The organism is Mesorhizobium sp. M0598, assembly GCF_040320865.1.
GTDB lineage: Bacteria > Pseudomonadota > Alphaproteobacteria > Rhizobiales > Rhizobiaceae > Mesorhizobium.
Genome location: NZ_JAMYQL010000001.1, coordinates 506698 through 561331 on the forward strand (window position 1 = coordinate 506698; position 54634 = coordinate 561331).

A 54634-nucleotide genomic window follows, 5' to 3' on the forward strand; every position below is an offset into this window, starting at 1 on the left:
GCACAATGCGGGCTAGCCCCGCCGTCTTCTTGGCGGCCATGGCGTCGCGGATGACGGCGAAGGCCTCTTCCGAGACCTCGTCCGCAGGCGTCACATAATAGGGCGCATCGAGATAGATCTGCTGGATCGAGGATTTTTCGATGAAACCATCGAGGCTCATCGTATGCGAGGATTCGATCTGCACGGCTTCGATCTCCTCCTCCTCGATTTGGACGAAGTCGCCGTCGCCGATCTCGTAGCCCTTGATCTCGTCGCCTTCATCGAGCGGCTTGCCGCTTGCCGAATCGACATAGACGCGCTTGACGGTATTGCCGGTCTTGCGGTTGAGCACGCGGAACGAGACTTTCTCGGCCTGGGTGACGACATTGGTCAGTTCGACGGCGCAAGTGACCAGCGAAAGCTTGAGATACCCTCTCCAGGCCGGGCGCGGCGCCATGACAAACTCCCTGCGCGACAATGTTCAACCGAGAACGGGCAAAGTCCGTTCCGGTTCCGGCGGCGCAAACGGCAAGTCCGGGCTTTCAACCCAGCCTTGCCTTGTTCTCACTGCCCTACTCGGCGGCTTGCAGGTTGACCTTGCTTTCCGCTATTTCGGTAAGCTTGCGGTCGGTTGCCTGCTCCTCCTTGAGGTTGTTGGCCAACACATTGGCGCAGTCGCTGCGGCCCAGTTGCTTGGCCCAAGCAATCAGGGTGCCGTAACGGGTCATCTCATAATGCTCGACCGCCTGGGCGGAGGCGATCAGCGCAGCGTCGAGGACCTCCTTGTCGGCGATGTCGCCGCTGACGTCGTCGGCTTCTTCGAGAATGCCGTCGATGGCCGGGCAGTCGACCTGCTTGGCCTTCACGCCGTGCAGTTCGAACACCTGCTCGACACGCTGGATATGACCCTTGGTCTGAGCGAGATGTTTCTCAAAGCCGGCTTTCAGCTGCGCATCACTCGCCTTGTCGATCATCTTCGGCAGCGATTTCTCGATCTGTTTTTCAGCGTAATAGATGTCGCGCAGCGTGTGCACGAAGAGGTCGTCGAGGGTTTTGATATCCTTCGAAAAGAAACCCATGGCCTTTGCCTTTCCATTGCTCTTGCAGTTTCGGATTTTTTTGGCTGCGGCCCACCCGAGCACCACAGCCTGCGGCGCCGGTTCGTCCCGGCACTGGGAAATCAACGTGCGGCTGACGGGCCGGTTCCTGGTTTTCCGGCCGCGTGCACGGAAATTTCGCGGTCCGGCAAAACCTGAAACAAAACCGCGCCTCTGCGACATTCAGGCGAAACATATGTGATGCAAAAGTCACACTGGACGAAATGCCGACGGACTGCATGGAAACACCGCGAATCAGCCGCATTCCAGCCATGAACAAAGGCATTTTCGACCAGAGATTAACATCACGTTCACCGACTATTCACGCCTGGACGCTATGATCCCCGCAATTCGGAAGGGACATCCGAAACGGGACAGGGACCGAGTAAAATGAGCTTCTGGAATCAAATCGCCGGCTATGCCGCCGCCATCCGCGAATTCGTCGCGCCGACCTATCGGCCTGAGCGCTATTATATGCGCGGCCCAGGCCCCGCCTGCGCGCGCCGTGGCAACACGCTTGGGATCAGCGTGCGCTGATGATGAGCATGGAGAGCCGTCACGACAGCCGTATCTGCCGGCCCGACGCCGACAATCGGTCAACGACCTATCGCGCCGAGCGCCCTGCGCTGACCGACAGACGGCGTGCGACAACGCCAAGCCTCTAGCATTCCGGGCTTTGATCCAGCCGCCGGCAGGCCTAGTGTCGCCTGACACCAGCTGCCGGGCGTCACGTGACCGTCAAGCCGAACCATTCTCCTGAGCCGCCAGAATTCGAATCAAGTCGCCCGTTGATCGTGTTCGACGGTATTTGCGTGTTGTGCTCGGGCTTTGTGCGCATGGTGGTGAAGCTCGACCGCAAGGGCCGCTTCCATTTCGTAACGGCGCAGTCGCCCTTCGGCGAGATGCTGTTCAAGAAATACGGGCTGCGGACGGATCGCTACGAGACCAATCTCGTCATCGTCGATGGCGCGGCTTTCACCCGCCTGGACAGTTTCGTTGCCGTCATGGCCGAACTCGGCTGGCCGTGGCGGGCGGCGCGGATCCTGCTGCTGTTGCCGCGCCCGCTTCGCGACTGGCTCTACGACCGCATCGCAATGAACCGCTACGCCCTGTTCGGCAAGAAGGACAATTGCGAAATCCCTTCCGCCGAGGTGAGGGCAAGATTGATCGGCTAGGTTCGTTGCCGTGGCCGGGAGCGGGCGGGGCATTTTGGGGGAACTGCGGATGAAGGTTCTTGTCGTCGGCGGCTATGGCACCTTTGGCGGTCGCACCGTCGAGCTTTTGGAGGGCGAGCCGCATCTGATCCTCTTTGTCGCCGGGCGCTCGCTCGCCAAGGCTGACGCGTATTGCAAGAAGCGCGCCCCGACAGCAGCCCAGCTGGTGCCGGCACTGTTCGACCGTGACGGCGATCTCGCCGCGCAACTCGCTGCATTTGAGCCTGATATTGTAGTCGACGCGAGCGGTCCGTTCCAGGCCTATGGCGAGGGACGCTATCGCCTGATCGAGGCCTGCATCGCCCGGCGCATCAACTATCTCGATCTAGCCGACGGCTCGGATTTCGTCGCCGGTGTCTCTGCGTTCGACGAGGCGGCGCGAAACGCCGGCGTCTTCGTGCTGTCCGGCGTCTCGAGCTTTCCGGTGCTGACGGCGGCGGTGGTGCGTCGCCTGTCTTCGGACCTGACGCGGGTCGACGGCATTCGCGGCGGCATCGCGCCTTCGCCCTTTGCCGGCGTCGGCGGGAACGTCATCCGGGCTATCGCCGGTTATGCCGGTCGGCCGGTGCGGCTTGTTCGCAATGGCCGTCCCGAACAAGGCCGTCCGTTTACCGAGCAGCTGCGCTACACTATCGCGCCGCCGGGCCGGCTGCCGCTTCGAAACACGCTGTTTTCTCTGGTCGACGTTCCGGACCTGCGCGCCTTGGCCGCGCTTTGGCCGGAGGCGAGGACCATCTGGATGGGAGCCGGGCCGGTACCCGAGGTGCTGCACCGCGCCCTGATCGGCCTCGCCTGGCTGGTGCGCGCCGGATTGATCGGTTCGCTTTCGCCACTGGCGCCGCTGATGCATCAGGCAACGAACCGGCTGCGCTGGGGCGAGCATCGCGGCGGCATGTTCGTCGAGGTGGAGGGATCGGACCGGGCGGGCGCCATCGTCAAGCGCTCGTGGCATCTCTTGGCCGAGGGCAATGACGGGCCGCTGATCCCGTCGATGGCGGTCGAAGCACTGGCCCGCAAAGCGCTGGCCGGACATCAGCCCGCGCCGGGCGCACGGGCGGGGGTGCGCGATTTGGAGCTCCGGGATTATGAAGCCCTGTTCGCCGGGCGGACAATCTACACCGGCTTCAGGAACGGGGCGGCGGACGAGGACAAGCCGCTTTATGCCGAGCTGCTCGGTGCCGCCTGGCAAGGCCTTCCCGAGGCAATTCGGTCAATGCATGACCGTACGATCACGGCCGCAGGCCGCGCGCGCGTCGAACGCGGGCGCAATGTTCTTGGCCGGCTAATGGCCTGGACGGTCGGCTTCCCCGGGGCAAGCGAGGACATCCCGGTTCATGTCCGCTTCGACACCGACAAGGAAGGCGAGACCTGGACCCGGACATTCGGCAAGCACAGTTTTTCGAGCCTACAGTCCGCAGGCCGGGGTCGATCGCAGCGCTTGCTGTGCGAACGCTTCGGCCCGCTGACCTTCGCGATGGCGCTGGTTGCCGAAGACGGCCGGCTGGCGCTGGTCTTGCGCCGCTGGAGTTTTTTTGGCCTGCCGCTTCCGATGTGGCTCGGTCCACGCTCGACTTCCTACGAAACGGTGAAGGATGGCCGCTTCCGCTTCCATGTCGAGATCTCGCATCCGCTTGCCGGCATGATCGCCCGCTACCGCGGCTGGCTGGAGCCCTCCGGCCCGCACGGCTCCAGCGAGATCGTGCCGCCTGCCAGCTTGGCCAGTTCGCGACAGTCCTGCGCCGTGCACAGCGTCCAGCCCTGACCCGTGGCGCCCGAGGCGGCGAGCGCGAGGCGCCGCTGTAGCCCGACCTTGGGCGCATAGACCCACCAGCCGTTTCTCAGCACCGAGCCTTGCGGCGGCTCCATCCCGGCGCCCGATCCCTTGATGCGGGCCTCGACCAGCTGCAGGCCGGACGGCAGCACCTTCCAGTCTTCCTGCCACTGGGTCTTCTCCACCGAATGCACCCAGGAGAGCGTGAAGGCAGCGACCGCGAGCGTCACCGTCTTGCCGGCCGCGACGATGCAGAGGCTCATGCTGAATTAGCCAGCGAAGCCTGCCGCGCGCGCCAGCAGTGCCAGCCGATCCAGGCAAGGGACAGCGCCCAGCCCGCCTCGTCGGTGAGCGGCAGCGCCGCAACCAGCAGCACGCCGGCGGCGAAGGCGACGAGGCGTTCCCACCACGCCATGCGCCGGGCGAGAAATCCGACGGCCGCGGCGCCCCACAGGACGATACCCATGCAGGCTTTGATGACGATATAGGCGACCTCGACGGGATAGCCGAACTGGGCGGCGATCGGGCCGGGGTCCTGCAGCATCAGCGCCGGGGTATAGACCGCCATGAACGGCACAACGAAGCCGGCAATGGCAAGCTTGGTGGCCTGGATGCCGATCTTGAGGCCGCTTTCCTTGGCCATGGGCGCGGCGGCGAAGGCGGCCAGCGCCACAGGCGGGGTGAGATCGGCCATGATGCCGAAATAGAAGACGAACATATGGCTGACCACCAACGGCACGCCGAGCGACAGCAGCGCTGGCCCGGCCAGCGACGAAGTGATGATGTAGTTGGGAATGGTCGGTATGCCCATGCCGAGCACCAGGCAGGTGAGCATGGTCAAAAGCAGCGACAGGAACAGATTGTTCTCGCCGATCGAGATGATCCAGCCGATGAAGGTCGAGGCGATGCCGGTAAGCGTCAACGTGCCGATGACGATGCCGACAATGGCGCAGGCAATGCCGACCGGCAGCGCGTTCTTTGCTCCTTCGGCAAGGGAATCCACGCATATGCGCAGCGTCTCGCGCCCGCCCTTGAAGGTGAGGCAGGCGGCGACCAGCACGGCAATGACCAGGCTGAGGATGTTGACGCCGAATTTCATGAAGGAAGCCGCGGCAAGCCCGAGCGCCAGCCAGAAGACGACACGGAAGGCGAGCGGCCCGATCGATGCCGCCAGCGGCGTGCCGAGGATAAGCACAATGGTCAGCGCCAGGCCCATGGTGCCGGCGAAGACCGGTGTGTAGCCGGCAAACAGCAGGTAGATCAGGGCTGCGAGCGGCAGTACCAGCGGCCAGTGTTGTTTCACTGCATCCCAGGGATTGGGCAGGTCGGCCTTGGCCATGCCGTGCAGGCCGGCCTTGCCGGCCTCCAGGTGCACCTGCCAGAAACAGGCGCCGAAATAGAGCAGCGCCGGGATAATCGCCGCCTTGACCACCGCGGCATAGGGGATGTTCAGCGTCTCGGCCATTATGAAGGCAACCGCTCCCATCACCGGCGGCATGATCTGGCCGCCCATCGACGAGGTCGCCTCGACGGCGCCAGCGAAGGCCGAGCGGAAGCCGAAGCGCTTCATCAGCGGGATGGTGAACTGGCCGCTGGCCACCACATTGGCAACACCGGAGCCGGAAATGGTGCCCATCAGCGCCGAGGACAACACGCAGACCTGCGCCGGGCCGCCGCGCCATGAGCCGACCAGGCCAAGCGCAAAATCGTTGAACAGCGCGATCATGCCGGCTCGTTCGAGAAAGGCGGCGAAGACGACGAAGATGAAGATGTAGGCGGCCGAGACATAGATCGGCGTGCCGTAGATGCCTTCGGTACCGTAGGCGAAAGTGTCGACGAGCTGGGCGAAATCATAACCGCGATGGATGAACGGCGGCGGCAGATGATTGCCGGCAAATGCGTAGGCGAGAAAGATGAAGGCAATGACGGCGAGCGGCAGCCCCATTAACCGCCGCGCCGCCTCGAAGACCAGCACGACCAGCACCGCGCCGACGATCAGGTCAGGCGTGGTGAGAAAGCCTGAGCGGCGGATGAGGTCGGCATAGAACACCCAATTGTACAGACCGGTGGCGAAACCAAGCAGGCCGAGCGTCCAGAACACTGCTTTCGCCGGGACGCTTTTGGCGCGCAGATTGGCGATTAGGGCAAAGCCGAGCAGCAGCAGGAAGCCGACATGCATGGCGCGTATGACCTGGCTCGGCAGGCTGCCATAGGCGGCGATGTAGATTTGGAAGATGGAGAAGGCGATGGCGATAAAAAAAGCCGCCTTGCCGGCGATGCCTTCGCCGAAGCCAGGCGGCAATCCTTCGACAGGAGCTTCCGCTGTGGGGGAAAGAACGGTCGGGGTTACGGTCATTAGCGGTTCCTGGCGGGGCGGTCCCCTCCTCGAGGGGAGGGTGCCGAGCGAAGCGAGGCGGGTGGGGTCGGTGCGGCAGTGCGCGGCCTCAACCGACCCTACCCGTCCATTCGCCTTCGGCAGCCGTTCACCTTCTCCTCAAAGGGGAGGGATGGCTCCTTACTTCACCAATCCCTTTTCCTTGTAATACCTCTCGGCGCCCGGATGCAGCGGCACCGGCATGCCGTCGAGTGCCTTGGCCGGGCCGATCGCCTTGGCGGCTGCGTGGGCAGCGGTGAGCTGGTCGAGATGCTCGAACAGCAGTTTCGTCATCTGATAGGCGGTCTCGTCGGAGACATCGGCGCTGGTGATCAGGAAATTGCCGACGGCGGCGGTCGCAACATCCTCGGTCTGGCCCTCGTAGGTGCCCTTGGGGATGACCACGGAAAGATAGGGCGAGCCGATCTTGGCGACGTCCTCCGCCGGCACGGCAACGATGTTGACCGGCACCGAGGTGGCGAGGTCACGGATCGACGCGACCCCAAGGCCAGCCGATTGCAGCGTGGCGTCAAGTTGGCGGTTCTTGATCAGCTCCACCGATTCGGCGAAGGGCAGATATTCGATCCGCCCGAGGTCTTCGTATTTCAGCCCGGCTGCAGCGAATATCGTGCGGGCGTTGAGCTCGGTGCCCGAGGCCGGCGCGCCGACCGACAGGCTCTTGCCCTTGAGGTCGGCAAGCGTCTTGATGCCGGATTCCTTGCTGGCGACGATCTGGATGTAGTTGGGATAGATGGCGGCAATGCCGCGCAGCTTGTCGAGCTTGCCTGGGAAGCCGGCTTCGGTATTGCCTTCAGCGGCCAGCTTTACGGAATCGCCCAGCGCGAAAGCAATCTCGCCCTTGCCCTGTTGCAAGAGATTGAGATTTTCGACCGACGCCTTCGTCGCCTGTACCTGGGTGCGCGCGCCTTCGATGCCCTTGCCATAGATTTCCGACAGCGCGACGCCGAGCGGATAGTAGACGCCCGACGTGCCGCCGGTCAGCACGTTGATGAATTCCTGCGCCTTGACCGATACCGCGCCAAGGCCAAGCGACAGCGCCAGCACACCGGCCGCAATAAATTTCGTCCTGAAATTGAGCATGCGATTTCCTCCCTGAAAATTCGCCGCCGTGCCGTCCTCTGCGGCGCGAAGCGAGGCAAGTTTAGACGGCGGGCGGGAAATGCCAACCCGCAATAGCAGTGATTAGACGAACGGCTAAGCAATGCCGCAACACATCGGCGCTTGCGCGATGTCGCATCGCGGCCGAAGATTTTTCCAGCGCTTGTCGAAATCGGGCAGGGCTGCGCGACATACGTCCGGCTCGCAACGATGCGGCCTTCAAACCACGGGAGAAGACCATGCGATATATGCTTTTGATCTACGGAAACGAGGCCGGGATGGCTGCCGCGCCGGCAGACGCGGTGACACAGATGTCGAGCGCCTATGTCGCCTACACCGAAGCGCTGAAGAAATCGGGCGCCTGGCTTGGCGGTGACCGGTTGAAGCCGACGCAATCCGCTACTTCGGTACGGATGGCCAATGGCAAGACCAACGTGCTCGACGGCCCCTATGCCGACACCAAGGAGCAGCTTGCCGGCTTCTATATGATCGAAGCGGAGGACGTCGACGCGGCCATTGCCTGGGCGGCGCGCTGCCCGGGCGCCAGCACCGGCACGGTCGAGGTGCGACCGATCTGGGAAATGACGGAGTACTTATCTGAGAAATGACCATGTGATAGACGGTCGCCCGGAGATGGCGCGGGCGGCGGCGGAAGCGGCCGCCCGGCAAAGCTACGGCAAACTGGTCGCCTATCTCGCCGCGCGCACGCGCGACGTGGCCGGTGCCGAGGACGCCTTGGCCGATGCCTTTGCAGCGGCGCTCGAGCGTTGGCCACAGGCGGGCGTGCCCGACAAGCCGGAAGCCTGGCTGCTGGCGGTGGCGCGCAGGCGCCTCGTCGACGCAATCCGGCGGCGCCTGACCAGCGAGGCGGGCCGCGACCACCTCAGGCTGATCGCCGAGGAGATGGAGGCACGCATGGCCGACGAAGACCTGCCGGACGAGCGGCTCAGGCTGATGTTTGCCTGCGCCCATCCGGCTATCGAGGCCGGCGTACGAGCGCCGCTGATCCTGCAGACCGTCCTTGGCTTCGACGCAGCGACCATCGCCTCGGCTTTTCTTGTCTCGCCAGCCACGATGAGCCAGCGCCTGGTGCGCGCCAAGACCCGCATCCGCGAGACCGGCATTCCGTTCCGCGTCCCGGAGAGGGCCGAACTCGGCGAGCGGCTGGGCACCGTTCTGGAAGCGATCTACGCGGCGTTTGCCGAAGGCTGGTCCGACCCGGCCGGCACCGAAACGCTGCGCCGTAATCTCGCGACCGAAGGCATCTGGCTCGGCCGTCTGCTGGCCACGTTAATGCCAGACGAACCGGAAGCGCTCGGCCTGCTGGCGCTGATGCTGTTCGCCGAGGCGCGGCGTGCAGCGCGGCGCAACGCGGCGGGCGATTATGTACCGCTGGCCGAGCAGGATCTTGTACTGTGGGACAATACAATGATCGATGAAGCGGAGACGCTGCTCAGGCACGCCGCGGCCAAGAGCGTTGTCGGCCGCTACCAACTCGAGGCCGCCGTGCAGTCCGCCCATACGACACGACGGCTGACCGGTTGTACCGACTGGGTCGCGATCAAGGAGCTCTATGACGCGCTGTCGGTGATTGCCGGCTCGCCGGTGGTTTCGATCAACCGCGCGGTGGCCATTGCCGAGGCCGAAGGCGCTTCGGCAGGATTGAGTGCACTTGATGAGCTTGGCGACGACAAGCGGCTGTATGACTATCAACCTTACTGGGCCGCCCGCGCGGGCCTGCTGGCCAGGCTCGGCAAAGTTCCGCAAGCGAGCGAGGCCTATGACCGGGCTATCGGCCTCGAACGCGACCCGGCCGTGCGCCGGTTTCTGCAGGACCGACGGGCAGGTCTCGACCGCGTGGAAAGACACTGAGGCAAGGCGGACTGGTTACGCGGGCCACATGTCATGGGAGGCGTTCAGCCTCTTCATCACCCGATGTTCCCGCAAATTGGCCCACAGGCGTTCGATATTCGGCCAAGCGGTTGGAACCTTCGCGACCTCCGGATGCCAGGCCACCAACATGACGAGATAGATGTCGGCCAGCGAGAGCCGGTCGCCGGCCAGCCAGTCATGGCCTGCGAGGGCGGCATCGAGAATGGCGAAGCTGCGATCCATTTCCGAGACCGCCGCCTGTTTGACAGCGTCTACGCCGCGGGGATCGGTCGTGTAGCGATGAGCGTAGAAGAACCGCAGGTCAGCCGAATAGATGACGGAGGACATGAAAAACATCCAGCGCAGGAAGTCGGCACGGTCAGCCGAACTTGCTGCGGGCGCCAGTCCTGCTTCCGGGTGGCGCTCGGCCAGCAGGATGCAGATCGCCGCCGATTCGGTCATCGAGCGTCCGTCCGGCAAGATCAGGACCGGCACCTGGTTCAAGGGGCTGATATCTAAAAAGGCCTGGTCGGGTCGGCCCTTCGGAACGTCGATCTGGTCGAAAGGCACGCCCGCCAAAGCGAGCGCCGCCTCGATGACAAAGCCGCCGGTATTGGCACGCGTATAGAGCTTGTACATGAAGTCCTCCACCTGCCGGGCAGCGACGATTTGATACGGAAGGGACCCGCCGCTCAAGCGAACGACGCCCGCCACAGGTGGTTTTTCAGCGGTCCACGCCGACGCGTGATACAGAGTATTTGATGTCGGAGGGCATCGCGAAGGATCGCTACTGACCGGTCATAAACGCTCGTGTCTAAGCGCCCAATCCCTCGAACAGGATCGTCGAGAGATAGCGCTCGGCGAAAGAGGGGATGACGACGACGAGGTTCTTGCCCTTGTTCTCGGCCCGCGAGCCGACGACGATCGCCGCTTGCAGGGCGGCACCCGACGAGATGCCGACCGGCACACCTTCGAGCCGAGCGACGAGCCGTGCATTGGCAACCGAATCCTCGTTCGAGACCTTGACGATTTCGTCATAGATCGTCGTGTCGAGGATTTTTGGCGCGAAGCCGGCGCCAATGCCCTGGATCTTGTGCGGGCCTGGCTGGCCGCCCGACAGCACCGGCGAGGCTTCCGGTTCGACGGCGACGACATGCACCGAGGGCTTACGCTTCTTCAGCACCTGGCCGACGCCGGTGATGGTGCCGCCGGTCCCGATGCCGGCAACGAAGATATCGACTTCCCCATGGGTGTCGTTCCAGATTTCCTCGGCCGTGGTGCGGCGATGGATTTCCGGATTGGCCGGGTTTTCGAATTGCTGCGGAATGACAGCGTCGGGCAGCGTTGCCGCCAGCTCGTCCGCCTTGGCGATGGCGCCCTTCATGCCTTTCGGCCCTTCGGTCAGCACCAGTTCGGCACCGAGCAGAGCCAGCATCTTGCGGCGTTCGACGGACATGGTTTCCGGCATGGTCAGGATCAGCTTGTAGCCCTTGGCAGCGGCGGCAAAGGCGAGCGCGATGCCGGTATTGCCCGAGGTCGGCTCGATCAGGGTGGTCTTGCCGGGCGTAATCCTGCCCGAAGCCTCCAATGCCTCGATCATCGACACGCCGATGCGGTCCTTGACCGAGGCGATCGGGTTGAAGAATTCGAGCTTGGCCAGCAGATTGGCGACGACGCCCTTCTCCCTGGCGAATTTATCAAGCCGCACCAGCGGCGTGTCGCCGATCGTCTCGGTGATCGAATTGTAGATGCGGCCGCGGCCGGGCACGTGTGTGGGGGTGGCGGACTTGTTCATTGATTTCCTCCCAGAGGTCAAGCGGCAAGAAGTCGCGCGGGCATAGGATAGAGCCATCCGCCGCGCAAGATAGGCTGTCGATCGAAAAATATCCGAGTGAAGTTCGTGCTGAATACCTCCGCCCTTGCAAGGCGTGGCAATCCTTGGGCGGATTGGCGAAAGAGATCTATTGGCGGGCGGCAATTGCCGCCGCCGCACCGACCATGAAGCCCGCGGCGGTGCGGTTGAGTACCCTCAGCGCCCGCGGCGACTTCAGGAACCAGCGCGCCTTGGCCGCCAGCGCCAGATAGGGCACCAGCACCACGAGCAGGACGACGATGGTGAGCGCGACGAGGATGCCGTAATCGGCCAGCGTGATCGTCTTCAGATCGACGATGGTCGGGGTGATGGCAAGATAGAAGATCATCGTCTTCGGATTGCCGAGCGTGACGGCAAGGCCGGCTACAAAGCTGGATGCCAAGCCGCCCTTGCCTTTCTTCGCCTCCACCGTCTCCGGCGTGATGCCGCTCGTCCAGAAACGCCAGCCAAGAAAGGCGAGGTAGGCGACGCCCAGCCATTTGATGGCCAGGAAGACCATGCCGAAAGTTTGTGCGACGAAAGCCAGGCCGAGCACTACGGCAGTGAGATAGGTCAGGTCGCCGAGCATCAGCCCGAACGACATGGCCAGCGACGAGCGGAAGCCGGAACCCAGCGCACGCGCAACGAGCGCGGTGACGCCGGGGCCGGGGATGGCCGCGGCGATGCCGAGGGCAGCACTATAGGCGAGAAACCCGGTGAGTGTCATGATTCGCGCTTGTCGCACAATGTTGAAGTTGGGTGAATTCCCTCGGCCCGGATTCGATTGCGCCAGCGCAGCAGGCGACGCCGCCGTTCAGGAGCGGCCGTCTTCGTAGGTAATGCGCCAGATGGTGCCGTTGCCGTCCTCGGTGACGATCAGCGAGCCGTCCTTGGCCATCGCGACACCGACCGGGCGGCCCCAGACGGCATCGTTCGAGATGACGAAGCCGGTCATGAAGTCCTCATATTCGCCTGTCGGCTTGCCATCCCTGAATTTGAGCCTCACCACCTTGTAGCCGGTCCTGGCGCCACGGTTCCACGAACCATGCATGGCGACGAAGGCGTCACCCTGGTAATCCGCCGGGAAGTTCTTGCCGTCGTAGAAGGCTATATTCATCGGCGCCGAATGCGCCTGCATCAATACATCGGGGACAGTGGCCTTGCCGGCGAGGTCTGGCCGCTCGCCCTGATGGCGCGGATCCTCGTTATTGCCGATGTAGTACCAAGGCCAACCATAGAATCCGCCGTCCTTGACCGCTGTTGCAAATTCGAACGGCACATTGTCGCCGAGTTCGTCGCGCTCATTGACGACGCACCACAATGCGCCGGTGGCGGGCTGCACGGTCATGCCCGTACAGTTGCGCAGGCCGGTGGCGACAGTTCGGGGATTTTTCCCATCCGGGTCAAAGGCGAGCACATCGGCACGGCCGTCCTCGGAGCCCCAGACCGCCCCGAGCGGCTTTGATTTGGCCCAGGCGTCGAGGCCGCTATCCGGCTCCTTGCCTATATCCTCGGCGACGTTCGAGGCGGAGCCAACCGACAAATAAAGCGTTTTGCCGTCCTGCGAGAAGGCGATGTCGCGGGTCGTGTGACCACCCGACGGGATTTGGGCGACAATGGTTTCTGGTTTGCCGGATGTCTTCAGGTCGCCATCGCGATAGGGGAAGCGGACGATGCTGTCGCTGTTCGCGACATAAACCCATTGCGGTTTGTCTCCTGGCGGATAGAAGGCGATGCCGTAGGGATAATTGAGCCCCTTGGCGAAGATCGCTTTCTCGATGGGCTTGGCGCTGCCCTCGGCGAGACGATAGACGCGTATTTGTTCGGCATGGCTGTTGGCAACAAACAGGTCGCCATTCGGAGCGACGCGCACGACACGTGGATTGACGATGCCTGATGCGATCATTTCAGCCGAAAAGCCCGACGGCAATTCTGGCTTGGCGCTTTCGGGCCGTTCCGCCACGCCGGCGCCGTTCGAAGCGGATTGGCCGGGGTCGGCTGCCGGCATGTCTCGCGGCCCAATCAGGCGTCGGACGCCAGGCCTGTCGGCGTGCCAATCGCCAAACGCGGCTTCGCCTTTGAGCACATTCTGGTCCGCCTGCTGGGCGGCTGCCGGTGTCGCAACAAGGAGGGCAGCGGCAACGGCCGCAAAGCCGCCAGATCGGATCATCAACGTCCTCCGGGATTCGCCTCGAACAGTGCAAACGGCATCAGGTATTGATCGTTCCAAGCGGCCGTCCAGCACACGAGGATTTGAAGCCGAACCCGTTCAGTTGCCAGAGGCGTAAAAGTCGTCATCGAGGCGCTTTTCCAGCGCGACCAGATCGGCCGGCAGCGGCAGACCCATCGCCCGCATCTCTTGCAGCTTCTCGCGCAACTGCTCTTGCACCTCGTGCTGATCCTCTGGCTGGTTGATCATTTCTTCGAGCAGCAGACTGATCTGGGCCTTGAACGATTCCAGCGCCATTCTTTTCTCCTCCTTGCGGCAGGCCCGCGGCGGCTCCTAGCTCAGCATGCGCGAAATCAGCTGCGCGGTATAGTCGACCATCGGTACTATGCGCGCATAATTCAGCCGCGTCGGCCCGATGACGCCGAGCGCACCGACGACGCGCGCGTCCTTGTCGCGATAGGGTGCCACCACCAGCGAGGAGCCAGACAGCGAAAACAGCTTGTTTTCCGAACCGATGAATATGCGCACGCCTGGGCCTGCCTCGGCGAGGTCGAGAAGCTGGATCAGCCCATCCTGCGTCTCCAGATCCTCAAACAGATGCCGCAGCAATTCTATGTCGGCCTGGGCAGTGACGTTTTCCAGGAGATTGGCGCGGCCGCGCACGATAAGCCGCCCAGGCACGCCGCTTTCAGCGCCTGCCCAGACCGCCAGGCCCTTCTCGACCAGATCCTGCGACAGCGTGTCGAGGGCTGCCCTGGTCTCTTCCTTGATGCGGGCGATCTCGACCCGCGCCTCGGCCAGGGTGCGGCCGCGGATATGGGCGTTGAGGAAGTTGGAGGCTTCGTGCAATTGCGAGATGGTGATGCCGGCGGGCAGATCGATGACGCGATTTTCGACGTCGCCGTTCTGCGAGACCAGCACGGCCAGCGCCTTGGTCGGCTCGAGCTGGATGAATTCGATGTGCTTAAGCGCCACCTCATTCTTGGCGGCGAGCACGAGGCCGGCGCCGCGCGACATGCCGGACAGCATCTGGCTGGCCTCGGTCAGCATATGCTCCAGCGTCGCGCCCGAGCCGGAGGCGCGCACCTGGGCCTCGATGGTGCGGCGCTCCTCGTCGGAGAGGTCACCAAGTTCCATGAAAGCATCGACGAAGAAGCGCAGGCCTGCCTGGGTCGGCAGCCGGCCAGCCGAAATGTGCGGCGCATAGATCAGGCCGAGATGCTCAAGGTCGCTCATCACGTTGCGGATGGTGGCCGGCGACAGCGACGACGGCAGGATGCGCGACAGGCTGCGCGAACCGACCGGCTCGCCATCCCTCAAATAGGAATCGACGATGCGCCGGAAGATGTCGCGCGAACGCATGTCGAGCGATTGAAGCGCGGGCGATTGCAGCGCGTGCGACGGGAGCACGTGCGGCTGCAAACCGGGATCGACTGCCTTTGTCATTTCGAGCCAAAAACCTCCGCCCCGAAGATATAGACTTCCGCGGTGTCGGCGCAACCGGTCCATTTTCCTTTGCGCCTCACGCCCCGTGCGGCTACAAGCCGGCCAAGATTCCCCCGGCCAAGATTCCGAAGAAAGAAAGAAGCCTGAATGCGCCCTTCCAAACGCCAATTCGACGAAATGCGCCCCATCTCCTTCGAGCGCGGCGTCTCCAAGCATGCGGAAGGCTCGTGCCTGGTGAAGTTCGGCGACACGCATGTGCTGTGTACGGCCAGTCTGGAGGAAAAGGTGCCGGGCTGGATGCGCAACTCCGGCAAGGGCTGGGTGACGGCGGAATACGGCATGCTGCCGCGTTCGACCGGCGAGCGCATGCGCCGCGAGGCTTCGGCCGGCAAACAAGGCGGCCGCACGCTGGAAATCCAGCGGCTGATCGGCCGCTCCCTGCGCGCCGTGGTCGATCTGCAGGCGCTCGGCGAGCAGCAGATCACCGTCGACTGCGACGTGATCCAGGCCGACGGCGGCACGCGCACCGCTTCGATCACCGGCGGCTGGGTGGCGCTCTACGACTGCCTGCGCTGGATGGAAACCCGCCAGATGGCGAGCCTGGGCAAGGTGCTGAAGGATCACGTTGCGGCGATCTCCTGCGGCATCCATGATGGCCAGCCGGTCATCGACCTCGACTATATCGAGGATTCCTCGGCCGGCACCGACGCCAATTTCGTCATGACCGGCAAGGGCGGCATCGTCGAGATCCAAGGCACGGCCGAGGGCGAGCCGTTCTCGGAAGAGCAGTTCGCGGCGCTGATGGGGCTCGCCAAGAAAGGTATTCAGCGCCTGGTCAGCTTGCAGCAAATGGCGGTGGCTTAGCTGCGGTCAATATTGATGAGATTGGCGATCCTGTGACTCCTTCTGCAATCCTGGAATCAGCACTCTACGTGACGGACCTTGCTGCCGCGGAACGGTTCTATTCGGGCGTGCTCGGGCTCGATCTGCTCGGCAAGGTCGATGGCAGGCATCTCTTCTTCCGCTGCGGCGACAGCGTGCTGCTTATGTTCAATGCCGAGGCGACCAAAGTGCCGCCGCCGGCCGACGCCAAGCTCAAAGTACCGCCGCATGGCGCGGTCGGCCAGGGCCATCTTTGCTTCGCCGCAAGCGCGGATGAAATCCCACGCTGGAAAGCGCATCTTGAGGCGAAGAAAATCGCCATCGAAAGCGAGTTCGAATGGCCGCAGGGCGGCCGCTCGATCTATATTCGCGACCCGTCGGGCAATTCGATCGAATTCGCCGAGCCAAGAATCTGGGGCATCTGATGCATTCGCCAACTGTTCATTCGCTTGACGGGCATAAGATCGTCGTCGCCAGCCATAACATCGGTAAATTGCGGGAATTCGCCGATCTGATGGCGCCATTCGGCATAGAAGCGAAGTCCGCAAAGGAATACGGCTTGCCGGAGCCAGACGAGACCGGCACCACTTTCGAGCAGAACGCCCTCATAAAAGCCTTGGCCGCCGCCAAGGCCACTGGATTGCCGGCGCTGTCGGACGATTCCGGCCTGTGTGTCGATGCGCTCGACGGCGCACCCGGCGTCTACACCGCCAACTGGGCCGAGACGCCGGACGGCTCCCGCGACTTCGGCATGGCCATGCAGCGCACGGAAGTGGCCTTGCAGGAAGTTGGCGCGATCACGCCTGCCCAGCGCAAGGGCCGCTTTGTCGCGGTCATCTGCCTGGCCTTCCCCGATGGCCAGGCGGAATATTTTCGCGGTGAGGTCGAGGGCACGCTGGTATGGCCGCCGCGCGGCGAGCTCGGCTTCGGCTACGATCCGGTGTTCTTGCCCGATGGGTTCGAAAAGACCTTCGGCGAGATGAGCGCGGAGGAAAAGCATGGCTGGAAGCCCGGCCAGCCAACCGCATTGTCGCACCGTGCCCGCGCCTTCCAGAAATTCGCGCAAGCCCGATTGGCCGGCGCATGACCATGCTGCTCGACCGCAGCCCGGGTTTCGGCGTCTATGTCCACTGGCCATTCTGCGCGGCCAAATGCCCCTATTGCGACTTCAACAGCCATGTCCGCCACCAGCCAGTCGACCAGGAGCGTTTTGCCCGCGCCTTCGAGACCGAGCTGGCGACGATGCGCGGCCGCACCGGGCCGCGCGAGGTGACCAGTATCTTTCTTGGCGGCGGCACGCCATCGCTGATGAAACCGCAGACCGTGGCGGCGGTGCTGGATGCAGTGGCGAAGAACTGGACGGTGCCTGACGGCATCGAGGTGACACTGGAGGCCAATCCCTCCTCCGTCGAGGCCGAGCGCTTTCGCGGCTATCGCGCGGCCGGCGTCAACCGGGTATCGCTTGGCGTGCAGGCGCTGAACGACAAGGATCTGCGCTTCCTCGGCCGTTTGCACAATGTCGATGAGGCCCTGCATGCGATCGGCCTAGCGCGCGAGATTTTCCCACGGCTGTCGTTCGACCTGATCTACGCGCGGCCCGGTCAGACGCCGGAAGCGTGGCAGGCGGAGCTCGAGCAGGCGATCGGCCACGCCGCAGACCATCTGTCGCTCTATCAGCTGACCATCGAGGAAGGCACGCCGTTCCATGCACTGCATGCGGCAAGGAAATTCATCATTCCAGACAATGAGCTTGCCGCCGATCTCTACGCGTTAACGCAGGAGATCACCACCGCGCGCGGACTGCCGGCCTACGAGATTTCCAACCACGCCAGGCCCGGCGCCGAAAGCCGGCACAATCTCACCTACTGGCGCTATGGCGAATATGTCGGCGTCGGTCCCGGCGCGCATGGCCGGTTCGTCGAAAATGGCCGCCGCGTGGTGACGATCGCCGAGAAAATGCCGGAGACCTGGGCCAATCTGGTCGAGGCCAAGGGTCATGGCGTTACCGGCGGCGAGGTCCTGACGCGGTCGGAAGAGGCCGACGAGTTCCTGCTGATGGGGCTGAGGCTGGCGGAGGGCATCGACCTTTCCCGCTACGAGGCATTTTCAGGGCGTGGCCTGTCGACGGCACGGCTGTCGGTGCTGCAGGACGAAGGCCTGGTGGCGCCGATCGGCAATGCCCGCCTGCGCGCCACGCCGGCCGGCATGATCGTGCTCGATGCGGTCGTGGCGGATTTGGCCAGATAGCACGTTGAAGAACGTTCTCTTCATCTGCAGCCAGAATCGCTTGCGCAGCCCGACGGCGGAGCAGGTGTTTTCCAAGCGGCGGGACATCGAGGTCGCTTCGGCCGGCACTAATCACGATGCCGACATTCCGTTGACGCATGAACTCGTCGCCTGGGCCGACATCATCTTCGTGATGGAAAAAACGCACCGCGCCAAACTGCAGCAGAAATTCAAGACAAGCCTGAAAAAGGCTCGAGTAATCTGCCTCGATATTCCCGACGACTATGCATTCATGGACCCGGCTCTGGTGGGCCTGCTGGAGGCGCGTGTCTCGAAGTATCTGGGTTGAATGATACATCGCGGAGCATTCGCAACCGCGCTTCGAGAACTGTCTCGACCGATCGCTAAGGTTTGCGGGGTCAAGCCTCGTGCTTGTGGCGGTGTTTGGCGCGATCTTTTTCGCTGGTCTCTCCGGAACGGGCCGGCTTGATCTCGCTTTTGTCGCGTGAGGCGTGGTGCTGGTCGTCTGTGGAATGTGACGCTGCGCCATCGCGGGCGCTTTTTGTTTCGAGGCGGGTGATGAAAATGTCGAAGCGATTGGGCATCGTCCGGTCAGTGCTCCATCGTGCGGTCGGTTTCGTTTGCGGGCTTGCTCTCTGCCGTTCGCTGGCGTGCAAGCGGCTTCTTGGCTCTGCCATCTGCGGCTTCGGCAGGCAGGCTCTTGTCGCTTGGCGCGGCGAAGCGTTTGCGGCCGGCATAGTAGGGTTCGAAAACGTCCTGTATCGTCAGGCTGTTCATCCTGCTCCTCCCGAGATCAGGTGCAAAATTCGCCGGCAACGGTTTCGTTCCCTACTATGGCGAAGGCATGGCGGCTGGTTCACGTCGGCATCCCTTTTGGAACCAGGGCCTTTGCAACCCAGGCTTTTGCAACCAAGCGTGAGCCGTGCCAAACAGGGTCGAACGGAGTTGTGCAGGTGACCGGCGAATCGGCCAAACGCAGTTATGTGGTCGGGCAGACCGAAATCGCCGCCCGGCCGCTCGAGCCGGCGCTCTACCTGGTGGCGACGCCTATCGGCAATCTCGCCGACATCACGCTGCGCGCGCTGGAAACGCTCGCCGCCGCCGATATCGTCGCTTGCGAGGACACACGTGTCAGCCGCGTGCTGCTCGACCGCTACGGCATCCGCCGCCGCACCACCGCCTACCACGAGCACAATGCCGGCGAGGCCGGACCGAAGCTGATCGCGGCGCTGCTGGCCGGCCAAAGCGTAGCGCTGAGCTCGGATGCCGGCACGCCGCTCATCTCCGACCCCGGCTACCGGCTGGTCGGTGAGGCGCTGGAACGCGGCATTCGTGTCGTGCCGATCCCCGGACCGTCGGCGCCACTTGCCGCTTTGACGGCATCCGGCCTGCCTTCGGACGCCTTTCTGTTTGCCGGCTTCCTGCCGGTGAAGACCGGGCAGCGGCTGACGCGGCTGGAAGCGCTGAAGGCGGTGCCGGCAACGCTGATCTTCTTCGAATCGCCACGCCGGCTGGCCGAGACGCTCAGTGCCATGGTCGAGGTGCTGGGCGGTGCCCGCAAGGCGGCGATCGGCCGCGAGCTGACCAAGACCTTCGAGGAAATGCGGACCGGCACCTTGCAGTCGCTTGCCAGCCACTACGCGGCAGCCGACACGCCGAAAGGCGAAATCGTCATCTGCGTCGGTCCGGCCGATGCGGTCGCTGATGAACCGGCCGACATCGACCGGCTTCTGCTTTCGCTCGCCGCCGAAATGCCGGCCTCCAAGGCAGCGGCGGAAGCCGCCAAGATGACGGGTAGCCAGAAGCAGGCGCTCTATCGTCGGCTGCTCGACCTCAAGAATGCCGGAAGAGACGGGGCCGGCGGAGACGGCGATGGCTGAACGGCCGAGCGCCAGCCGGCAAAAGGCCTACCGGCGCGGCCATCACGGCGAATGGCTGGCGGCGGCGGCGCTGATGCTGAAAGGCTACCGGATTCTGGCCCGCCGCCACCGCACCAGGTTCGGCGAAATAGACCTGATCGCGCGGCGCGGCGATCTGGTGCTGATCGTCGAGGTCAAGGCGCGCCGCACGCTGATGGAGGCAATGGAAGCAGTCGGCCGTGAATCGGAGCGCCGCATCGAAGGCGCCGCCGATTTCTGGCTGTCGCGCCAATCCGACTACGGAAAATTATCGGTGCGCTTCGACATGGTGGCGGTACTGCCGTGGCGCTGGCCGGTGCATGTCGAGAATGTGTTTTACGGGCGAAACTAGGCCATTCTCGAAGTGGGGCCGTTTTGCTGCGCCTGCGGTTCAGATCATGGTTTGCCGATCTGTCAAGCATCCGCCCAGCGCTGACTGGAACAAAAGCGTTCCTGCGTTGTTCCTCAATCGTCCTGATGTTCGACGGGCTGTTCAAATGCCGGCCAGGGCAGTCCTCGTGGCAGCTATGCGAGGACAAAGGGATGGCGAGGCAAATGGATCCCGACGATCTCAACCCGGAACGGATCGTCACCGTGTTCGGCGGAACTGGTTTTCTCGGGCGCAGGATTGTGAAGCGGCTCCTGGAAAGAGGTTTCACGGTGCGCGCCGCATCTCGCCATCCGGCTCGCGTGCCCCTGGTCTTTTCCTCGATTACAAGGATGCCCGAAGCAGTCGAGGCGGATATTTTGGATGCGTCCTCGATCGGGTCGGCCATTACCGGATCACAGGCGGTCGTGAATGCTGTCAGTCTTTACGTCGAGCACGGCGTCCAGACCTTTGAACGCGTGCATGTGAAAGCCGCGGCCGATCTCGCTGCCGCGTCGCGCGACCGCGCGATCGACCAGTTCGTCCAGATTTCAGGGATCGGCTCCGATCCTCAATCGGATTCGAATTACATAAGGGCGCGTGGGCGCGGAGAAGGTGCCGTGGAAAGTGCATTTCCCGGCGCTTTCATTGTGCGTCCCGCCGTCATGACAGGACCTGACGACGCTTTCCTCACGACCATTGTGAGGATGATACGCCTCCTGCCGGTCTATCCGCTGTTCGGCGATGGTGGCACACGGCTTCAGCCGGTCTATGTGGCAGACGTCGCAGAAGCAGTGAGCCGGCTGATCGACGGGCGAACCCAGGGTTCATCCATATTCGAATTCGGTGGCCCGCGTATCTATACCTATAAGGAACTGCTTCGGGAGATCGCCCGACAGCTCGATACGCACGTCAAGCTGATGCCGGTGCCGTTTGCGGTATGGAACGCCTTGGCTGGCGTCGCGGAACTCCTCCCGGCTGCCCCCATAACGCGCAACCAGATCGATCTTATGCGTCAGGACAATGTGGCAGCAATCGACGCGCCTGGCCTGAAGGAACTCGACATCGAGCCGCGGGATATTGACGAGGTGATCCGCGTGATCGAACAGCGCCGTCGCGTAGGCTCGCTCTCGTCTCCGGCTTAGGACGGCCCCCTGATCCTGGCGGGAACCTATCGCCGCGCGACAGGTTGGTCGAGCTTGAAGCCAGTGAAAGAAGGAAAAGAACTATGGCCAGATGCGATCAATGCGGGAATGACTACGACAAGGCTTTCAACGTGACGATGGCCGACGAGACCTACACGTTCGACAGCTTCGAATGCGCGGTCCAGAAACTTGCTCCGACGTGTCCGCATTGCGGATGCCGGATCATCGGACATGGCGTCGAACAGGATGACATCATCTACTGCTGCGCACATTGCGCCGCGGAGGAAGGTGCGAACGCGCTGACCGATCGCGCGCCTTGACGCACCTCCTTTGGCGTCTCCAGGTCGACCATTCCGAACGACTGCGCCGGCTCGTCCCATATGGCCAGTGCTGTCAGCACGTCGACGACCAGCCAAGGTCAAGGCCGCCGCACGCTGATGGAGGCAATGGATGCAGTCGGCCGCGAATCGGGGCGCCGTATCGAAGGTGCCCGCGATTTCTGGCTGTCGCACCAATGGACTACGGAAAATTGTCGGTGCGCTTCGACAAAAGGCAGCGTGCGTCGTCTTGATCGCGCCAGAGCTGTCATGTTCTTGCACGTTCAAGAACCCGCGTTCGACGGCTCGTTTAGACGCCGTTCCGTGGCAAGTCGGCTCCCGCTTGGACAAGTCGCTCCACGACGGCGGCCGCCTCCTCTGGAATGGCCGGTATGGTGCCCGACTTCCGCGTCGATCCGAAATCGAGGCCGGCGAAAAAGAGACCTGGAACAGCGCCGACGCCATCCTCGTGGACGGGCTGGCCGGCTGCATCGAGCGCGCCGGGAAGCCGAACCCATGAGAAATCGCCGGTGAAGCCGGTGCACCAGATCACTGATCTGATGCCGCTCGCCGTCCAGTTGAGGGAGCGGATCGGAGGATCGGGCAAGCGCGGTTCAATCGTCTCGGCTGGATCATCCTCGGCCAGTGGCGCATCGAGGCCGGCGCGCTCGATGTACTCGTCAACCAGGCGCTTGGCATTCGCGGAGACTTCGTCGGCAAATCGCATATGGTCGTCGAGCTCGTCGCCGAAGACGAGGTTGCCGTTCTCCACACCCCTGAAGCGGCCGAGCAGCACCACGCCCTGCGCGCTCAGCGATTGCAGGCTGATCGTATGGGTCGCGCCGACCAGCGCGCGGGCCTGCAGCTTGCCGGAGGGGAGGACGAGTTCCTTGCGCGGAACGTCGAGAAAACCGGACAGCGTCAGCCATTTAAGTATGTTGCCCCTGCGGTAGCGCCGCACCCAACGGCCGTTGCGGCTGGTCGCCAAAAAGACCACACGTCCTGCCAACGCCAGATCCTCGGCGATCTGGCCGCCCGACTGGCCGCTGCCGACCACCAGCACCGCGCCACTCTCGAACTCGGCCGGGTTGCGATAAGCCGAGGAATCGACTTGGCGAATTGCGGTTGGCAAATCCGCCGACCCTGCTGGCCGGACCTGCCGGTTCTGGTCGCCGGTGGCGATCACCACGTTGCGCGCCAGAAATGCCCCGTCCGTCGTTGTGATGCGAAAGATCCCGTCGTCTCTCGTCAGCTCTTGCACTGGAGTGTGGGTGCTTACCGGCAGACGGTGCCGCTCGGCATAGCCTTCGAGATACGCGACAAATTCGTGGTGGCTTATCGCGCCCCACGGCTCGGGCCCCTCATAGGAATCACCGGGTAAGATGGAGCGAATGGTCGGCGAATTCAGTCGAAACGAGTTCCACCGCTGCGTTCGCCACGTCTCGCCGATCCGGCCTCGATCGAGCACACGGTGGTCGCGGTCCTGCCGTTTCAAGAAGTAACTGACGCCGAGTCCCGCCGGACCGGCGCCAATAACGAGGGCGTCAAGAACTTCGCTCATGCATTCCCCCTGCCAACCATACGTCCACAAGATCGTATGGCTCGGCTTCGGGCAAGAATAGAGTTCCGGCTGGGATTGCGCTATCCGTGCCGGCTCACCCCCAGATTGCCAGCCCCGCCAGGCCGACGATGCCGACGACCAGCCGCCACCAGCCGAACAGCGCATAGCCGTGGCGCGAGACGTAGTCGAGCAGGAAGCGCACGACGATTAGCGCGGTGACGAAGGCGGCAACGAAGCCGACGGCGATGATGGGCAAGTCGGCGCTGCTTAGCACATTGCGGTTCTTGAACAGGTCGAAGGCGAAGGCGCCGACCATCGTCGGGATGGCAAGGAAGAAAGAGAATTCCGCCGCCGCCCGCTTGTCGACGCCGAGCAGCAGCGCGCCGACGATGGTCGAGCCCGAGCGTGACGTTCCGGGGATTAGCGACAAGCACTGAAACAGCCCGATCTGCAGATAAAGCCTGGTCGGAAACCGCTCGACATCATGGTAATACGGCTTCGGCTTCATGCGATCGACCAGCAGCAGGATGACACCGCCGATGATCAGCATGATGCAGATCAGCCGCGGCGATTCGAACAGCACCGTCTTGATGAAGTCATGCGCCAGTGCGCCGATAATGGCCGCCGGCAGGAACGCGATGAGAATGCCAAGGACGAAATGCCGCGTCAGCCGATCGTAGGACAGCTCGAGCAGCATCTTCCAGAGACGGCGGAAATAAACGCTGAGGATCGCCAATATGGCGCCGAGCTGGATCAGGATCTCGAAGGCCTTGCCGGTCGAATGAAAGCCGAGGAAATGGCCGGCAAGAAGGATGTGACCGGTCGACGATACCGGAATGAACTCGGTCAGGCCCTCGAGCAGGCCGAGCAGCAGCGCTTCGACGACGGTCTGGCTTTCCATGGCAACCTCGGCGTTGGAGTGAGGGCTTGAGAAAAGGGCTTGCTTGTCATGGCGCGGAACTCCCCCTATAGGTCGCAGCACCCTGACAGCCCGCTGAATCGGGCGGCCAAGACTTACCGGCGCAGCCGGCGATTTGCCAGTGCGCTCTATTATCGCGGGACCATGCTGACGCTTTTCCACCATCCGATGTTCGCCAGCTGCCGCTTCGTTCGCCTCGCCTTTGGCGAGTATGGCGAGGAACTGGCGCTGATCGAAGAGAAGCCGTGGACGCGGCGCAAGGAGTTCCTGGCGCTGAACCCGGCCGGCACGCTGCCGATCCTGCTCGCCGAAGGCGACGTGCCGATCGTCGGCGCAGTGGTCATTGCCGAATATCTCGACGAGACGCGCGGCGTACTCAAGCGCGACAAGCGGCTATTCGCCGAGGATCCGATGGAGCGCGCCGAAATCCGCCGGCTGACCGACTGGTACCTCAACAAGGCGGAAAGCGAGGTTACCCGGCATCTGGTGCGCGAACGCGTTCTGAAGCCGGTCATGCCGGAAACGGCAGGCGGCGGATCGCCCGATTCGGCGGCGATCCGCGCCGCCCGCGCCAATATCCGCCAGCACATGAAATACACCAACTGGCTGGCCGGCACCCGTCATTGGCTGGCCGGCAACAAGGTCACCTATGCCGATCTCGCGGCGGCGGCAGCACTGTCGGTGCTCGACTATCTCGGCGAGATCGACTGGCGCGAACACAGCGCCGCGCGCGAATGGTATACAAGGGTGAAATCACGGCCTTCGTTCCGGCCGCTTCTGTCCGACCGGGTGCGCGGCCTGTCGCCGGTGTCACATTATGCGGACCTCGATTTCTGATACGGCAAAGCTGCGCGCGCTGATCGACCGCGAGGCGCGGAATGCCGGCTTCGACGCCGTTGCCGTCACCACGCCCGATGCGATTCCGCAGGCGCCGGAACGGCTGGCCGAATTCGTTGCCGACGGCTTTCACGGCTCGATGGGCTGGATTGCCGAAACGCTCGAGCGGCGAGGCAAACCGACGACGCTTTGGCCAGAGGTCCGCTCGATCATCGTGCTGGCGATGAATTACGGCCCCGACCACGACCCACGCGACATCCTGGCAAAGCGCGACCGCGGCGCGATCTCGGCCTATGCGCAGAACCGCGACTATCATGACGTGATGAAAGGCCGGCTGAAGGAGATCGCCGGCAAGATCGTGGCGCGCGCCGGCGGGGACGTGAAAGTTTTTGTCGACACCGCGCCGGTTATGGAAAAGCCGCTGGCCGAGGCGGCCGGCCTCGGCTGGCAAGGCAAGCACACCAACCTGGTCAGCCGAACGCATGGCTCCTGGCTGTTCCTCGGCACCATCTTCACGACGGCCGAACTGGTGCCGGACGCGCCTGAGGACGACCATTGCGGCTCCTGCCGCGCCTGTCTCGACGTTTGCCCGACGGACGCCTTTCCGGCGCCTTACCGGCTCGATGCGCGGCGCTGCATTTCATACCTCACCATCGAGAACAAAGGACCGATCCCGCATGAGTTCCGGGAAAAGATCGGCAATCGCATCTATGGCTGCGACGACTGCCTGGCCGCCTGCCCGTGGAACAAGTTCGCCCAAGCCGCTTCGGAGGCAAAGCTTGCCGCCCGCGCGGACTTGCGCGAACCGCCGCTCGCCGAGCTGCTGCGTCTCGACCACATTGCCTTTCGCACGCTTTTTTCGGGCTCGCCGATCAAGCGCATCGGCCGCGACCGTTTTATCCGCAACGTGCTGATAGCGGCCGGCAATTCCCAGGACTTGTCGCTGGCCGGCGCCGTTCGCGCGCTGCTCGACGACGCCTCGCCCCTGGTTCGCGGGGCGGCTGTATGGGCGCTGTCGCGGCTGGTGCCGAGTCGGGAGTTTGCCGAGCGTGCAGCCGCCGCATTGCAAGCAGAAGATGACGAGGCGGTGAGAGGCGAATGGCTTCTGGCCCTGCCAAAGCCGATCGAGGCACATACATGACCAAACAACAGATTTTCATCTTCGGCGCCGGTTATTCGGGCAAGGCCTTTGCCCGCGCCAACAAGGATGCCGACACGGCGATCTTCGGTACAACACGGTCGCTGGAAAAATTCGCGGCGCTGCGGCAAACCGGTATCGTGCCGCTGCGTTTCGATGGCACGCTGACCTCCGAAATCGGCGATGCGCTTGGGAAGACAACCCATCTCGTCGTCGCGGTCGCGCCGGACGAGGCCGGCGACCCGGTGCTGGGTGCGGCTCGCGAGGTGATCACGGCCAACATGCCGGAGCTCGAATGGATCGCCTATCTCTCGACCGTCGGCGTCTATGGCGACCATGGCGGCAATTGGGTGGATGAGGCCGCCGAATGCCGGCCGTTGTCGAAGCGGTCGGTGATGCGTGCCGCAGCCGAGCAGGATTGGCTACAAATGGGCCATGACATCCACCGGCCGGTGGCGATCCTGCGACTTTCCGGCATTTATGGGCCAGGCCGCAACGCCCTGGTCAATCTGGAAAACGGCACCGCCCGGCGGTTGGTCAAGCCGGGCCAGGTGTTCAACCGCATCCATTGCGACGACATTGCCGGCGCGCTCTGGCATCTCGCCGAAGGCAATCGCGGCGGCATCTTCAACGTCACCGATGACCTGCCGGCGCCGCCGCAGGACGTCGTCGCCTATGCCGCCAAGTTGATGGGCATAGAGCCGCCGCCCGAAATTCCGTTCGCGACCGCCCAACTTTCGCCCATGGCGCGATCCTTCTACGGCGAGAACAAGCGTGTCGCCAACGCGGCGATCAAGGCGGCCGGTTATGGCTTTCGCTTTCCCGACTATCGCTCGGCGCTCGATGCCATGTGGGCGAGCGGCGACTGGCGCGACGGCGAGGCGCGCAGCCCGATGAAACGGTCATGATCGATACGTTGCGCGGGGCGTGGTATGATGCGGTTCAAATCGCGGAGGGGTCCAGCTTGGGAAAGACGTTAAAGCTCGCCTTGCCCAGCAAAACACTGCTGCTTTCGGCAGCACTGGCCGTCGCCAGCTTGACAGCGCTGGCAACGCAGACGGCGGGCGCCGAGGAACGGGCAAAAGACCTGTTTGGCGCCAAAAGGCTGCCGGTGGTCGCAGCAGCGCAATCGATCGGCTTCTACTCCAAAGGCTGTTTTTCCGGCGGCGTCGCCCTGCCCATGGATGGCCGGCACTGGGAGGTGATGCGGCCGTCGCGCAACCGCCGCTGGGGTCATCCCGCAATGATCGCGCTGATCGAGAAATTGTCGCGCGACGCTGCCGCCGACGGCTGGCCGGGCCTATTGATCGGCGACATTTCGCAGCCGCGCGGCGGGCCGATGCTGACCGGCCATGCCTCCCACCAGATCGGCCTCGACGCCGACATCTGGCTGACGCCGATGCCCGACCGCAAGCTCTCGGCCGAAGAGCGCGAAAACATCAGCGCTACCTTGATGGTCGATGAAAAAACCCACTTGGTGAAGGACGGCGTGTGGACGCCGATGCATACGCGGCTGTTGAAGCGCGCCGCGAGCTATCCCGAAGTCGAGCGCATCCTGGTCAATCCAGGGATCAAGAAGAAGCTCTGCGACACGGTCAAAGGCGACCGCGGCTGGTTGCGCAAGGTCAGGCCGTTCTGGGGCCACGACTACCACTTCCACATTCGCATCGGCTGCCAGGCTGGATCACCCGACTGCAAGGCGCAGGAAGCGACGGCGCCGGGCGATGGCTGCGACCAGGCGCTGGCCTGGTGGTTCACCGAGGGGCCGTGGCGCCCCAACAAGAACCCGGACAAGCCGAAGGCACGCGACGTGATGACGATGGCGAACCTGCCCAGACAATGCCAGTTCGTGCTCGACGCGCCGGCTCCGGCCTCGGCCGAAGCAGTCACCTACTATGGCGACGGCGTACCGATCGCGGCAGAACCTTCGCCGCCGCCGACGGTCGCAGCCGGCGTGGCAGCGCTTCCGGCCTCGGCGAACGCCTTTGTGGCGACCCCCGAGATCGGCATTCCGCTGCCGCGGCCACGACCGGGGCACTGATGCGGGCAGCATGTTCGCTGTCTGCATCCGTGCATCTCCATTTCGAAACCGATTTCCCTTTTTGCGGTCATGCGCTAGTCAACGAGAGAGAACGGCGATACGCGTCGGGAACGGACGAGAGCATGCCAGGCGTAAGCGACGACGACACTTTGTTGCGATTTCCGATCCTGATCGGCGACATAGGCGGCACCAATGCGCGCTTCTCGATTGTGCTCGACGCGAATTCCGAGGCCGGCGAGCCGACGATCGTCCAGACCGCCAACTTCAATACGATAGACGAGGCGATCCAGTCGGCCGTGCTCGACCGCTCGTTGGTCCGGCCGAATTCAGCTGTGCTGGCGGTAGCCGGTCCTGTCGAAAGCGACGAGATCCCGCTTACCAATTGCCCATGGATCGTCAAGCCTAAACAGATGTTCGCCAGTCTCGGTCTCAGCGACGTCGTGGTGCTCAACGACTTCGAGGCACAGGCGCTGGCTGTCGTCGCGCTCGGCGAAGAGCATATGGAAAAGATCGGCGGCGACGAGCCGGAACCGAATTCCGGGCGGGTGGTGCTCGGCCCGGGAACCGGGCTCGGTGTCGCCGGGCTGGTTTATGCGCTGCATCACTGGATACCGGTACCCGGCGAGGGCGGCCATATGGATATCGGCCCGCGCTCGCCGCGCGATTTCCAGGTGTTTCCGCATATCGAGAAGCTCGAGGGCCGCATCTCCGGCGAACAGATCCTGTCCGGACGCGGCCTGGTCAATGCCTACCGGGCGGTGGCCAAGGCGGACGGCAAGCCGTCGCCCTTTACAACGCCTGCCGAGGTCACCGCCGCGGCGCTGGCAAAGAACGATCCGGTGGCCGAAGAGGCGCTGTCGATCTTCGTCACTTGCCTGGGGCGCACCGCCGGCGATCTCGCTCTAGTGTTCATGAGCCGCGGCGGCGTGTTTCTCACCGGCGGCATCGCGCAAAAAATCCTGCCGGCACTGCGCACCGGCAATTTCCGCGCCGCCTTCGAGGACAAGGCGCCGCACAGCGCCCTGATGCGCAGCATGCCGGTCTATGTCATCACCCATCCGCTGGCGGCGCTTTTAGGGCTGGCCGCCTATGCCAGAAATCCGTCGCTGTTCGGCGTGCAGACGGCGGGGCGGCGCTGGCGGGTCTAGGACACAAGCTGCGCCGCGACGAAGTTTCGCCGTCCCCGGCCATAGGCAAGCCGCCATCGGGGCGTTAAGAGGTTGCCGAATTGCAGCCCGGCCGAACCGAAACCACAAAGCGCTCCAACTTGACACTTCCAGCACCAACCAAAGGGAAAGTCCGTCCCAGCGAGATCGTGGCGGTGATCCGCCGCATCATCGCCGAAAACAGCCGCGATTATCGCTGGTATTATGTTCTTGCCGTGCTGTGCCTGGTGACGATCGCGGCGACGACCGCCTTCACCGCCTGGATCATGAAGGATGTCGTCGACCAGATCTTCTATAAGCAGCGCGGCGATCTTATCGCGCTGATCAGCATGTCGATCCTGGCCGCCTTCATGCTGCGCGGGCTGGCCAGCTACGGCCAGGCAGTGACGCTGGCCAAGATCGGCAACAATCTGGTGGCGCGCTACCAGCGCCGCATCTTCGACCATCTAATGAAGCTCGGCGTCGGCTTCTTCAACGACACCCGCTCGGGCCGGCTCGCCGCGCAGATCAACGAGAACGTCAACGGCATCCGCGATCTCCTGTCGATGACGCTGACATCGCTGGCGCGCGATGCCGTGTCGCTTGTCGCGCTGGTCGGCGTCATGATCTGGCAGGACCCGGTGCTCTCGGCGATGTCGCTGCTGATCGGGCCGCCCTTGATCTACAGTGTGACCTATCTGATGCGTCGGGTGCGTCGCATCACGCGTGAATCGGTGCAGATCAACTCGCGGCTGATCGGCGCCATGCAGGAAGCGACGCAAGGCATCGCTATCGTCAAGGCCTTCACCTTGGAAGACGAGCTGTCGCGCCGCATCGGCGGCCTCGTCGCCGGCGCCGAGCAGCGGGCAAACAAGATCGCCCGCGTCTCGGAACGGCTGACGCCGATCTCCGACATGCTGGCCGGCTTCGCCGTCGCCGGCGTCATCGCCTATTCCGGCTACCGGGCGACCGTCGGCGGCCAGCCGCCGGGCGCCGTCGTTGCCTTCCTCACCGCCCTGCTGCTCGCCTATGATCCGGCCAGGCGGCTGGCGCGCATGCAGGTCGGTATGGAAAAGTCGCTGGTCAATGCGCGCATGATCTACGAGCTTCTCGACCTCGAGCCGCAGCAGGGTGACGTGCCAGGAGCCGCCGAGGCGAAATTCACCTCTGGCGAAGTGCGCTTCAACAACGTGTCCTTCCGCTATGTCGAAGGGGCGCCGGTCCTGCAGGATCTGAGCTTTGTCGCCGCCGCCGGCAAGGTGACCGCCATCGTCGGAGCCTCGGGCGCCGGCAAGACGACGCTGGTTGCGCTGCTGCAGCGCTTCCACGATGTCGAGTCGGGCAGCATCGAAATCGACGGCCAGGACATTTCAAAGGTCACCAAGCATTCGCTGCGCGGCTCGATCGCCTATGTCTCGCAGCAGCCCTATCTGTTCGAAGGCACCATCCGCGACAACATCCGGTACGGCAGGCTGAGCGCCACCGACGCAGAGATTGAACGCGCCGCCCAACAGGCCGCGGCACACGATTTCATCCGCCAGCAGCCGCAAGGCTACGACACGCCGGTCGGCGAGAACGGCGTGACGCTGTCGGGCGGCCAGCGCCAGCGCGTATCGATTGCACGCGCTATCGTTCGGCAGGCGCCGATCCTGCTGCTCGATGAAGCGACCTCGGCGCTCGACAACGAGGCCGAGGCCCGCGTCCAGGAAGCGCTGACCCATGTCATGGAAGGGCGCACCACCATTGTCATCGCGCACCGGCTGTCGACGGTGGTCAATGCCGATCATATCATCGTGCTGGAGCAGGGCCGGCTGGTCGAACAGGGCACGCATGCCTCGTTGATGGCCGACCCGCACAGCGTCTATGCCCGGTTCCACCGGGTGCAAGGCAGGAAAGGGCTGGGGCTTGTCGATGACGGCGAGCCAATCCAGAGTGCGGCGGAAAATGGTCGCGCGAAAAAGGCGGCCGGGAGACATTCATGAGTGACACGCCGACCGTTAGTGAAATGGGCCTGGTGGTGGTGGGCGCGGCCGGCCGCATGGGCCAGGCGCTGATCCGCGCCATCCACACGATACCGGGCGCCCGTGTCGCCGGCGCCATCGAGCGGGCCGGTTCGCCCCATATCGGCAAGGATGCCGGCGAGCTGGCCGGCGTCGGCAGGCTCGAGGTGGCGATCGGCGACGATCCGCTGCCGGCCTTCGCCAAGGCCGACGGCGTGCTCGATTTCACCACGCCGGCGGCGACCGTCGAATTCGCCGGCTACGCGGCGCAGGCGCGCATCGCCCATATCATCGGCACCACCGGCTGCTCGGCTGAAGACAATGCCAGGATCGCGGCGGCGGCGCGCCACGCGACGGTGGTCAAGTCAGGCAATATGAGCCTCGGCGTCAATCTGCTGGCGGTGCTGGTGGAGCAGGCGGCGCGCGCGCTCGATGCCGACGATTTCGACATCGAGATCCTGGAAATGCACCACCGGCACAAGGTCGATGCGCCGTCGGGCACGGCGCTGCTGCTCGGCGAGGCCGCCGCTGCCGGGCGCGGCGTAGCACTTGCCGGCAACGATGTTCGCGTGCGCGACGGCCATACCGGCGTGCGCAAGGCAGGCTCGATCGGTTTCGCCAGCTTGCGTGGCGGCTCGGTGGTCGGCGACCACAGTGTGGTGCTGGCCGGTACCGGCGAGCGCATCACGCTTGCCCATCATGCCGAGGACCGGGCGATCTTTGCCCGCGGCGCGGTCAAGGCAGCCCTGTGGGCGCGCGGCCGCAAGCCGGGCCTCTATTCGATGCGGGACGTGCTCGGCCTGACAAGCTGATCCACAGATTTGGCTGATCCACAGATTTGGCTGATCCACAAGATTTGGCTGATCCACAAGATTTGAAGGAGCAAATATGTCGAGAACTCTCGTGCTCGTGCGCCACGGCCAGAGCGAATGGAACCTGAAGAACCTATTTACCGGCTGGCGCGACGTCGACCTGACCGAACTGGGCCATGCCGAAGCCAAGGCGGCCGGTGCCAAGCTCAGGGCGCGCGGCATGAAGTTCGACATCGCCTTCACGTCGTCGCTGATCCGGGCGCAGAAGACCTGCCAGCATATTCTCGACGCCGTTGGCCAGAGCGATCTCGAGACCATTCGCGACCAGGCGCTGAACGAGCGCGACTATGGCGATCTCTCCGGCCTCAACAAGGATGATGCGCGCAAGAAATGGGGCGAGGAGCAGGTGCATGTCTGGCGCCGCTCCTATGACGTGGCGCCGCCCGGCGGTGAAAGCCTGAAGGACACCGGCGCGCGCGTCTGGCCCTATTACCTGCACGATCTGCAACCGCATGTGCTGCGCGGCGGCACCGTGCTGGTGGCGGCGCACGGCAATTCGCTGCGCGCGCTGATCATGGCGCTGGACGGCAAATCGGGCGAGGAGATCGTCAAGCTCGAGCTCGGCACCGGTGTGCCGGTCATATACACGCTCAACGCCGATTCGACGGTGGCATCGAAGGAAGTGCTGGAGGGCTGAGGCGGAGAAGGAATGCGGCTTTCAAAAAAGCGCGTTGACACTCATCCCTCGCCCGCTTAATGAGCGCGCACCAGCCCAGATGGCGGAATTGGTAGACGCGCACGGTTCAGGTCCGTGTTCCGCAAGGAGTGGAGGTTCGAGTCCTCTTCTGGGCACCAAATTCCCGTTTCGAGCCGATTGATGCGGTTTCAGAGACCCAAGAAAAAGCCCGGTTTGCCGGGCTTTTCCTTGATCCAATGCTCTAGGCTGCCCTACCGTCAGCCATGGCATCCACAAGATATCTAACAATTATCCGTGGGGTTAGGCAGCGATCTGTCGTTGCGACAGCGCAGCAGCGGAAGGATTTGGCCCGAGATCACCCTGGTGATCTTCTGTTGCTTGGCGTTGGTCACGACGGTCATGCACGCACATCCGTAGCCGTGACCCGAACCAGGCACATTGGTCTCGACGAATTGCCGCTCGTCAAAGGCCGGCACATTGTCGATGTCTTTGGGATCCGGGCGTCCCTGCATCTGGATCCACCAATCCCCGTCACTGTCGGTCAGGACGAGGTTGCCGGGTGTCGGGTTGGAGTACCAGCCACAACGGCGCTCGGCATAGGCGGCGGCAGACAAGGACATGATGGTCAGGCAGAAACAGATTGCGAACAATGGACGCATGAGAATCTTCACCTCCCTTGAGCAAAGCAGGTAATGCCGCCGATAACCTGCGTTGACGCCGGTCACGAGGCGGCATGATTTTGTAAGCCTTATGGCCTCAACTTCGTGTCCACATTTTCTTCGATCAATCCGCAATGAAGCGTCACGGGCACCCTTTGGACATTGCTGAGTGGACTGTCGATGAAATCGCAGCCGAGCAGATTGTCCGGGCTGCTCTTGCGCGCCGAGGCAACGTTGACGTTCACCTCGGGAGGATCGGCAAGCCAGTCGAGACGCTTCGTGTCGACCTGGCGCCGCTGATGCGGGCGCGGCCACCCGTGCCCGCTATCTCAACCTCTTCGTCCTGCGGTGTGAGATCGATCTGGCCGACTTCGTTGGCATGCTTCGCGGCGCTCCGCTTCGGGTCGCCGTAATAAGAGGCGAAGACGACGATCCCCTCCTTTTCAACCGCGAGCTTGGCGGCTGCTTTTTTAGACAGCGTGACATTGACGTCGAAGCCGAGGTCGCCCTGGGCTGTCGCCGGCACAGCACATGCCAACAGCGCAGATGCTGCAATCGTTACTGCGGGCACTGATCTATAGCGTTTCACAATCCACCTCCTTCAAGTCCTCCACGCAATGATGATGCCCCTCGCATCCTTTCATGTCTGGCGGCGACGTCACGCTCGCCGCCGGCTTCATCGTGATCAAATCAGCTATGGGAGGTGTCAGTTCGCGGCCGGAACGGGGCAACTCAGATCGCCTTCCTTGCAATTCAGGTAACCCTCGAAGGCTTTGACACGGGATTGCGTCAGGCCGTCCATGCATTGCGCGATGAGCATCGGCATTACGCTTCCTCCGGCCGATCCAGCAGTCTGGAAACTGCACTCCGCGTCGCGAAATTTGACCCAATCCTGCTGCGCTTGAACGAGAAGCTTCCTCGTTTCCGCGTTGTCCTTCAGTCGGGTTTCGATCTGCCGATAGAGTTCGTTGAGCTTCTTGTCGGATTTCTTGAACGCGGCATCGGCGCCCTCAGCGAAGGCGAAAGCCGGCATGGCCAGAGCCAACGCAGCAGTCAGTATCGCGGTTTTCATCGATTGTCCTCCGTCTGGATTTTCGAAAGGTTTGCATTTTCCACATCCTCCAGCCGATGATCGGAACCTATTCTGGATGGCCGCGCCTTGGAGTGCTCCCGCTCATCATTCGCTTCGGTGGCAATCGCCAGCGATCATCACCGTCGTTCCGTAACTGTCTCGGCAAAACACTTTGCCAGGTCTTGCGGCGCTCCGAGCTTCTTCGCCCAGGATACCAGTTCAGGTTTTTCCGACGGCTCGGCATAGCCGCCCCACACGTCGCGAAACTGCTTCTTTCCGTCGACTGTCTGGAAGAACATCACGCCGTCGTCGCTCACCGGCGTGGAGACGTAGGCGGCGCTCCAGCTGCCGCTCTCCATGATCGAGAAGAACTTTGCCTGAGCGGGCTTGAACTTATTGGTCATCGCCGAGACGACGAGAGGGGCATATTCCTGCTTGCGCGCCTTCGTCACTTCGACCTTTATACCGTCACAGGCGTTATTCGCAGCGAAAGCGGACGTCAGCGCCATTCCCAACCCCGCAAGGCCGACCATGACGATTTTGACACGTCGACGGATGAGACCGTTCAATTCAGACATGAGTGGCTATCCTCTTCGTTGTTCGCTGCAGGGGCCATTAATCGGAATCGTCGTCGTCTGATGAATTGTCATCGTCCGGTGTATCGACCTCGCAGCCGATGCCGCGGCAGCCTTGGTAGTTGCCTTGCGTATCGAAGTTGGGATTGCCTTCTCTGTCGTACTGCGGTCTGTCGTCGATACTTTGATCCCCGTCATCAGGATCGTCGACTTTACATCCGAGCCCATGGCAGCCGATGTAACGGCCCCTGGTATCGAAGTTGGGATTGCCGTTCCTGTCGAACTGCGGCCGGTCGTCTATCTTCCGGCTCCCTTTATGGGACCGATCAACCAGGCAGCCCTTTCCGCGACAACCATCGTAGTCGTCGGTGGTACAACCGACGATCGCCATCAAAGCAGTGGCCAAGGCCGCACAGATTACGAGTTTCATGATTCATTCCTCCGACTGGCTGGCGGCGGACATCGTCCATAGCGGAAGGCCATTGCAGGCGGCGATCCCCGCTTTTGCCGCGAAGGCTGGCGCCAATCGGAGGAGGGCAAAGCTTCGCTGGCCATCAAACGAGAGCCAGGCTGTGGGCGATGCATTCGACGACTTAGCCGACGGTTGCCGTAATCTCCTACGTGGGAGCGAACGCTCCCAGCGGGGGCCGCCGCATTAGCGAGTGTCAATATTCCTCTCCATGCTTAGTGCCCCGTCCGCCCAAGCATGTTTCAACGATCCGCTGACGCGGCTGTGCTTCCAAGAAATGCATCCGGGTCAGCCTATGACAAGGACAAATCCCAATATCGCAGGATTGAATTTTGCAAATGCTTAATAATTCGGAATCGGCACGGGCTATCTTAGCAGATACTGAAATGTGATCAGTAGCAAGATTTCGGAATGCTTCCTTAGTTTGGTTCTCATTAAGCCGAGTTAGTACAAGTAATATTCTATGTTGTTGTGAATTTTGCGCCATCTCTACAAAAAAGGCGCGACGATACCACATCTTATACGATCGCCCTAATTGCGATCTATTGTGGTATTTTTTCGAACCCAGCCAACCGTTGCGAGGGCCGAAAGAAACGCGCCCCTTTGCCCGACTTTTCAACGCTGCGGCGTGCCAAATAGGGGCGCAGTGGGGCGCCGCGGCCGCGTTGTGAGCATCTTCCCAGTCGGATTGTCATCGGGTAGCGTGCAGGGGCGGCACGGCACGTGAAGGCGCTCTTTGGCGAATGCACTGCTGCACCTTCAGCAGTTGCCCGTCAGAAGATGGGGCTGGTGTCACAACCAGGTGCTTGCCGCGACAGATTGTTCCCGTCGCGGTTCATTTCAGCACCGAAGCGAGGGGGAAGAGATGCACAACCGATTTCGGCAGTGCCTGCGGAAAGTGTCGCTGGCGGCATTGACGATGCTGGCGCTAAACATCCCGGTCCACGCGGCTGATCTCGTCATTGCAATGCCGAACTGGCCGTCGGGCCAGGCGACGGCAAATATCCTCAAGGTCAGCCTGAAGGAAAATTTCGGGCTCGATGCCGACGTGCGCGAGATGGGGACGCTGATTGCCTTTGCCGGTCTCAATTCGGGTGAGGTGGATATTCATCCCGAAATCTGGCTGCCCAATCTGGACAATCTGGTGAAGAAGTATGTGGATGGGGCCGGCACGGTGGCCATCAGCCCCATTGGAGTGCCGGCCTGGCAAGGCATTTGCGCGACGCGTGAGGCAGCCGACAAATTTGGAATTCACGACGTTTCCGACCTCAGCGATACGAAGAAAACCGCCGCGTTGGATACTGATGGCGACGGACGTGGCGAACTCTGGATCGGCGCTGAGGGTTGGTCCTCGACCGCTATCGAGCGCGTCCGCGCCAACAGCTATGGTTATGCCAAGACGATGACCTTGCTGGAGACGCCCGAGGATGCCGGAATGGCGGCTGTCGATGCCGCGGTCGCCACGGATCATCCAATGGTGTTTGCCTGCTACGCGCCGCACTACGTCTTTGAGCTGCACGACATTGTCCGGCTTACCGAGCCGCCCTTTGATCCGGCAAAGTGGAAGATCGTACTGCCGTCAGAGGACCCGCTCTGGGTCTCGAGGTCCAGCGCGCCGGTATCATGGGATACCGCACATTTCCATATCGCCTACGCCACCTCGCTGCGCAAAAAATATCCGAAGGTGGTGGCGTTCCTTGAACGGGTCGAGCTGAAGCCCGAGGAAATCACCAAGATGAGTTATGCGCTCCAGGTAGAGCGTCAGGATCCTTACGAATACGCCAAACAATGGGTTGCCGCACAAGGCGCACGGGTGCACGGGTGGGCAAATCCATGAGCGGAAATCCTATGTTCGCGGAACGCGGCACCGTCCGGCGGCGCTCCCTCACGGCAGTCGTCGCCGCGGCGTTCGGTCTTGTCGCGGTGGCGGCGCTGGCTGCGGGAACACAGGTTTTCGACCCGAAAAGCCACAAATGGGTGGACTACGATCGCACCAAGGCGCGCAAATACTATGCCGCGCATAATGAGGTGCCCGAGGCATTTCGTCCGCAGATGGTCAAATTCCGCACCGCGGAAGTGCCAGGCACAATCATCATCGATGGCAACCAGCACTTTCTCTATCTTGTGCAGCCGGGTCAGCAGGCGATGCGCTATGGTATCGGCGTGGGCCGGGAAGGGTTTGGCTGGGCCGGCATCGTGCGCGTCGGCCGCATGGCGGAGTGGCCGACCTGGACACCTCCGGCCGAAATGGTCGCTCGCGATCCGAAGGCTGTGAAATACGCCGGAGGCATGAAGGGAGGGCCCGACAACCCGCTCGGCGCGAGGGCGCTCTATCTCTATGAACGCGACCAGGACACGATCTACCGGATACACGGCACCCCGGAGCCTTGGACGATCGGGCTCGACGTGTCGTCGGGGTGCATCCGTATGAGGAACGACGACATCGTCGATCTCGCGTCCCGCGTCAAGGTTGGGGCCAAGGTCATCGTTCTCATGCAGGGGGCCGCCCTCTACAAAGGTGTATGAAGCGGCATTCGGAGAGGGACAAGCAATGTCGGGAAAAAATGCAGTGAGAACTTCGATCCGGGGGACAGCAATCGGATTCCTGGCTGGAGCCGTTAGCGCTTGTGTCAGCACGCCACCGCCGCCGCCTCAGGACCAGATGTCCAGGACCAAGGTCGAGACGGCCCCGGCGGACCTTCAACTGCTTTGCGCCAATGCGGTCGCCAAGGCGAGCGGTGTCGACAGCACGAAGATACTTCCGGTTTCATCGAGCAAGCTCGATTCCAAGACCTATCAGGTCGAACTCGATGCCAGTGGCAAAAAGACAAGCTGCCTCGTGGATACCGACGGCAACGTCAAATCGGTTGAGCCCGTCTGATCCGCTCTGGTCGACGAATTCGCAACCAACCTGACGATGCGCCCTGGCTGCAGACATGACGATGTTTGGGGCGCCAGCCGCGATGAGCGGTTTGGAGAGCCTGGCAAACCGCGCGCCTGCCTCACCCCAGCCCGATCCGCTTGGCGCCTTGCCGGAACAGCGCCTCGGCGTCCGGCTCGAAGCGGAACGTGCCGATGAAATCGTCGGCGCAGTAGTTCGGCAGCATCTTGCGCAGCGCAGCGGCGAAACTTCGTGCCTCGTCCAGCCGCCCCGCCAGCGCAAGGCAATGCGCGGCAATCGCCAGGATGATGGCGTGGGCGTTGGGACGCGCGGCTGCTTTCAGCGCCCATTCGGCGGCTTCGTCGAACTGGCCGAGCCGGACATGCGACATCGCCCTGGCGCCCAACATACCGAACAGCAGCGGATCGAAGGGGCTCAGATGCCTGGAATGGTCGGATGAGCCGATCGCAGCCTGCGGGTCGCCGGACTGCGAATGGACGAAAGATAGCGCATAGTGGCCGAGCGCGAAATTCGGACTGAGGTCTACGGCGCGTTCCAGCTCGATGAGGGAGCCGTCCTGCTCGCCGCGCAGCCACAGCGCCCGCCCCATGGCCCAGTGAGCGGCCGGATTGTGATCGTCGACGAGCAGGCTCTGGCCGGCTGCCTCGAAGGCCAGGGCGCTTTCGTGATCGCGGTCGCCCCAGCGCTGGAAGGCATTTTGCCAATGGGTGAAGGAGAGGCCGGCATAGGCGCGGGCGAACGTCGGATCGAGCTTCAAGGCTATGTCGAAGAAATGCCGGGCCTGCTCGTTTTCAGCGCGGGTGAAGCGATACATGTGCCAGAGACCGCGGTGGTAGGCTTCCCAGGCGTTCAGCGAATTGGGCGCCTTCAACATGGCGCGGTTGCGCTCGACCGTCTCGATCTCGGCCGAGATCGACGAGACGATGCTGTTGCCGATGTCGTCGAGCACGGCAAAGATGTCGTTCGGCTTGCGCTCGAACGTCTCGGCCCAGACGATCCTGGCCGTGCGCACTTCGACCAGCTCGACCGCGACGGTGACGCGGCCGGCCTGGCTGCGTACCGTGCCGGTGGCGACATAATCGACATTGAGCCGACGGCCGGCATCCTCCGGCCCAATGTTTTTTTCGGCGAGCGCAAACACCGAACCGCGCGCGATGACGAAGAAATCCCTGAGCTTGGCCAGGCGGGTGATGATATCGTGGGTCAGGCCATCGGCGATGCTTCCGCGTGGGCCGCCGTCAGCCGTCTCTTCGGCAAACGGCATCACCGCAAGCGAAGCCTTCTGCGATGCAGCAGTGTCGGAATTGGGAAGCACAATTGACGCGTGAGGGGCCGCGGGTACGAGTGACGGTCGCGCCCAGAGCGTAGCGGCAGGTCGTTCGTTGCGGATCGTGCGCCATGCCTCACGAACGGGTCCGAAATCCAGATCCTCCGAAGCAAACAGCTGCGCTGCGGAAGCGAGATGTTCCTCGCAGGCGTCAAACTGGCCGCGCTGCGCCAGCCCTTTCAGAAGAGCCACATGCGCGCGCCCGTCGAACGGAGCGAGTTCCAGCCATTTGTCCAGATGCGAAGACATTCTGTCGGCATCCACCGGAAGCTTGTTGACGAGATGTTCCAGGATTGCGGCGTGCCAAGAGCCGAAGCGGCGGCGCTGGGCGATCAGCCAGCTGTTGAAATGCGGGCTGCGGTCGATCTCCAGCCCATCGAGAAAGTCGCCGGCGAACATTCCGGAAAGAGCCTGCAGCCGCTCTAGACCGAGCGTCTCAACGCCCTTGGCGGCGGCCGAGGCTATGTCGACAGCGTCGACGGAAGCACCTCTCAGATCAAGCGCGATCGTGTCGCCTGGTGTCTCGACTCTGCGATGATGCGGTTCATCGAGGATGCCTCTAAGCTTGCTCAGGCACCAGCGAAGCTCGCCGCGCGGGTCGTTCGGCACATCCCACAAAAGCTCGCAGAGGCGGCTGCGGCCGACCGGATGCGGCGCCAGCGCCAGATAGGCGAGCAGCGCACACAGCTTGCGCGATTTTGGGAGCTGGATGATGATGCCGTTGCGTGCGATCGTCAGCGGTCCGAGCAGACGCACGGAAAAGCCGGCCACCTCGCCGTGGAGGCTCGATCGGGCGGATTCCACGTAAGTTTCCACGCCTGCTCCCACGCTGGCCAGTCGGCCTTTGTTTTATCACCAAACGCGACACGGTGCATCCGGCAGCGAATTCCCGCTCCGGATGCTGGCATTGCCGGAGGCAAATGTAGCGCGGCAAGGTCTCGAAACCTCGCCGCCCAAGCCACCGGTCTGTAACCGGCCCGTGACGACAAGAGACAACGACAAGGCGAGGAGATCGACATGTTGCATCAACAGAAAATCAGAACCACCGCCGGGCGCGGCCGTCTGTTCGACAGCATTCTCGACACGGTCGGCGATACGCCGGTGATCCGCATCAATAATCTCGGACCGGACCATGCCACGATCTACGTGAAGGCCGAGTTCTTCAATCCCGCCGCCTCGGTGAAGGACCGGCTGGCGCTCAACATCATCGAGGAAGGCGAGCGCAGCGGCGCTCTAAAGCCTGGCCAGACCGTGGTCGAGGCGACCAGCGGCAACACCGGCATCGGCCTTGCCATGGTCTGCGCCCAGAAGGGCTATCCGCTGGTGGTGACGATGGCCGACAGCTTTTCCATCGAACGCCGCAAGCTGATGCGCATGCTGGGCGCCAAGGTGGTGCTGACGCCGCGCGCCCAGAAGGGTTTCGGCATGTACAAGAAGGCGGTGGAGCTCGCCGAAGCCAATGGCTGGTTCCTGGCCCGCCAGTTCGAAACCAAGGCCAACGCCGCCATTCACGAAGCGACGACGGCGCGCGAGATCATCAACGATTTCGCCGGCTCGCGGCTCGACTGCTTCGTCACCGGCTACGGCACGGGCGGCACCGTCGCCGGTGTCGGACGCGTGCTGCGCCGCGAGCGGCCGGAGACCCGGATCGTGCTCGCCGAACCGGCCAATGCGCAGCTTATCGGCAGCGGCAAGCCGCAGCAGCGCGGCACCGGCGGCGCGCCTGCCGCCAGCCATCCGGCGTTCGAGCCGCATCCGATCCAGGGCTGGACGCCCGACTTCATTCCGGACGTGCTGCAGGAGGCGATAGACGCAAGCCTCTATGACGAGGTGGTGCCGATTGCCGGGCCCGAGGGCATGAAATGGGCCAAGGCGCTGGCGCAGAAGGAAGGGATTTTCACCGGCATCTCCGGCGGAGCGACCTTCGCGGTGGCGCGGCAGATCGCGGAAAAGGCGGCACCCGGCTCGGTGATCCTGTGCATGCTGCCCGACACCGGCGAACGCTACATGACGACACCGCTGTTCGACGGCATCGAGGCGGAGATGGATGCCGAGGAGACTGCGCTTTCGCAGTCGACGCCCGGCTGCCAGTTTCCGGCGTGACGGCGGCACATCGGGAGCGGCCTGCATGGACACGAAACCTGGACTGGCCGTCACGGCCACCGAGGAAACGCTTGACCCCTCGAACTGGGCCGACGTGCAGGCCCTGTCGCATCGGATCGTCGACGATGCCGTCGCTTACCTGCGCGATGTCAGAGAGCGTCCGGTGTGGCAGGAGATGCCGGTTGATGTGAGGACCTTCTTCACATCGCCGCTGCCGCGTTCGCCGGCGCCGCTAGCCGAGGTGTATGGCCAAGTAACCAGGAGTTTGATGCCCTATCCGATGGGCAACGTCCATCCGCGCTTCTGGTCCTGGTATATGGGCTCGAGCAATTTCACCGGCGCGCTCGGCGATTTCCTGGCGGCGATCCAGGGCTCCAACCTCGGCGGCGGCAACCATGCCGCCGCGCTGATGGACAACCAGGTCGTCGACTGGTGCAAGCAGATGATGGGCTTTCCGCAATCGGCCAGCGGCACGCTGGTCAGCGGCGGCTCGATGGCCAACATCATCGGGCTGACCGTGGCGCGCAACGCCAAGGCCGGCATCGACATACGCGAGCACGGCGTTGCCGGCATCGACAAGCCGCTGCGTTTCTACGGCTCCGACCAGCTTCACTCCTGTCACCGCAAGGCGATGGAAGTGCTCGGCCTCGGCAACCGGGCGCTGCGTCGCATCCCGAGCGATGCCGGGCTGCGGATCGACATCGCTGCGTTGCGGGCGGCGATCGCCGAGGACCGCGACGGCGGCTTCAAGCCGGCCTGCGTAATCGGTACGGCCGGCACGGTGAACACCGGCGCAATCGACGATCTGCAAGCGCTGGCTGACCTGGCGGCAAAAGAGGATCTGTGGTTTCACGTCGATGGCTGCATCGGCGCCTTGCTTGCGATTGCGCCGGACAATTCGCATCGCGTTGCCGGCATCGAGCACGCCCACTCGATCGCGCTCGATCCGCATAAATGGCTGCACGCGCCATTCGAGGTCGGCTGCGCGCTGATCCGGGATGCCTCCGTGCATCGCGGCACGTTCGCGGTGACGCCGGAATATCTGGAATCGACGCCGCGCGGCCTGGCCTCCGGCCAATGGCTGCACGATTACGGCCTGCAGACGACGCGCGGCTTTCGCGCTCTGAAGGTGTGGATGGCGTTGCGAGAGCACGGCATCGAAAAGTTCGGCCGGCTGATCGACCAGAACATCGCGCAAGGGCATTATCTCGGCGCGCTGATCAAGGCCGAACCGGCACTCGCACTGGCGGCGCCAGCGAACATCAACATCGTTTGTTTTCGCTATCGCGCGGACGGACTGGGCGGGGAGCGCCTGAAAGCGCTCAATACCGAGATCATGCTGAGGCTGCAGGAAGAAGGCATCGCCGCCATTTCCGACACGACGGTGCATGGCCAGCATAGCCTCAGGGTGGCGATCAACAACCACCGCACCCGGCGCGACGATCTGGACCTGCTGGTGCGGGAGACCGTGCGGCTTGGACTGGAGATTTCAAGGCGTGGCGTGGCTCTTCCTTCTCCCCTTGTGGGAGAAGGTGGATGAGGGGTGTTCCAGCTTGATACTGACGGCACTCCGTCCGCACCCCTCAACCGTCTTGGCGCTGCGCGCCAATCCACCTTCTCCCACAAGGGGAGAAGGAAGAAGGAGCGGCGCTGGCCCCGACAATTGGTCGTCTGCAAGGCTACGCCTCGAGCCAAACCTTCTCGAAATGCTGCTCGAGCGACTGGTGCTGCTCGCAGCCATGCACACCCTTGCGGTAGGTGCGGTAGACCGAGCGCCAGTAGGGCTGGATGATGACGCCGGAATCGCGCAGATTCTGTTCGATCTTGGCCATGAGCTCCTTGCGGGCGCCGGGATCGGGCATCGCCAGCGCCTTGTCGAGCAGACTGTCGAATTCCGGATCGGCGTAGGCGCTCTCGTTCCATGCGGCGCCAGACTTATAAGCGAGCGCCAGCACCTGGACGCCGAGCGGCCGGCCGAGCCACTCCGTGCAGGAGAAAGGATATTTGCTCCAGTCGTTCCAGAAGGTCGCGGCCGGCAGCACGGTGCGCTTGATCTTCAGCCCGGCCTCGCGCATCTGCGCGGCGATGGCGTCGCCGGTGCTCTTCTGCCAGTCGACGTCGACCGAGATGAGTTCGTATTCGTGGTCGGCCTTGCCGGCCTCGGCGAGCAGGGCCTTGGCTTGATCAATGTTGCGGACGGCCGGGCCGATATCGGCATATTCGGGATGCATCGGCCCGACATGATGGTTCTCGGCAGGCTTGCCGCGGTTGTCCATGCCGATCTTCAGCACGGCGGCGTTGTCGACGGCGAGCTGGGCGGCGCGGCGCACCTTGATGTCGTCATAGGGCGGATTGCCGATATTGAACCGCGCGACGATGGTCGAGCCGGTGGCGATTTCCGAATTGCTCAGGCCCATGGAGTCGGTCTGCGCAACCGTGTCGGAGGCGGTTTCGTGGTCGGTGTCGATCTCGCCCGATTCGAAGGCCGACAGCATCGCATTGGGGTCGGAGCCGTAGTCCACCCATTTGATGCCGTCGAGGTAGAACTCGCCCTTCCACCATGGCTTGTCTTTGCGGCGGACTTCGGCGCCGACCTCGGCGTCCCATGCCACGAGTTCGCAAGGCCCGGTGGTGATCGCCAATGCCTTCAGCGGATCGCCGTCGCCTTCATAGCTGCGGTGCATGATCAGCGCCGGGTAGTCGGCCATGCCGGCGATCAGCGAAATGTCGGGCTTCGGCAAATTGAGCCGCACGGTGACGTCGTCGACGCGCTCGATGCCGCCGTCGACGGGCTTCTTGGTATCGGCGTTGACCAGTGCGCCCATGCGCGCGGCGACCGAATTGCCGGCGACGGACGCATCGCACCAGCGCGTCAGATTGTGGATCACGTCGTCGGCGTTGAAGGTGTCGCCGTTCGACCAGGTGATGCCCTTGCGGACATGCAGCGTCAGCACGCGGGCGTCGTCGCTGGTTTCCCAGCTCTCGAGCAGCCATGGCTCGAAGGTGAAGTCGCGCTTCCAGCGCACCAAATATTCGTTGCACTGGCGGGCGACGTTGGACATCTCGACGCCGTCGAAGGTGCGCGGATCCTTCCAGCCCTTGACGTTCATGGCGACACGCAAGATGCCGCCGCGCTTCGCCTCCTCGGCCCTCGCCGGTGACGGCGCAAGCCCGCCCAGCGCCAGCGCGCCGGCAGCGCTGACGCCGAGCGCAGCCATGGTGGCGAGATATTCGCGCCGGTTCATCTGGCCGTTCTTGAAGCCGTCAGCGACGGGTCCGGCCTGCGGATGCAGTTTTCGGTCGGTCAGCATGAATTTCATCGTCGTCATTCCCCTGTTGTTGGGCACCTCTGCCGATCGCCAAACCCGGGGACGGATGCGATCGCCAGAGCGCCATTGCCTCGGGGATGATAGGGCGAGCTCCCGTGGGGGAGTGTTCGGACTTCCGCAGTTCTTGTGCGCTGTTCCGCAAACGGAAGGTCCCCCTCACCCGGATTGCCAACCGAATTACGAAGAGCAATTGGGGGCAATCCGACCTCTCCCCCGGGGGGAGAGGAGGTCGCCAGCGTTAATGCCAGCCTCTTCTCCCCAGCGGGGAGAAGGTGGACGCGAAGCGGCCGGATGAGGGGGCCTTCGCAACCTCAGTAAGGCCAGTCGCCTTTGCCGAGCGCGGCGATGGCCGCAATGATGCGCCCGAAGGCTTCGCCGGCTCGCGGTACGGTCTTGCGGGCGCGTAGAAAGCTATGCACGAGGCGCGGCTCCTCATGCCACCAGGCGCGACCGCCGCCGGCCAGGATGCGGCCGCGATAGGCCTCGCCTTCCGAGGACAGCGGGTCGCATTGCGCGGTGACGATGACCGTCGGCGGCAGCCCGGAGAAGTCGGTGTCGCTGAGCGGCGAAAAGGTCGGGTCGTCCTGCGACTGTCCCTTCGCCGACCGGATCTGGCGATAGAACTCGATGTCGCGCAACGTCAGCAGCGGCGCTTCGGCGTGCTCGACACAGGAGCCGGCGCTCTCTTTGCCAACTGGTTCCGGGCCGCCCAACTCGGGATAGATCAGCACCTGGCCGATCGCATGGCGAGGATGGCGGCGTGTCGCCTGCGCCACTGCTGCGGCCAGGTTGCCGCCGGCGCTTTCGCCGCAGAGGACGATCGGCAGGCCGGCCGTTGCCGCGGCCCATTCGAATACGGCCAGCGCATCGTCGAAGGCGGCCGGATGCAGATGCTCGGGCGCCAGCCGGTAATCGGCGGACAGCACGGCAAAGCCGGTGCCGGCGCATATCTCGGCGCAGATGTCGTCATGGCTGTCGAGCCCGCCAAGGACGAAGCCGCCGCCGTGATAATAGACAACCATCGCTTGCGGCGCCGTGCCCGCCATCTGGTAACGCCGGACCGGGATCGCACGGTCGCCGGCAGGAACCGCGCTGTCGCTGGCCTTGACGCCGGGTGGATAGGGCTCGCGAAACGCCCGGCACATGGCATCATAGACCGCTCGCTGCCTGTCGATCGGCATGTAGACGATTTCGGGCGGATACCACTCGTTGACCCGATCGATATAGGCCCACAGCTCCGGATCGAGCAGCGTTTGGTATTTTCCGCGCCCTCTCGTTCCGGGTCGCTCGGCTTCGGTGATCATCGCTGCGCGATCCCGCTCAGAGCTCGGCGTAGAGCCGGGCAGCATTTTCATAGCTGAAGCGCAGCGGCACCGAGCCCTCGACCTGCCAGGCTTCAACCGTCTCGCCTGCCAGCAGCCGGCAGGCGCCGTCGGTGGTGGTGACGGCACCGCCATAGAGCCGGTTGGCAAGGTTGAGGATGGCCGTCTGGTGCATCGCCGTGCTGCCGCTGCCGCAGGCATCCTTGACCAGCAGCACTCGAAACCCGAGCGCCACCGCATCCTTGACGGTGGCATCGATGCAGGCCTCGGTCCAGACGCCGGCAACGACCAGCCACTCGATGCCGTCGGCCTTCAGCCGCTCGGCGGCAGGCCCCGCGCGGAAGGCGCTGGCATCGGTCTTGACCAGCATCATCTCGCCTGTCGCCGGGCCCACTTCCGCGCAGATCGCAGTCAGCGGATCGTCCTTGTCGGAAAACGCCGACTTGCCGCTGGCCTCGACCGGGTGGAACGGCCGCGCCGTGGCGAGATCGACGATATAGGCCCAGTGGTAAAGGGGCACATTGTTGGCCCGCGCCGCCTCCTGCAGCCGCTGGACGTTGGCGAGGATGTCGCCATAGCCTTCGACCAGATAGCGCTTGTCCCGCCGATGCTCCTCCTGGAGATCGATGAACACCGCCGCCACCTTGCCGCGCTTGATCGAGATCGGGCTTTTCATGCAAAACTGCCTGTCAACACTCAAACATGCCTGTCAAGGAAATCATCCTCATAGGGGAAGCGCGACAGGAGCTCGGTGCCGGTCTCGGTGATCAGGATCTCGTCTTCCAGCTTGACGCCCTCGCGGCCGCCCTTCTCGCCGATATAGCTTTCGACACTGACCACCATGCCGGGCACGATGACCCCGTCGCGGCCATAGGTCTCGTAGTCCATGGCGTGCGCTATGAACGGTGTTTCGCCATGCATGCCGACGCCGTGCATGACCGAGGTATAACGCTGGTCGACGAAGCGGTCCGGTATCTTCCAGGCCCTTTCGGCAATCTCGCGAAACGCCATGCCCGGCTTGACGACCCCGATATTGTGCTGAACCTGGTCGTGCGCCATGCGGTAGAGCGACTTCTGATAATCCGTCGGCTTGCCCGGTCCGCAACGGAAGGTGCGCGAAAAGTCCGAATAATAGCCGTAGCAGCCGATCGTATCGGTATCGAGCGCCAAGAGTTCGCCCGGCCTGATCTTGCGGCCGCTCGCCTCGTTGAACCACGGATTGGTGCGCTGGCCCGAGGTCAGCAGCCGGGTCTCGACGAACTCGCCGCCTTGCCGGATCACCTCACCATACATGATGGCGAACAGCTCGTTTTCGGAAACGCCAGGCTTGATCGCCTCGCGCACCGCATAGACCGCAGCCTCGGCACCAGCCATCGACACCTGCAGGCATTTTACTTCCTCGGGCGTCTTGACCGCGCGCACCGCCAAAATCTCGCCCTGGCAATCCCGCACCTCGCAGCCGCGCTTTTCCAGCGCCAGTGCCTGCAGATGGCTGCAGCGGTCAAGGCCGAGCTTCATCGAGCCGCCGCCATGCGCCTTGAGCAATTCGGCGATCTCATCGGCGAACGGGCCGGCGGTCTCGTCGTCGCGGCCTGACACCGATGACCAGACCAGCTTGGACGGACGCGCCTCGTCGATCGTGTCGAGCACCATCGAGACATGGTAGCTCTGCGGATATTCGAACAACACGATCGGCCCTTCGGTGGGGATGAAGAAGTAGCGCGTCGAGTTGCGCAGGAAATAGCCGAACATGTTGCGCGAGCCGGTGGCGTAGCGCTGGTTGTAGGGGTCGAACAAAACGACGCCGCCATAGCCGGCCTCGCGCATCCAGGCGCGCAGCCTGGCCAGCCGGCCCTTGCGCAGCGCGTCGGCGTCGATGAAGGACGGCTCGGTGTCCGACAGCCACATGCCGCCGGCCGGATCCGCCGCCGCCGGATGGCGCATGCGGTCCTTGAAGTCGACATCCTCGGTGCTGTCGGGGTCAAAAACGACGATGCTCATGGGTGCCTCCTGGAAGCGGGGAAGATGAGCCATGCGTCGTTCAGAGGCTGTGCGGGATACCGCAGATGTTGTGCGAAATACCGCTTGAAGTCGTTCCGTAGCGTTCTACGGCGCCCCCCCCTGTCCTGCCGGACATCTCCCCCCTCGAGGGGGGAGATCGGCTCGTCATCGCCGCTTTCGTGAATTTCCACCGTCGCAGGAGGAGCGGAGCATCGAAGCTGTCAATCTCCCCCTTGTGGGGGAGATGCCCGGCAGGGCAGAGAGGGGCGCTGTCCCGCCAACGTCTCGCAAGGGACTACTGCCTCCGCATCACCTTCGGCGCATGGCCATGCTCCTCCCGGAACGCCCGCGCAAAGCTCGACATCGAGGCGAAACCGCAGGCCAGCGCGACGTCGCGCACCATCAGCGTCGAATGCGCCAAGAGGTCGGCGGCACGCTTCAGCCGCAGGCGGCGGTAATAGCCGTTGGGCGAGATACTGAGTTCGGAGCGGAAATTGCGTTCGAGCTTATCGGAGGAGACACCAAGTCGCCCCGCCAGTTCCGCCATGCCGAGCCGCTCCTCCACCGCATCCTCCATGATGGCGATGGCCGACAGCACCAGTTCGTTCTGCACGCCGGTCCGCAGCCTGAGCGGCATCAGCTTGCGGTCGACGCTGGAGCGTAGCGGGCTGTGCACAAACCATTCGGCGACGCCGGCGGCCAGTTCGGCGCCATAATCGCTGGTGATGATCTCCAGCATCATGTCGAGGCTGCCGACGCCACCGGCCGAAGTGAAGCGCTTGCGGTCGATGACATAGAGATCGCGCCTCAGCTCGATATCCGGAAACGCTTCGGTGAAGGCAGCCTGGCTGGTCCAGTGCAAGGTGCAGGCATGACCGTCGAGCAGGCCGGCCCGAGCCAGGAAGAAGGCGGCATCCGCCACCGCACCGATATGGGCGCCGTCGCGCAGGCTCCTGCGGATCCAGCTCACCGCATCGTGCGCGACGAGATGATCGGCATCGCCGCCCGAGCAGACGACGACGCGATCGACCTTCGGCGCGTCATGGGCGGCAAAGCCGGGCTGGATGACGACGCCGTTCGAGGCCTCCACCGGGCCTTCGGCGGCGCCGACGATGATCCAGCGATAGCAGTCCCGCTTGGCCAGCACGTTGGCGGCGCGGAGCGGCTCGATCACCGAGCTGAACGCCATCATCGGAAAGCCTGGGAAGACCAGGATGGCAAAGGTTAGGGGGGTGTCGCTTGCCGTCGGTTGGTTGCGTTGTCGGTTGTTCATAGCTTATGGAGCCAAAAGGATCGGGACGCTACAATTCAGGCAGATGCGCCCTGGGTCAACGGAATAGCGTGCAAGCTTGGGGGTGCGACGCAGAACAATTGCCGCTTGTCGGCGATCCCTCACGCCCCCCTCTGTCCTGCCGGACGTCTCCCCTTCGCCGTCCCGTCCGTTTCAGCGTTGGAGATTGGCGAAAGCGCAAGATAATGGCCAATCTCCCCCCTCGTGGGGAGATTCCCGGTAGGGCAGAGGGGGCGCCGTCCCGCCGACGTCTCGCTATCCGGCTCAACTGGCCAGCGCCCGATCCAGATCCGCAATCAGATCATCGCCGTCCTCGATCCCGGCCGACAGCCTTACCAGCGAATCCGAAATCCCGATCTCGGCGCGTTTTTTCGCCGGGATCGAGCCGTGCGTCATCAGCGCCGGGTGCTCGATCAGGCTTTCGACGCCGCCGAGGCTTTCGGCCAGCGTGAACAGTTGCGTATGTTCGAGGAAGCGTTTGGTGCCGGCGAGGTCGCGGTCGAGCTCGACCGTGATCATGCCGCCGAAGGCGTGCATCTGCCGCCTGGCGATGGCGTGCTGCGGGTGGCTGGGCAGGCCGGGATAGATGACACGGCGGATGTCGGGACGGCTTTCCAGCCAGTGCGCGATCTTCTGGCCGTTCGACGAATGACGCTCCATCCTCAGCGCCAGCGTCTTCAAGCCGCGCAGCGCCAGGAAACTGTCGAACGGCCCTGAAATGGCGCCGATGGCGTTCTGCAGGAATTTCAGCCGGTCGGCGAGATCCTTGTTGTCGCCGACCACGGCGACGCCGCCGACCATGTCGGAATGGCCGTTGAGGTATTTCGTCGTCGAATGGACCACGATGTCGATGCCGAGCTCCAGCGGCCGCTGCAGATAGGGGCTGCAGAAAGTGTTGTCGGCGACTGAGAGCACGCCTTTGCGCCTAGCAAGTGCTGCGACGCCTTCGAGGTCGACGACACGCAGCAGCGGGTTGGTCGGCGTCTCGACCCAGAGCATTTTGGTTTCCGGGCGGATCGCCGCCTCGACCGCGGCAAGGTCGGTGAAGTCGACGAAGTCGACCTGCAAATTGGCCGAGCGCTTGCGCACCCGTTCCAGCAGCCGGAACGTGCCGCCATAGATGTCGTCGGTCGCGACGATATGCGCGCCTGAATCGAGCAATTCGAAAATGGTTGCGATCGCCGCCAGCCCCGAAGCGAAGGCGAAGGCGGCTGTGCCGCTTTCGAGGTCGGCCACCGCGCGCTCGAAGGCGAAGCGGGTCGGGTTCTGGCTGCGGGCATATTCAAAGCCCTTGTGCACGCCCGGGCTCTGCTGACCGTAGGTCGACGTGGCATAGATCGGTACCATCACCGCGCCCGTCGTCGGGTCGTGGCTCTGGCCGCCATGGATGGTGCGCGTCGAAAAGGCGAGGCGGTTTTTGCCCGATACGGTGGCTTTGACGGTCATCGGGCGCGCCTCAGATGGTTGATCAGGTCGATGCGTGTTATCAGGCCGATGAATTCGTCGCCGTCGAAGACGATGGCGACCTCGTTGCGATCGAAGACCGGCAGCAACGCGTCCAGCGTCTGGCTGGCTTGCAGCGTGTGCAGGGTAGAGGTCATAGCCGTACTGACCGGGGCCTTGAAGCGGTCCCAGCGGCTGTCATAGGGGCCTTCGACCTTGGCGAGGATATCGCTTTCGTCGATGATGCCGACGAGCTTGCCCTCGTCCAGCACCGGCAGCTGCGAGACATCCGATCGGCGCATGAGGCCATAGGCGTTGAGCAGGCTTTCGTCCGGGCCGACGGACACGACATCGCCGGTGCGGAGCGTGCGCATGACCAGGTCGCGCAGATCGCCATGCTGCTCCTGCTCGGCCAGGCCCTGCTCGACCAGCCAGAAATCGTCGAAGACTTTCGACAGGTACTTGTTGCCGCTGTCGCAGACGAAGGTGACGACGCGCTTCGGCACCGTCTGCTCGCGGCAATAGCGAAGCGCTGCCGAAAGCAGCGTACCGGACGACGAGCCGGCGAGAATGCCTTCCTTCGAAAGCAGGTCGCGCACCGCAAGCATGCTCTGCTTGTCGGGGATGGAATAGGCCTTCCTGACCAGCGACAGATCGGCATTGGGCGGCACGAAATCCTCGCCGATGCCTTCGACGGTCCAGCTTCCGGCCTCTACCATCTTGCCGGTCTTGATCAACGGTGCCAGCACCGAGCCGACCGGATCGGCCAAAATCATCTCGGTCTTCGGCGAGACTTTCGCAAAATAACGGCCGAGCCCGGTCAGCGTGCCGCCGGAGCCGACGCCGACGACCACCGCATCGACATCGCCTCCGAGCTGTTGAAAGATTTCCGGCCCGGTCGTGGTTTCGTGGGCCAGCGGATTGGCCGGGTTGGCAAACTGGTTGGCGTAGAAGGCGCCGGGCAACTCGGCGGCGATCTTTTCGGCCATGTCCTGATAATATTCGGCATGGCCCTTGCCGACATCGGAACGCGTCATGCGCACTTCCGCGCCGAGCGCCCGCAGATGCTGGATTTTTTCGCGCGACATCTTGTCGGGCACGACGAGGATGATGCGGTAGCCCTTGGGGATGCCTACCTGGGCGAGGCCAAGACCGGTATTGCCGGCAGTCGCCTCCACGATGGTGCCGCCGCGCTTCAGTCTGCCCTGTTTTTCGGCGGCGGCAATCATCGACAGCGCTATGCGGTCCTTGATCGAGCCGCCGGGATTCTGGCTTTCGAGCTTGATGAACAGCCGGCACTTGCCGATGTCGAATTTGGTCAGCTCGACGACCGGTGTCTGCCCGATCAGGTCGAGAACCGAGGCATAGGGCGGGCGCAGGCGGGACGATGCATCGTCCGGTGCCACGATCTTGTGCTTGCTCATGTCAGATGCTCCGTTGCCAGAATGAGCAACCGCCCTGGAAGACGGCAACCTACCGTCTTTTCCAGCCGTTTGCAGTTGGAAAGAAGATAGATCGTGCCAATCCGGCCGCCAGCAGGGGAATGGAATTTCGAGAAAGCTTCGCCGGCCTGCAGGCAGGGCAAAAGATTTGCAGAACCTGCCTGGGACTAAACGCACCATCTCGTTCGTTGCCGCCGCCGATTCCGCCATGCTACCCGGCGTTGGGCGAACAGCAATGCAAGGAATGGCCGATGAAGATTCTTGCCTATGACAATTTCAAGCCCGGCGTCACGCTCGACGATTTGCGGCCTTATCTGCGCGACGAAGTGTCGAATGTCTGGCGGCTCTGGAAGGCGGGGATCGTGCGCGAGAATTATGCGCGCGGCGATATTGGCGGCGTCATCATCGTCTTCGAGCTCGACAGCGTCGCGGAAGCGAGGCGATACACCGAGGACTTCCCGCTGTCCAAGGCCGGGCTGCTGGAATGGCACTTCATCGCCTTCGACGCGCCATTGCCGCTGGAATTCCTGTTCGATCCGACGGTCGATATCGCCAAACCATGGGACCGGACTGCAGCATGATCCGGTCGAGCGACGGGATCGAAATCCCGGCCAGCCTGCCTGAGTGGTGCGATCCGCGCCGCACGGCGCTGGTGGTCTACGACATGCAGGTCGGCATCTGCCGCCAAGTGGCCGGCGCCGCCACCATCGTCGAGCGTACCGGCACGGTGCTGGAAGCGGCGCGCGGGGCCGGAATGCGGGTGGCGTTCACGCGCCATCTGTCGCTGCCGCGCAAATGGATGGGCGCGACGCAGCTGCGCACCGCCATGGCCTGGCAGCGGCGCGACAGCCCCGACACGGTCGAGCCGTGGTTCCCGCGCGACGCCGAAGCGACGCGGATCGTGCCCGAGCTGGAACCCCGCGCGGACGAGGCGGTGTTCGACAAGCTCACGATGTCGGCCTTCGATTCCACCGCGCTCGGCTTTGCCTTGCGCGATTGCGGCGTGCGCACGATAGCGCTCGCAGGCATCGCCATGGAGATCGGCATCGAGCCGACCGTTCGCCAGGCGACCGACAATGGCTTTGTCGCCGTGGTAATCGAGGACGCCTGTGGCTTCGGCAACCGCGAAGCGCGCGACCGCTCGATGGCGACGCTACGCTTCCTCGGCGAAGCCGTCGTCACCGATGTCGCAAGCTTCTGCCGCGCGCTTGCCGGCGCGGGTTGAGGGCAATCGGCTTGCCGGCGCGACCCACCGTTTCACGGCAACGCCGAACCGCTCCATCGCTTTGTCTTCACACATTGCGGACGGAAAACCGCTTCGCGCTTTTCCCGGAATTGATCTAGGTGGTGGCTGCGCTGTCGGTGCGAAAACGCACGCCCTCGGCGCGGCCGTGCACGCTGCCCCAGTCGTAGAGCGCCTGGAGCGCGGCGGCGAGATCTTCACCGCGCCCGGTCAAGGCATAGCGCCCCTTGCCGTCCGGCGACGTCTCGAGCGTGACGAAGCCGATCTCGACAAGCTCGGCCAGGCGCTGCGTCAGCATCTTGTCGGAGAGTGAGGGGATCAGCCGGCGCAGGTCGGAATAGCGCATCGGCTGTTCCTTGATCCGCGCCAGGATCACCGTCTTCCATTTGCCGCCGAGCGCGTCGAGCGCGAACTCGACCGGACAGCCGTACAGTCTTCCCCGTTGGGTCATGCGCCAATGCTAGGCAAGGCACGGTGACAACGGAAGCAGAATTTGCCCGGTCATCTGGCCAGGGTCGCGGCTCACGGCCTGGCCGGCTACAAAATCCATGGAGGA

At 63.5% G+C, this 54634-nt stretch carries 59 protein-coding genes and 1 tRNA gene (1 of these 60 cut by a window edge); 31 read left to right on the top strand and 29 right to left on the bottom strand.

The window, feature by feature from the left end:
• Together ku and NKI59_RS02490 are read right to left on the bottom strand one after the other, a co-directional pair.
• Nucleotides 1-436, bottom strand: partial view of a non-homologous end joining protein Ku gene (gene ku, locus NKI59_RS02485; RefSeq protein ID WP_352702127.1) — the 5' portion only. The gene continues 416 nt to the left of window position 1, outside the view; only the first 436 of its 852 coding nucleotides appear in the window; its start codon is at nucleotides 434-436; its stop codon lies off the left edge, out of view.
• A 115-nt stretch (nucleotides 437-551) separates the two neighbouring features.
• Entirely contained in the window at nucleotides 552-1058 is a 507-nt protein-coding gene (locus NKI59_RS02490) for a YciE/YciF ferroxidase family protein (RefSeq protein ID WP_352451918.1), read from the bottom strand.
• Between NKI59_RS02490 and NKI59_RS02495 the strand changes: the two genes are divergently transcribed.
• The 4 genes from NKI59_RS02495 to NKI59_RS02510 all read left to right on the top strand — a co-directional run bounded on the left by NKI59_RS02495 (nucleotide 1057) and on the right by NKI59_RS02510 (nucleotide 4052).
• Entirely contained in the window at nucleotides 1057-1278 is a 222-nt protein-coding gene (locus NKI59_RS02495; RefSeq protein ID WP_352702131.1) for a hypothetical protein, read from the top strand. The two genes, NKI59_RS02490 and NKI59_RS02495, sit on opposite strands and share 2 nt — an antisense overlap.
• A gap of 188 nt (nucleotides 1279-1466) precedes the next feature.
• A complete protein-coding gene (locus tag NKI59_RS02500; protein WP_023678994.1) occupies nucleotides 1467-1613 on the top strand; it encodes a hypothetical protein in 147 nt (48 codons plus the stop codon).
• A 257-nt stretch (nucleotides 1614-1870) separates the two neighbouring features.
• Nucleotides 1871-2251, top strand: coding sequence for a thiol-disulfide oxidoreductase DCC family protein (locus NKI59_RS02505; protein WP_352702281.1), 381 nt, complete (start codon nucleotides 1871-1873; stop codon nucleotides 2249-2251).
• Between the two features lie 49 nt (nucleotides 2252-2300).
• Nucleotides 2301-4052: a saccharopine dehydrogenase family protein gene (locus NKI59_RS02510; RefSeq protein ID WP_352702133.1), complete on the top strand. Its 1752-nt coding sequence runs from the start codon at nucleotides 2301-2303 to the stop codon at nucleotides 4050-4052.
• On the opposite strand, the gene NKI59_RS02515 is transcribed toward NKI59_RS02510, so the two are convergent.
• From NKI59_RS02515 to NKI59_RS02525, 3 genes are all read right to left on the bottom strand, one after another.
• Nucleotides 3941-4324, bottom strand: a complete 384-nt coding sequence (locus NKI59_RS02515; protein WP_352702135.1) for a DUF1850 domain-containing protein — start codon at nucleotides 4322-4324, stop codon at nucleotides 3941-3943. The two genes, NKI59_RS02510 and NKI59_RS02515, sit on opposite strands and share 112 nt — an antisense overlap.
• Entirely contained in the window at nucleotides 4321-6417 is a 2097-nt protein-coding gene (locus NKI59_RS02520) for a TRAP transporter permease (protein ID WP_352702138.1), read from the bottom strand. The genes NKI59_RS02515 and NKI59_RS02520 overlap by 4 nt, the downstream gene beginning before the upstream one ends.
• Nucleotides 6418-6576: 159 nt before the next feature.
• Complete coding sequence (locus tag NKI59_RS02525) at nucleotides 6577-7536, bottom strand: TAXI family TRAP transporter solute-binding subunit (protein ID WP_352702140.1); 960 nt, start codon at nucleotides 7534-7536, stop codon at nucleotides 6577-6579.
• A 257-nt stretch (nucleotides 7537-7793) separates the two neighbouring features.
• Between NKI59_RS02525 and NKI59_RS02530 the strand changes: the two genes are divergently transcribed.
• Together NKI59_RS02530 and NKI59_RS02535 are read left to right on the top strand one after the other, a co-directional pair.
• On the top strand, nucleotides 7794-8162 hold the full coding sequence (locus tag NKI59_RS02530) for a YciI family protein (RefSeq protein ID WP_023678989.1): 369 nt from the start codon (nucleotides 7794-7796) through the stop codon (nucleotides 8160-8162).
• 7 nt (nucleotides 8163-8169) lie between these two features.
• Nucleotides 8170-9426, top strand: a complete 1257-nt coding sequence (locus tag NKI59_RS02535) for an RNA polymerase sigma factor (protein WP_352702283.1) — start codon at nucleotides 8170-8172, stop codon at nucleotides 9424-9426.
• 15 nt (nucleotides 9427-9441) lie between these two features.
• Here NKI59_RS02535 and NKI59_RS02540 read toward each other — a convergent pair whose 3' ends face one another.
• The 6 genes from NKI59_RS02540 to hrcA form a co-directional block, all read right to left on the bottom strand.
• Nucleotides 9442-10065 (bottom strand): glutathione S-transferase family protein, encoded by a 624-nt coding sequence (locus NKI59_RS02540; RefSeq protein WP_352702285.1) that lies wholly within the window; start codon nucleotides 10063-10065, stop codon nucleotides 9442-9444.
• A 175-nt stretch (nucleotides 10066-10240) separates the two neighbouring features.
• Nucleotides 10241-11221: a cysteine synthase A gene (gene cysK, locus NKI59_RS02545; protein WP_352702143.1), complete on the bottom strand. Its 981-nt coding sequence runs from the start codon at nucleotides 11219-11221 to the stop codon at nucleotides 10241-10243.
• A 166-nt stretch (nucleotides 11222-11387) separates the two neighbouring features.
• A complete protein-coding gene (locus tag NKI59_RS02550) occupies nucleotides 11388-12005 on the bottom strand; it encodes a LysE family translocator (protein WP_352451872.1) in 618 nt (205 codons plus the stop codon).
• A gap of 87 nt (nucleotides 12006-12092) precedes the next feature.
• On the bottom strand, nucleotides 12093-13448 hold the full coding sequence (locus NKI59_RS02555; RefSeq protein WP_352702145.1) for a PQQ-dependent sugar dehydrogenase: 1356 nt from the start codon (nucleotides 13446-13448) through the stop codon (nucleotides 12093-12095).
• Between the two features lie 99 nt (nucleotides 13449-13547).
• Complete coding sequence (locus NKI59_RS02560; RefSeq protein WP_023678983.1) at nucleotides 13548-13745, bottom strand: hypothetical protein; 198 nt, start codon at nucleotides 13743-13745, stop codon at nucleotides 13548-13550.
• 36 nt (nucleotides 13746-13781) lie between these two features.
• Nucleotides 13782-14894 carry a heat-inducible transcriptional repressor HrcA gene (gene hrcA, locus NKI59_RS02565; RefSeq protein ID WP_352702147.1) on the bottom strand — a complete coding sequence of 371 codons (1113 nt, stop codon included), beginning with the start codon at nucleotides 14892-14894 and terminating at the stop codon, nucleotides 13782-13784.
• Between the two features lie 147 nt (nucleotides 14895-15041).
• Between hrcA and rph the strand changes: the two genes are divergently transcribed.
• Genes rph through NKI59_RS02590 form a run of 5 tightly spaced genes read left to right on the top strand, consistent with a single transcriptional unit; the run spans nucleotide 15042 to nucleotide 18351 of the window.
• The gene (gene rph / locus NKI59_RS02570) at nucleotides 15042-15758 is read left to right on the top strand and encodes a ribonuclease PH (RefSeq protein ID WP_023678981.1); all 717 of its coding nucleotides are present in this window, start codon (nucleotides 15042-15044) and stop codon (nucleotides 15756-15758) included.
• A gap of 32 nt (nucleotides 15759-15790) precedes the next feature.
• Nucleotides 15791-16201, top strand: a complete 411-nt coding sequence (locus NKI59_RS02575; protein WP_023678980.1) for a VOC family protein — start codon at nucleotides 15791-15793, stop codon at nucleotides 16199-16201.
• Nucleotides 16201-16863 carry an RdgB/HAM1 family non-canonical purine NTP pyrophosphatase gene (gene rdgB / locus NKI59_RS02580; protein WP_352702150.1) on the top strand — a complete coding sequence of 221 codons (663 nt, stop codon included), beginning with the start codon at nucleotides 16201-16203 and terminating at the stop codon, nucleotides 16861-16863. The genes NKI59_RS02575 and rdgB overlap by 1 nt, the downstream gene beginning before the upstream one ends.
• Nucleotides 16860-18023 (top strand): radical SAM family heme chaperone HemW, encoded by a 1164-nt coding sequence (hemW, locus tag NKI59_RS02585; protein ID WP_352702152.1) that lies wholly within the window; start codon nucleotides 16860-16862, stop codon nucleotides 18021-18023. Before rdgB ends, hemW begins: the two co-directional genes overlap by 4 nt.
• A 4-nt stretch (nucleotides 18024-18027) precedes the next feature.
• Nucleotides 18028-18351, top strand: coding sequence for a low molecular weight protein tyrosine phosphatase family protein (locus NKI59_RS02590; RefSeq protein WP_023678977.1), 324 nt, complete (start codon nucleotides 18028-18030; stop codon nucleotides 18349-18351).
• 70 nt (nucleotides 18352-18421) lie between these two features.
• On the opposite strand, the gene NKI59_RS02595 is transcribed toward NKI59_RS02590, so the two are convergent.
• Both NKI59_RS02595 and NKI59_RS02600 read right to left on the bottom strand, forming a co-directional pair.
• Nucleotides 18422-18607 (bottom strand): hypothetical protein, encoded by a 186-nt coding sequence (locus tag NKI59_RS02595; RefSeq protein ID WP_023678976.1) that lies wholly within the window; start codon nucleotides 18605-18607, stop codon nucleotides 18422-18424.
• Between the two features lie 7 nt (nucleotides 18608-18614).
• Complete coding sequence (locus NKI59_RS02600) at nucleotides 18615-18800, bottom strand: hypothetical protein (RefSeq protein ID WP_352702154.1); 186 nt, start codon at nucleotides 18798-18800, stop codon at nucleotides 18615-18617.
• Between the two features lie 176 nt (nucleotides 18801-18976).
• Here NKI59_RS02600 and rsmI point away from each other — a divergent pair, with 176 nt between their 5' ends.
• The 4 genes from rsmI (at nucleotide 18977) to NKI59_RS02620 (ending at nucleotide 21753) form a co-directional block, all read left to right on the top strand.
• On the top strand, nucleotides 18977-19903 hold the full coding sequence (gene rsmI / locus NKI59_RS02605) for a 16S rRNA (cytidine(1402)-2'-O)-methyltransferase (RefSeq protein ID WP_352702156.1): 927 nt from the start codon (nucleotides 18977-18979) through the stop codon (nucleotides 19901-19903).
• Nucleotides 19896-20273 carry a YraN family protein gene (locus tag NKI59_RS02610; RefSeq protein WP_352451879.1) on the top strand — a complete coding sequence of 126 codons (378 nt, stop codon included), beginning with the start codon at nucleotides 19896-19898 and terminating at the stop codon, nucleotides 20271-20273. Before rsmI ends, NKI59_RS02610 begins: the two co-directional genes overlap by 8 nt.
• Entirely contained in the window at nucleotides 20225-21433 is a 1209-nt protein-coding gene (locus NKI59_RS02615; RefSeq protein ID WP_352702159.1) for a complex I NDUFA9 subunit family protein, read from the top strand. Before NKI59_RS02610 ends, NKI59_RS02615 begins: the two co-directional genes overlap by 49 nt.
• Before the next feature lie 83 nt (nucleotides 21434-21516).
• A complete protein-coding gene (locus NKI59_RS02620; protein ID WP_352619941.1) occupies nucleotides 21517-21753 on the top strand; it encodes a metallothionein in 237 nt (78 codons plus the stop codon).
• A gap of 307 nt (nucleotides 21754-22060) precedes the next feature.
• Here NKI59_RS02620 and NKI59_RS02625 read toward each other — a convergent pair whose 3' ends face one another.
• The gene (locus tag NKI59_RS02625; protein WP_352702161.1) at nucleotides 22061-23311 is read right to left on the bottom strand and encodes a flavin-containing monooxygenase; all 1251 of its coding nucleotides are present in this window, start codon (nucleotides 23309-23311) and stop codon (nucleotides 22061-22063) included.
• A 94-nt stretch (nucleotides 23312-23405) separates the two neighbouring features.
• A complete protein-coding gene (locus NKI59_RS02630) occupies nucleotides 23406-24212 on the bottom strand; it encodes an undecaprenyl-diphosphate phosphatase (RefSeq protein WP_352702164.1) in 807 nt (268 codons plus the stop codon).
• 162 nt (nucleotides 24213-24374) lie between these two features.
• Here NKI59_RS02630 and NKI59_RS02635 point away from each other — a divergent pair, with 162 nt between their 5' ends.
• The 9 genes from NKI59_RS02635 to NKI59_RS02675 all read left to right on the top strand — a co-directional run bounded on the left by NKI59_RS02635 (nucleotide 24375) and on the right by NKI59_RS02675 (nucleotide 33058).
• Entirely contained in the window at nucleotides 24375-25067 is a 693-nt protein-coding gene (locus NKI59_RS02635) for a glutathione S-transferase family protein (protein ID WP_023678968.1), read from the top strand.
• Nucleotides 25048-26208 (top strand): tRNA epoxyqueuosine(34) reductase QueG, encoded by a 1161-nt coding sequence (queG, locus tag NKI59_RS02640; RefSeq protein ID WP_352702166.1) that lies wholly within the window; start codon nucleotides 25048-25050, stop codon nucleotides 26206-26208. Before NKI59_RS02635 ends, queG begins: the two co-directional genes overlap by 20 nt.
• Nucleotides 26205-27113: an SDR family oxidoreductase gene (locus tag NKI59_RS02645; RefSeq protein ID WP_352702169.1), complete on the top strand. Its 909-nt coding sequence runs from the start codon at nucleotides 26205-26207 to the stop codon at nucleotides 27111-27113. The genes queG and NKI59_RS02645 overlap by 4 nt, the downstream gene beginning before the upstream one ends.
• 56 nt (nucleotides 27114-27169) lie before the next feature.
• Nucleotides 27170-28246, top strand: a complete 1077-nt coding sequence (mepA, locus tag NKI59_RS02650; RefSeq protein ID WP_502901018.1) for a penicillin-insensitive murein endopeptidase — start codon at nucleotides 27170-27172, stop codon at nucleotides 28244-28246.
• Nucleotides 28247-28368: 122 nt separating this feature from the next.
• Entirely contained in the window at nucleotides 28369-29394 is a 1026-nt protein-coding gene (locus NKI59_RS02655; protein WP_352619935.1) for a glucokinase, read from the top strand.
• 119 nt (nucleotides 29395-29513) lie between these two features.
• Nucleotides 29514-31373, top strand: coding sequence for an ABC transporter ATP-binding protein (locus NKI59_RS02660; protein WP_352702174.1), 1860 nt, complete (start codon nucleotides 29514-29516; stop codon nucleotides 31371-31373).
• Nucleotides 31370-32203 carry a 4-hydroxy-tetrahydrodipicolinate reductase gene (dapB, locus tag NKI59_RS02665; RefSeq protein ID WP_023678962.1) on the top strand — a complete coding sequence of 278 codons (834 nt, stop codon included), beginning with the start codon at nucleotides 31370-31372 and terminating at the stop codon, nucleotides 32201-32203. The genes NKI59_RS02660 and dapB overlap by 4 nt, the downstream gene beginning before the upstream one ends.
• 76 nt (nucleotides 32204-32279) lie before the next feature.
• Nucleotides 32280-32900, top strand: a complete 621-nt coding sequence (locus NKI59_RS02670; RefSeq protein WP_352702176.1) for a 2,3-bisphosphoglycerate-dependent phosphoglycerate mutase — start codon at nucleotides 32280-32282, stop codon at nucleotides 32898-32900.
• A 73-nt stretch (nucleotides 32901-32973) separates the two neighbouring features.
• Nucleotides 32974-33058 (top strand) — tRNA-Leu (locus tag NKI59_RS02675).
• 123 nt (nucleotides 33059-33181) lie between these two features.
• Here the strand turns inward: NKI59_RS02675 and NKI59_RS02680 are convergent.
• From NKI59_RS02680 to NKI59_RS02700, 5 genes are all read right to left on the bottom strand, one after another.
• Nucleotides 33182-33625, bottom strand: a complete 444-nt coding sequence (locus NKI59_RS02680; protein WP_352702178.1) for a DUF4087 domain-containing protein — start codon at nucleotides 33623-33625, stop codon at nucleotides 33182-33184.
• A gap of 175 nt (nucleotides 33626-33800) precedes the next feature.
• On the bottom strand, nucleotides 33801-34148 hold the full coding sequence (locus NKI59_RS02685; protein WP_352702180.1) for a hypothetical protein: 348 nt from the start codon (nucleotides 34146-34148) through the stop codon (nucleotides 33801-33803).
• A 117-nt stretch (nucleotides 34149-34265) separates the two neighbouring features.
• A complete protein-coding gene (locus tag NKI59_RS02690; protein ID WP_352702182.1) occupies nucleotides 34266-34631 on the bottom strand; it encodes a lysozyme inhibitor LprI family protein in 366 nt (121 codons plus the stop codon).
• Between the two features lie 137 nt (nucleotides 34632-34768).
• A complete protein-coding gene (locus NKI59_RS02695; protein ID WP_352702184.1) occupies nucleotides 34769-35209 on the bottom strand; it encodes a hypothetical protein in 441 nt (146 codons plus the stop codon).
• Nucleotides 35210-35246: 37 nt separating this feature from the next.
• A complete protein-coding gene (locus NKI59_RS02700) occupies nucleotides 35247-35636 on the bottom strand; it encodes a hypothetical protein (protein WP_352702186.1) in 390 nt (129 codons plus the stop codon).
• 904 nt (nucleotides 35637-36540) lie between these two features.
• On the opposite strand from NKI59_RS02700, the gene NKI59_RS02705 reads away from it, so the two are divergent.
• The 3 genes from NKI59_RS02705 (at nucleotide 36541) to NKI59_RS02715 (ending at nucleotide 38556) form a co-directional block, all read left to right on the top strand.
• A complete protein-coding gene (locus NKI59_RS02705) occupies nucleotides 36541-37512 on the top strand; it encodes an ABC transporter substrate-binding protein (protein ID WP_352702189.1) in 972 nt (323 codons plus the stop codon).
• Nucleotides 37509-38201: a L,D-transpeptidase gene (locus tag NKI59_RS02710; protein WP_352702191.1), complete on the top strand. Its 693-nt coding sequence runs from the start codon at nucleotides 37509-37511 to the stop codon at nucleotides 38199-38201. Before NKI59_RS02705 ends, NKI59_RS02710 begins: the two co-directional genes overlap by 4 nt.
• A 136-nt stretch (nucleotides 38202-38337) precedes the next feature.
• Nucleotides 38338-38556 carry a hypothetical protein gene (locus NKI59_RS02715; RefSeq protein ID WP_031212349.1) on the top strand — a complete coding sequence of 73 codons (219 nt, stop codon included), beginning with the start codon at nucleotides 38338-38340 and terminating at the stop codon, nucleotides 38554-38556.
• Between the two features lie 121 nt (nucleotides 38557-38677).
• Here NKI59_RS02715 and NKI59_RS02720 read toward each other — a convergent pair whose 3' ends face one another.
• On the bottom strand, nucleotides 38678-40708 hold the full coding sequence (locus NKI59_RS02720; protein ID WP_352702194.1) for a transcriptional regulator: 2031 nt from the start codon (nucleotides 40706-40708) through the stop codon (nucleotides 38678-38680).
• Nucleotides 40709-40921: 213 nt separating this feature from the next.
• Between NKI59_RS02720 and NKI59_RS02725 the strand changes: the two genes are divergently transcribed.
• Nucleotides 40922-42007 carry a PLP-dependent cysteine synthase family protein gene (locus NKI59_RS02725; protein ID WP_352702196.1) on the top strand — a complete coding sequence of 362 codons (1086 nt, stop codon included), beginning with the start codon at nucleotides 40922-40924 and terminating at the stop codon, nucleotides 42005-42007.
• Nucleotides 42008-42032: 25 nt separating this feature from the next.
• Nucleotides 42033-43547, top strand: a complete 1515-nt coding sequence (locus NKI59_RS02730; protein WP_352702198.1) for a pyridoxal phosphate-dependent decarboxylase family protein — start codon at nucleotides 42033-42035, stop codon at nucleotides 43545-43547.
• A gap of 139 nt (nucleotides 43548-43686) precedes the next feature.
• Here NKI59_RS02730 and NKI59_RS02735 read toward each other — a convergent pair whose 3' ends face one another.
• The 7 genes from NKI59_RS02735 to NKI59_RS02765 form a co-directional block, all read right to left on the bottom strand.
• Nucleotides 43687-45327, bottom strand: coding sequence for an ABC transporter substrate-binding protein (locus tag NKI59_RS02735; RefSeq protein WP_352702200.1), 1641 nt, complete (start codon nucleotides 45325-45327; stop codon nucleotides 43687-43689).
• 320 nt (nucleotides 45328-45647) lie between these two features.
• A complete protein-coding gene (locus tag NKI59_RS02740) occupies nucleotides 45648-46640 on the bottom strand; it encodes an alpha/beta hydrolase (protein ID WP_352702202.1) in 993 nt (330 codons plus the stop codon).
• A 16-nt stretch (nucleotides 46641-46656) separates the two neighbouring features.
• Nucleotides 46657-47334 (bottom strand): isochorismatase family protein, encoded by a 678-nt coding sequence (locus NKI59_RS02745; protein WP_023678943.1) that lies wholly within the window; start codon nucleotides 47332-47334, stop codon nucleotides 46657-46659.
• 20 nt (nucleotides 47335-47354) lie between these two features.
• On the bottom strand, nucleotides 47355-48659 hold the full coding sequence (locus NKI59_RS02750) for a M24 family metallopeptidase (protein WP_352702205.1): 1305 nt from the start codon (nucleotides 48657-48659) through the stop codon (nucleotides 47355-47357).
• A gap of 295 nt (nucleotides 48660-48954) precedes the next feature.
• Nucleotides 48955-49932, bottom strand: a complete 978-nt coding sequence (locus NKI59_RS02755; protein ID WP_352702207.1) for a GlxA family transcriptional regulator — start codon at nucleotides 49930-49932, stop codon at nucleotides 48955-48957.
• Between the two features lie 282 nt (nucleotides 49933-50214).
• Nucleotides 50215-51396, bottom strand: coding sequence for a cystathionine gamma-synthase (locus NKI59_RS02760; RefSeq protein WP_352684272.1), 1182 nt, complete (start codon nucleotides 51394-51396; stop codon nucleotides 50215-50217).
• Nucleotides 51393-52817: a pyridoxal-phosphate dependent enzyme gene (locus tag NKI59_RS02765; RefSeq protein WP_352684270.1), complete on the bottom strand. Its 1425-nt coding sequence runs from the start codon at nucleotides 52815-52817 to the stop codon at nucleotides 51393-51395. Before NKI59_RS02765 ends, NKI59_RS02760 begins: the two co-directional genes overlap by 4 nt.
• 269 nt (nucleotides 52818-53086) lie before the next feature.
• Here NKI59_RS02765 and NKI59_RS02770 point away from each other — a divergent pair, with 269 nt between their 5' ends.
• Complete coding sequence (locus NKI59_RS02770; RefSeq protein ID WP_023718782.1) at nucleotides 53087-53416, top strand: hypothetical protein; 330 nt, start codon at nucleotides 53087-53089, stop codon at nucleotides 53414-53416.
• Complete coding sequence (locus NKI59_RS02775; protein ID WP_352702210.1) at nucleotides 53413-54060, top strand: cysteine hydrolase family protein; 648 nt, start codon at nucleotides 53413-53415, stop codon at nucleotides 54058-54060. The genes NKI59_RS02770 and NKI59_RS02775 overlap by 4 nt, the downstream gene beginning before the upstream one ends.
• A gap of 115 nt (nucleotides 54061-54175) precedes the next feature.
• Here the strand turns inward: NKI59_RS02775 and NKI59_RS02780 are convergent, their stop codons facing one another.
• On the bottom strand, nucleotides 54176-54529 hold the full coding sequence (locus NKI59_RS02780) for a winged helix-turn-helix transcriptional regulator (RefSeq protein WP_023675899.1): 354 nt from the start codon (nucleotides 54527-54529) through the stop codon (nucleotides 54176-54178).
• Nucleotides 54530-54634: the final 105 nt, after the last annotated feature.

What these genes read in the sequence shown, in the direction of transcription:
- NKI59_RS02495 (WP_352702131.1), top strand. Translation starts at nt 1,057, where the DNA reads ATGGCCTTTGCCTTTCCATTGCTCTTGCAGTTTCGGATTTTTTTGGCT.
- NKI59_RS02490 (WP_352451918.1), bottom strand. Translation starts at nt 1,058, where the DNA reads ATGGGTTTCTTTTCGAAGGATATCAAAACCCTCGACGACCTCTTCGTG.
- NKI59_RS02500 (WP_023678994.1), top strand. Translation starts at nt 1,467, where the DNA reads ATGAGCTTCTGGAATCAAATCGCCGGCTATGCCGCCGCCATCCGCGAA.
- NKI59_RS02510 (WP_352702133.1), top strand. Translation starts at nt 2,301, where the DNA reads ATGAAGGTTCTTGTCGTCGGCGGCTATGGCACCTTTGGCGGTCGCACC.
- NKI59_RS02515 (WP_352702135.1), bottom strand. Translation starts at nt 4,324, where the DNA reads ATGAGCCTCTGCATCGTCGCGGCCGGCAAGACGGTGACGCTCGCGGTC.
- NKI59_RS02520 (WP_352702138.1), bottom strand. Translation starts at nt 6,417, where the DNA reads ATGACCGTAACCCCGACCGTTCTTTCCCCCACAGCGGAAGCTCCTGTC.
- NKI59_RS02525 (WP_352702140.1), bottom strand. Translation starts at nt 7,536, where the DNA reads ATGCTCAATTTCAGGACGAAATTTATTGCGGCCGGTGTGCTGGCGCTG.
- NKI59_RS02530 (WP_023678989.1), top strand. Translation starts at nt 7,794, where the DNA reads ATGCGATATATGCTTTTGATCTACGGAAACGAGGCCGGGATGGCTGCC.
- NKI59_RS02540 (WP_352702285.1), bottom strand. Translation starts at nt 10,065, where the DNA reads ATGTACAAGCTCTATACGCGTGCCAATACCGGCGGCTTTGTCATCGAG.
- cysK (WP_352702143.1), bottom strand. Translation starts at nt 11,221, where the DNA reads ATGAACAAGTCCGCCACCCCCACACACGTGCCCGGCCGCGGCCGCATC.
- NKI59_RS02550 (WP_352451872.1), bottom strand. Translation starts at nt 12,005, where the DNA reads ATGACACTCACCGGGTTTCTCGCCTATAGTGCTGCCCTCGGCATCGCC.
- NKI59_RS02555 (WP_352702145.1), bottom strand. Translation starts at nt 13,448, where the DNA reads ATGATCCGATCTGGCGGCTTTGCGGCCGTTGCCGCTGCCCTCCTTGTT.
- NKI59_RS02560 (WP_023678983.1), bottom strand. Translation starts at nt 13,745, where the DNA reads ATGGCGCTGGAATCGTTCAAGGCCCAGATCAGTCTGCTGCTCGAAGAA.
- hrcA (WP_352702147.1), bottom strand. Translation starts at nt 14,894, where the DNA reads ATGACAAAGGCAGTCGATCCCGGTTTGCAGCCGCACGTGCTCCCGTCG.
- rph (WP_023678981.1), top strand. Translation starts at nt 15,042, where the DNA reads ATGCGCCCTTCCAAACGCCAATTCGACGAAATGCGCCCCATCTCCTTC.
- rdgB (WP_352702150.1), top strand. Translation starts at nt 16,201, where the DNA reads ATGCATTCGCCAACTGTTCATTCGCTTGACGGGCATAAGATCGTCGTC.
- hemW (WP_352702152.1), top strand. Translation starts at nt 16,860, where the DNA reads ATGACCATGCTGCTCGACCGCAGCCCGGGTTTCGGCGTCTATGTCCAC.
- NKI59_RS02595 (WP_023678976.1), bottom strand. Translation starts at nt 18,607, where the DNA reads ATGCCCAATCGCTTCGACATTTTCATCACCCGCCTCGAAACAAAAAGC.
- NKI59_RS02600 (WP_352702154.1), bottom strand. Translation starts at nt 18,800, where the DNA reads ATGAACAGCCTGACGATACAGGACGTTTTCGAACCCTACTATGCCGGC.
- NKI59_RS02610 (WP_352451879.1), top strand. Translation starts at nt 19,896, where the DNA reads ATGGCTGAACGGCCGAGCGCCAGCCGGCAAAAGGCCTACCGGCGCGGC.
- NKI59_RS02620 (WP_352619941.1), top strand. Translation starts at nt 21,517, where the DNA reads ATGGCCAGATGCGATCAATGCGGGAATGACTACGACAAGGCTTTCAAC.
- NKI59_RS02625 (WP_352702161.1), bottom strand. Translation starts at nt 23,311, where the DNA reads ATGAGCGAAGTTCTTGACGCCCTCGTTATTGGCGCCGGTCCGGCGGGA.
- NKI59_RS02630 (WP_352702164.1), bottom strand. Translation starts at nt 24,212, where the DNA reads ATGGAAAGCCAGACCGTCGTCGAAGCGCTGCTGCTCGGCCTGCTCGAG.
- NKI59_RS02635 (WP_023678968.1), top strand. Translation starts at nt 24,375, where the DNA reads ATGCTGACGCTTTTCCACCATCCGATGTTCGCCAGCTGCCGCTTCGTT.
- queG (WP_352702166.1), top strand. Translation starts at nt 25,048, where the DNA reads ATGCGGACCTCGATTTCTGATACGGCAAAGCTGCGCGCGCTGATCGAC.
- NKI59_RS02645 (WP_352702169.1), top strand. Translation starts at nt 26,205, where the DNA reads ATGACCAAACAACAGATTTTCATCTTCGGCGCCGGTTATTCGGGCAAG.
- NKI59_RS02655 (WP_352619935.1), top strand. Translation starts at nt 28,369, where the DNA reads ATGCCAGGCGTAAGCGACGACGACACTTTGTTGCGATTTCCGATCCTG.
- dapB (WP_023678962.1), top strand. Translation starts at nt 31,370, where the DNA reads ATGAGTGACACGCCGACCGTTAGTGAAATGGGCCTGGTGGTGGTGGGC.
- NKI59_RS02670 (WP_352702176.1), top strand. Translation starts at nt 32,280, where the DNA reads ATGTCGAGAACTCTCGTGCTCGTGCGCCACGGCCAGAGCGAATGGAAC.
- NKI59_RS02690 (WP_352702182.1), bottom strand. Translation starts at nt 34,631, where the DNA reads ATGAAAACCGCGATACTGACTGCTGCGTTGGCTCTGGCCATGCCGGCT.
- NKI59_RS02695 (WP_352702184.1), bottom strand. Translation starts at nt 35,209, where the DNA reads ATGTCTGAATTGAACGGTCTCATCCGTCGACGTGTCAAAATCGTCATG.
- NKI59_RS02700 (WP_352702186.1), bottom strand. Translation starts at nt 35,636, where the DNA reads ATGAAACTCGTAATCTGTGCGGCCTTGGCCACTGCTTTGATGGCGATC.
- NKI59_RS02705 (WP_352702189.1), top strand. Translation starts at nt 36,541, where the DNA reads ATGCACAACCGATTTCGGCAGTGCCTGCGGAAAGTGTCGCTGGCGGCA.
- NKI59_RS02710 (WP_352702191.1), top strand. Translation starts at nt 37,509, where the DNA reads ATGAGCGGAAATCCTATGTTCGCGGAACGCGGCACCGTCCGGCGGCGC.
- NKI59_RS02715 (WP_031212349.1), top strand. Translation starts at nt 38,338, where the DNA reads ATGTCCAGGACCAAGGTCGAGACGGCCCCGGCGGACCTTCAACTGCTT.
- NKI59_RS02725 (WP_352702196.1), top strand. Translation starts at nt 40,922, where the DNA reads ATGTTGCATCAACAGAAAATCAGAACCACCGCCGGGCGCGGCCGTCTG.
- NKI59_RS02730 (WP_352702198.1), top strand. Translation starts at nt 42,033, where the DNA reads ATGGACACGAAACCTGGACTGGCCGTCACGGCCACCGAGGAAACGCTT.
- NKI59_RS02735 (WP_352702200.1), bottom strand. Translation starts at nt 45,327, where the DNA reads ATGAAATTCATGCTGACCGACCGAAAACTGCATCCGCAGGCCGGACCC.
- NKI59_RS02740 (WP_352702202.1), bottom strand. Translation starts at nt 46,640, where the DNA reads ATGATCACCGAAGCCGAGCGACCCGGAACGAGAGGGCGCGGAAAATAC.
- NKI59_RS02745 (WP_023678943.1), bottom strand. Translation starts at nt 47,334, where the DNA reads ATGAAAAGCCCGATCTCGATCAAGCGCGGCAAGGTGGCGGCGGTGTTC.
- NKI59_RS02750 (WP_352702205.1), bottom strand. Translation starts at nt 48,659, where the DNA reads ATGAGCATCGTCGTTTTTGACCCCGACAGCACCGAGGATGTCGACTTC.
- NKI59_RS02755 (WP_352702207.1), bottom strand. Translation starts at nt 49,932, where the DNA reads ATGAACAACCGACAACGCAACCAACCGACGGCAAGCGACACCCCCCTA.
- NKI59_RS02760 (WP_352684272.1), bottom strand. Translation starts at nt 51,396, where the DNA reads ATGACCGTCAAAGCCACCGTATCGGGCAAAAACCGCCTCGCCTTTTCG.
- NKI59_RS02765 (WP_352684270.1), bottom strand. Translation starts at nt 52,817, where the DNA reads ATGAGCAAGCACAAGATCGTGGCACCGGACGATGCATCGTCCCGCCTG.
- NKI59_RS02770 (WP_023718782.1), top strand. Translation starts at nt 53,087, where the DNA reads ATGAAGATTCTTGCCTATGACAATTTCAAGCCCGGCGTCACGCTCGAC.
- NKI59_RS02775 (WP_352702210.1), top strand. Translation starts at nt 53,413, where the DNA reads ATGATCCGGTCGAGCGACGGGATCGAAATCCCGGCCAGCCTGCCTGAG.
- NKI59_RS02780 (WP_023675899.1), bottom strand. Translation starts at nt 54,529, where the DNA reads ATGACCCAACGGGGAAGACTGTACGGCTGTCCGGTCGAGTTCGCGCTC.